The sequence below is a fragment of the Pseudomonas sp. S44 genome (assembly GCF_016624805.1).
Taxonomy (GTDB): Bacteria; Pseudomonadota; Gammaproteobacteria; order Pseudomonadales; family Pseudomonadaceae; genus Aquipseudomonas; species Aquipseudomonas machongensis.
The window spans coordinates 1-53,984 of record NZ_JACVTY010000025.1 but is presented as its reverse complement, the minus strand read 5'-3'; the positions used below and the strand labels follow the sequence as shown (position 1 = coordinate 53,984).

Below are 53,984 nucleotides of genomic sequence, written 5' to 3'. Positions count from 1 at the left end.
CCAAGCGCAGCGGGCCGCAGCCGCTGCTGATCGGTGTCACCGTGCTGACCAGCATGGAGCGTGAGGACCTGGCAGGCATCGGCCTGGATATCGATCCGCAGGAGCAGGTGTTGCGCCTGGCGGCGTTGGCGCAGAAGGCCGGTATGGATGGCCTGGTGTGCTCAGCGCTGGAAGCACCGGCACTGAAGGCCGCGCATCCTGCGCTGCAACTGGTGACCCCGGGTATTCGCCCGGCGGGCAGTGCCCAGGACGATCAACGCCGCATCCTCACGCCGCGTCAGGCACTGGATGCCGGCTCCGACTACCTGGTAATCGGCCGCCCGATCAGCCAAGCGGCGGATCCGGCAAAGGCGCTGGCGTCGGTGGTGGCCGAGATTCGCGGTTGATTCGATCCAGGGGCTGCCATGCAGCCCATCGCGCTACAAGGCCGCTCCCGCACGGAGCGGCCACCTGTATCCGTTTTAGACCTTCAGCACCAGCTTGCCGAAGTTCTCCCCGCTGAACAGCTTGAGCAGCGTTTCCGGGAAGGTCTCCAGGCCTTCGACCACATCCTCCTTGCTCTTGACCTTGCCACTGGCCAACCAGCCAGCTATTTCCTGCGCAGCCTTGCCGTACTCCTTGACGTGGTCCATCACCACGAAGCCTTCCATGCGTGCGCGGTTCACCAGCAGCGACAGGTAGTTGGCCGGTCCTTTTACCGCCTCCTTGTTGTTGTACTGGCTGATGGCGCCGCAGATCACCACGCGGGCCTTGAAGTTCAGGCGGCTCAACACGGCGTCGAGAATGTCGCCACCGACGTTGTCGAAATACACATCCACGCCCTTGGGGCATTCGCGCTTGAGGCCGGCGAGCACATCTTCGGCCTTGTAGTCGATGACACCGTCAAAGCCCAGTTCATCCTTGAGGTACTGGCATTTCTGCGCGCCGCCGGCGATCCCCACGACGTGGCAGCCCTTGAGCTTGGCGATCTGCCCGGCGATGCTGCCAACGGCGCCGGCAGCTCCGGAAATGACGACGGTCTCACCCGCCTTCGGCTGGCCGACGTCGAGCAGGGCGAAGTAGGCGGTCATGCCGGTCATGCCCAGCGCAGACAGATAGCGGGGCAGGGGTGCCAGGCGCGGGTCGATCTTGTGCAGCCCCTGGGGCGTGCCGGTGAAGTAGTCCTGTACGCCAAGGGCGCCGCTGACATGGTCGCCGGGCTTGTAGTCCGGATGTTTGGAGGCGACGACTTCGCCGACGCCCAGCGCGCGCATCACCTCACCCAGGCCCACCGGCGGGATGTAGGACTTGCCTTCGTTCATCCAGCCGCGCATTGCCGGGTCCAGCGACAGGTAGAGGTTGCGCACTTGGATCTGGCCGTCGGTGGGTGCTGCGGCGGGGCCCTGCTGGTAGTCGAAATCTTCGCGGCGCACGGCACCGACGGGGCGTTTGGCGAGCAGGAAGCGGCGGTTGGTCTGGGTCATGGTATCTCTCCCTGTAGATGGCAAAGCCTGTTGATAGACCGTCGAGCCTGGCCAGGCAAGGTTGACCGGGTTGGCGAATGCCCGGTAATCCACCTCGATGATCTGGCTGGCAGCGCAGAATCACTGCAAACGATGGTAGTCCAACCGTGCTTCTGATGATGCTGCCCAGCCGGGTGGTGCTCTGACTAGACTCAGTCTCTACTCGATCTCTGTGAAGCAGGAGCCTGTGATGAGCATGACTTTTTCCGGCCAGGTCGCCCTGGTCACCGGCGGCGCGGCAGGTATCGGCCGAGCCACGGCCCAGGCATTTGCCGCCGAGGGGCTGAAGGTGGTGGTGGCTGACCTCGACGTGGCCGGTGGCGAGGCAACCGTCGCACTGATTCGCGAAGCCGGTGGTGACGCGCTGTTCGTGGCCTGCGACGTGACCCGCGACAGCGATGTGCGCCAGCTGCACGAGAAGATCATCGACGTCTATGGTCGCCTGGACTACGCGTACAACAACGCCGGAATCGAGATCGAGAAGGGGCGTCTGGCCGAGGGTAGCGAGGCCGAGTTCGACGCGATCATGGGCGTCAACGTCAAGGGCGTCTGGTTGTGCATGAAATACCAGTTGCCGTTGCTGCTGGCCCAGGGCGGCGGTGCGATCGTCAACACAGCGTCGGTGGCCGGGCTGGGCGCCGCCCCCAAGATGAGCATCTATGCTGCGTCCAAGCACGCGGTGATCGGCCTTACCAAGTCGGCGGCCATCGAGTATGCGAAGAAAGGGATTCGGGTCAACGCGGTGTGCCCGGCAGTGATCGACACCGACATGTTCCGTCGCGCCTACGAGGCCGATCCGCGCAAGGCCGAGTTCGCCGCAGCGATGCACCCGGTCGGGCGCATCGGCAAGGTCGAGGAGATCGCCAGCGCGGTGCTTTATCTGTGCAGCGATGGGGCGAAGTTCACCACCGGCCATAGCCTGACCGTGGATGGCGGTGCCACGGCCATCTGATCGAGATGCGTGCCGAGATCAGCAACGCCACCGCCACCGCGGCGCAGCCCAGCAGCAGGGCTGCGCCGAACAGCATCAGCGCCATGCGCGAGCCGAGGCGATCACTGAGCAGCCCGGTGAAGATCACCGGCAGGCTGAAACCCAGGTAAGCGAGCAGGAAGAAGCCGGCGCTGGCGCGGGTCTTCTCGTTGCCGGCGAGGGTGTTTACCGCCGCCAGCCCGCCAAGGTAGATGAAGCCATAACAGGCGCTGCTGGCAGCCACGGCACCTGCCAGTACCGCTGCCAACCTGCCGTTTTCTGCACCCCAGGCCAACAGGGCATAGCTCAGCGGCAGGATCGTCAGGCCGAGCAGCGTGGCGCGCACGCTTGCCAGGCGCCGAGCCAGCGGCTGGAACAGCACGCCGCAACTGATTACGCAGAAGGTGGAGAAGCCCGACCACTCGCTCAGCCCGTGCTGGCGCAGTACGCCTGGCAGCAGCGCGATGACCAGCCCGGTGCAGGCCCAGGCCAGCAGGATCGCCAGGCCGTACGGCAGGCTGCCGGGCGGATAGCAGGGCAGGCGCAGCATGGCGCTGCGTTGTGTCGGACGACGGTCAGGCAGGCGCCACACCAGCAATAGGGCGACGGCGGCCAGCAGCAGTTGCAGGTAGAAGCTACCCGGGCTCAGGCTCGGGCCACGCAACAGGAACAGACTGGTCAGTGCCGCGCCCAGCCCGAAGCCCAACGAGGTGCTGGCGGTTACCCAATTGGCAGCCCGGGTACTGTCGGCGCCGCCCAGCAGTTCTCCCATGTAGGCGGTCGCGGTGGTGGTCGCCAAGGCCGTACCGACGCCCATCAGCAGTCGGGTCAGGGCGAGGGTTTCGAGGCCGGGTGCGAGCAGGACGAGGGTTGTGGCCAGCATCGACAGTAGCAGTGCGGCCATGATCAATGGGCGGCGGCCGACCCGGTCGGCCAAGCCGCCGAAGGCCAGCAGCACGGGAAGCACACCCAGCACATAGCTGGAAAATGCCAGGGCGGTAGCGGCGGCGCCGTATCCGGACAGATCGGCGTACGTGGTGTAGAGCGGGGCCTGCAGGTTCACGGCGAGGGTGATCAGGCACAGGGCAAAGGCCAGGCGGGCGGGCATGGGGTATCCATCTACGAAGGGGTGGGTGAAACCACATTGAATTCATCTCCCTGCGCCAACAAGACACACATCCCCGGCATTTGTGATTAACTGTTCCCCAAAAATCAGCAAACACTTTGCCATGCACATTTCCCTGAATCGCCTCAGTCCCGTCCCTCTGGTCCAGCAACTGACAGACCAGTTGCGAGCCTGGATCGAGCAACAGCGTCTGCGACCCGGTGCGCGGCTGCCGTCGATTCGCACCTTGGCCAGCACCCTTGAAGTCAGCCAATCCTGTGTGATCGATGCGTACGACCGTCTGGTGGCCATTGGCTGGCTGGAGGCGCGCCACGGTACCGGCTTCTTCGTCGCCGAGCGCAAGCCCGGGCTGGCCCAGGAGGATGCCATGGCCTGGGGCGATGCCATCGATGGCAGCTGGAGGCAGTTCAGGGATGGTCACGAAACCTTGCTCAAGCTCGGTTGTGGCTGGCTGCCCACCGCCTGGCACGCCCGTGATGCCCTGGCCCAGGCGATACGTCTGGTCAGCCGTGGCGACCCCGAAGACCTGTTCCGCTATTGCTCGCCGCTGGGGTTGGCCAGCCTGCGCCAGCAGTTGCACAAGCGCTTGTCGCAGCTGGATATCCCCACCGCTGCTGAACGCATTCTCACCACCCAAGGCGGCAGCCATGGCCTTGACTTGCTGGTGCGGACCCTGCTCAAGCCCGGCGATACGGTGGTGGTCGAAAGCCCCGGCTACTACAACCTGTTCACCCTGCTGCGCCAGCATCAGGTGCGCATGCTGCCGTTGCCGCGCACCCCTGCGGGCCCTGATGTCCAAGCGCTCGAGCAACTGCTGGTCGAGCACCGCCCGCGTTGCCTGTTCGTCAACAGCCTTTACCAGAACCCGACCGGCACCAGTCTCAGCCCCAAGACCGCCTACCGCTTGCTGGAGCTGGCGCGTGAGCATGATCTGCGGATCATCGAGGATGACATCTACGCAGACTTCCAGGACAGCCCGGCCACGCGACTGGCGACGCTGGACAGCGAACAGCGGGTGATCTACCTGGGCAGCTTTTCCAAGACCCTGAGCAGTGCCCTGCGGGTCGGCTACATCGCCGCCGACGCCGAGCTGATCGGCCAACTGGCGCAGTTGAAGATGGTGACCGGCATCGGCACTTCACGCTTCGTCGAGCAAGTGGTCGGGCAGATGCTCGCCAACGGCAGCTATCGCAAGAGCGTGCAGCGCTTGCGGCTGCGCCTGGCCCAGCACATGGCCAAGTTGCTGGGGCAGTTGGAGGTCTTCGGTTGGGAAGTGTTCTGCGAGCCTTATGGCGGCATGTTCGTCTGGGCGCGGGTGCCGGGCCGGGATTTCGCCTGGCTCGATCGCCTGGCGCTGGAGCATTCGGTGTTGCTTACCCCAGGCAGCGCTTTCGATCACCAGGGAGCCGACAGCGACTGGCTACGCATCAATGTCGCGTATGGGCAGGACATCCGTGCCCAGGCCTTCTTCGCACATGCAGGGCGACCTGCAGATAGCTGAAAACGACAGGGTCATAGCTATTTGACACCATTCTGACGTCAAGCCCTTGTGAGCCGGCCGGCACGGTTGTCACTCTTGGTATTCGGGAACACCTGCATGGGCAAGGGGGAGCGGCGATGGGGGCGACCAAGCGCGGTAGTCTGTCCAATCTGGGCATGGCACGTAAACTCGGCCTGGGTTTCGCCCTGGTGCTGCTGTTGACCCTGGCGGTGGCGGCCATCGGTGTGTACGCCCTGAACAATATCGGCCAGCGCTTCGACGGGCTGCGGCAGATGGGCGAGGTCAATACCGACCTGCTGCGTCTACGCCAGCATGAGCAAGCCTTCGCCCTGCGTTCTGACATCAAGGAGGCCGAGGCCTTGCGCGCGGGCTTGCAGACGCTGGTCGAACGCGTGCGCAGCCTGCCGACGCTGGCGGCGAGCGAGGCAGACCTCAATGCCTATGGCCAGGCCTTCGATGCCTTCGTCGAGGCCGCGCAGGCCAAGGAGCTGGCGCTGGATACGGCTGGCTGGTCGGTGTCCAGCGTCGCCAACAACCTCGATGTGCTGCAGGCCGGGCTGGCGGACGATGGCGCCTACACCCTCAAGCAGTCCCAGGGCCAGCAGGGCAGCGAGTTTCTCGATCAGGCCGCGCAGGTGGCCCAGGTCTCGCGCCTGATGCTGCAGGCGATGGACGAGGCGCGGGTACGTCTGGAGCAGGGGCGCAAGGGCGAAGAGGTGGTGTCCGCCGGGCGCATCGCGCAGACGGTCGATGCGGCGAATCTGGTCGATCAGCTCAAGACCGCCGTCACCGATTCCGGTTACCAGAGCGTATTGGGCGAGGTGGCCGGGCATATCGCCACCTTCTCCGACAAACTCAACGAATACACTGATGAACTGGCCAAGGAGCAGGGTACCAAGACCCAGTTGCAGGCCAGCGCCGAACAGGTCACCAGCCGGGTTGACCAGGCCTATGCGGAGCAGCAGGAAGCCATGCGCCAGGAGCTGCTGCACAACGCGCTGGCCATCGCCATCGCCACGGCTCTGGCGTTGCTGGTGGGCATCGTCGCCGCCTGGCTGATCACGCGCGCCGTGGTCGGGCCGCTCAAACGGGTGATCGACAGCGCCCAGCGCATTGCGGCTGGCGATCTGGTGGTCGAGGCGCAAGTGGCGGGTCGCGATGAGGTAGGGCAACTCACCCTGGCCATGCAGCAGATGGCTGCGGGGCTGTCAGGTATCGTCAGCGGATTGCAGCAGGGCATCGAACAACTGGCCGGCAATGCCCAGGCGCTGTCGGCGGTGACCGAGCAGACCAACCGTGAGGTCGGCAGCCAGAAGGAGGAGACCGAACAGGTCGCCACCGCGATGCAGCAGATGACCGCGACCGTGCACGATGTGGCGCGCAACGCCGAGGAGGCAGCGCAAGCGGCGCAGGATGCCGACGACAAGGTCGAGTCCGGCCAACAGGTGGTGCGCCAGAGCATGCAGCGCATCGAACAGTTGGCTGAAGCTGCGGAAACTGCCAGTGCCGGTATCGACAGCCTGAGTGCCGAGATCCACACCATCGGTGATGTACTGGAAGTGATCAAGAGCGTCGCCGAGCAGACCAACCTGCTGGCGCTCAATGCGGCGATCGAGGCCGCGCGCGCCGGTGAGCAGGGCCGTGGTTTTGCCGTGGTGGCTGACGAAGTCCGGGCCTTGGCGCGGCGTACCCGGCAGTCGACCGAGGAGATCGAGCGCCTGGTAGCCAGCCTGCGCGGCAACGCCCAGCAATCGGTGGCGCAGATTCGTGGCAGTACCGAGCTGGTGCGCATGGCCGTGGCTGATGCGCTGCACACCGAAAGCGCCCTGGGTAGCATCGCCTCGGCCGTGTCGCTGATCCAGCAGATGAACCAGCAGATCGCTGCCGCAGCGGAGCAGCAAAGCTCGGTGGCCGAGGAGATCAGCCGCAGCGTCACGCAGATTCGCGGTAGTGCGGATCAGGCGGCGCTGGCGATGCAGGACAATGCGCGGTCGAGTGTGGAGCTGGCGCAGTTGGGGGATGAGTTGAAGGGGATGGTGGGGCATTTCCGCTTGGGATGAGGCTGGCCTCTTCGCGGGCAAGCCCGCTCCCACAGGTACGGCGCAGCCTTCAATACTGCTGGACCTCTGTGGGAGCGGGCTTGCCCGCGAAGAGGTCGGTACAGGCAACCAATAACCTTTACCCCTTGCGCGGACTCAGGATCAGCAAGGTAATCACCCCCGCCACGATTCCCCAGAACGCCGAACCGATCGAAAACAGCGTCAGCCCCGAGGCCGTCACCATGAAGGTGATCAGCGCCGCCTCACGCTCCCGCGCTTCGCTCATCGCCACGGTCAACCCGTTCATGATCGAGCCGAACAGCGCCAGCGCCGCAATCGACAGCACCAGCTCCTTCGGTAGCGCCGCGAACAGCGCCGCCAAGGTCGCGCCGAACACCCCGGCGATACCATAGAAGATTCCGCACCAGACTGCCGCGGTATAGCGCTTGGCCGGGTCTTCATGGGCGTGCGGGCCGGTGCAGATCGCCGCGCTGATGGCCGCCAGGTTGACCCCGTGCGAACCGAAGGGGGCCAGCAGCAGCGAGGCGAAGCCGGTCGCAGAGATCAGCGGTGAGGCCGGCACCTGGTAGCCGTCGGCGCGCAGCACGGCAACTCCGGGCATGTTCTGCGAAGTCATCGCCACCACGAACAGCGGGATGCCGATGCTGATGGTCGCTGCCAACGAGAAGCTCGGCGTGGTCCAGACCGGTTTTGCCACCTCCAGGTTGAAGTGGCTGAAGTCCAGCAGCCCCAGGATGCCGGACAGCGTCGTGCCGACCACCAGCGCGGCCAGTACGCAATAGCGCGGTGACAGGCGCTTGACCAGCAGGTAGCTGAAGAACATGCCCAGTACCAGCAGGGTGCGATGCTGGGCGGCGACGAAGATTTCACTGCCGATCTTGAACAGGATCCCTGCCAGCAAGGCCGACGCCAGCGACGCCGGAATACGCCGCACCAGGCGCTCGAAACTGCCGGTCAAGCCGCAGACCAGCACCAGCACGGCGCAGGTAATGTACGCGCCGATGGCTTCGCCATAGCTGACACCGCCAAGGCTGGTGATCAGCAACGCTGCGCCCGGCGTCGACCAGGCCACGGTGATTGGGGTGCGATAGCGCAGCGACAGGCCGATGCTGCACACCGCCATGCCGATCGACAGCGCCCATATCCACGAGGAAATCTGCGCGGTGGTCAACCCAGCGGCCTGGCCAGCCTGGAACATCAGCACCAGGGAACTGGTATAGCCGGTCAGCATGGCGATGAAACCGGCGACCACCGCCGATGGGGCGCTGTCCGCCAGTGGGCGCAGACGCGTGGTAGTGGCGTCGGTCATGGGGCATTCCTTGTTCATGTAAGCAGTTTTTTCAGACTAACGCGGGCGAATCGGAAGCTTGCCATACAGCAGTCATTGCATTTAGCCGTACAGTCCCCAACTATTGGGCGCTGACCTGCAACTGCACAGGAGGGGAGGGGCGATGTACAAGGTTTATGGGGATTACCAGTCGGGCAACTGCTACAAGATCAAGTTGATGCTGAATCTTCTGGGGCGCCCCTATGAGTGGCACTCGGTCGACATTCTCAAAGGCGAGACCGAGACCCCCGAGTTCCTGGCCAGAAACCCCAATGGCAAGGTGCCGGTGCTGGAGCTCGAAGACGGTACCTGCCTGTGGGAGTCCAACGCGATCCTCAACTTCCTCGCCGACGGCAGCGAGTTCCTGCCGACCGAGCCGCGCTTGCGCACCCAGGTGCTGCAATGGCAGTTCTTCGAGCAGTACAGCCACGAGCCTTACATTGCCGTGGCGCGTTTCATCCAGTTCTACCTGGGATTGCCGGATGAGCGCCTCGAGGAGTACCGCAAGTTGCACAAGGGCGGCTACAAGGCGCTCAAGGTGATGGAGCGCCAGTTGCAGATGACGCCGTACCTGGTGGGCGAGCAGTACTCGATCGCCGATGTCGCGTTGTATGCCTACACCCACGTGGCGCAGCAGGGTGGCTTCGACCTGGCCGAGTATCCCGCGGTGAGGGCGTGGCTTGAGCGGGTTGCCAGCCATCCGCGGCATGTGCCGATGGTGGATTGATCGGCTTGGCAGCGGCGCAGTCCTTGTGACTGCGCCAGGCTCAGACCGACCCGAAGCGCTTTTCCAGATAGCCAATGATGTCCCTGGACTCATACATCCAGGTCACCTTGCCATCCTCTTCGATACGCAGGCACGGCACCTTTACCCGGCCGCCGCCTTCCTGCAGTGCCTGGCGGTGTTGCGGGTCGTTCTTCGCATCGCGCAGTGCCACCGGCACGTTGAGGCGGTGGAGGGCGCGGCGGGTCTTGACGCAGAAAGGGCAGGCGTGGAACTGGTACAGTGCCAGCCCCTTGGCCTGCTGCTCGACCTTGGCCTGGGCGGCGGCGTCGCGCTTGCGCTTGGCCGGGCGGCTGATCCAGTCGCCGAACACGATGAGCTGGCCGAGGCCGACTCGCAGGGCTTTGACGATCATGGGCAACTCCTGATCTGTGGTGCACAACGGAAAATAAAAAGCCGACCCCGAGGGGTCGGCTTCGCGCAGAGTCCGATCACTTGATCAGACTGAGGAATTCACTGCGGGTGGCGGCGTTCTCGCGGAACTCGCCAAGCATCACCGAAGTGATCATGCTCGAATTCTGTTTCTCGACACCGCGCATCATCATGCACATGTGCTTGGCCTCGATGACCACCGCAACGCCTGCGGCGCCGGTAACCTTCTCCACGGCCTCGGCGATCTGGCGGCTGAGGTTTTCCTGGATCTGCAGGCGACGTGCGTACATGTCGACGATCCGTGCCACCTTGGACAACCCCAGCACCTTGCCCTTGGGCAGGTAGGCCACATGGGCCTTGCCGATGAACGGCAGCATGTGGTGTTCGCACATCGAATAGAGCTCGATGTCCCGGACCAGCACCATCTCGCTGTTGTCCGAAGTGAACAGCGCACCGTTGGTGACTTCTTCCAGGGTTTGTTCATAACCGCGGCAAAGGTACTTCATGGCCTTTGCGGCCCGCTTGGGCGTGTCGAGCAGGCCCTCACGGGAGACGTCCTCGCCGATCTGGCTGAGGATCTCGGTGTAGTTCTGTTCCAGGGACATGGATCTACCTGTGGGAAAAAACGCAAAAACGAAGGTTACGGCGGCAAACGCGGCGCTGCAAGCGTGATGTCATTCGTCGCGACCGTCGAGCATGGTCCGCTTGAGCATCACGTACAAGGCGCCGGTGCCGCCATGACGGGCCTGGCAAGAGACGAAACCGAGCACTTGCGGGTGCTGGCGCAGCCAGGTGTTGACGTGGCTCTTGATCATAGGGCGCTTGCCGTCGATGCGCGCAGCCTTGCCATGGGTGACCCGCACGCAGCGCACTTCCAGCTTGGTGGCTTCGGCGATGAAGTCCCAGAGCGTTTCGCGCGCGCGTTCAACGGTCATGCCGTGCAGGTCGAGGCTGCCCTCGAAGGCGATCTGGCCGAGCTTGAGCTTGCGAATCTGGCTTTCCTGCACGCCGTCGCGGCGCCACATCAGTTCGTCTTCAGCGCCAACGTCGATGACGAACTGGTCCGACATGCCATCGACCACCAGCGGCTGGTCGCTGCGCACGGTAGCGGCCTGGCGCAGGCCGGCCAGCTGCTTGCGGTCGGCCTTGGGCTTGCCGACTTCGGCGCGGTCGTGTGCGATGGGCTTGACGCCACGCACCTCGCTGCGGAAGAGGGAAAAGTCGTCGTCTTGCATGTGTGCCTCCACGTGGGCGGCGTATTCTACGCGAACGGCCCTGCGTCGTCAGCAGCGCGCTGGTCAACGCTCAATCATGCTTTTTCATCAAGTGCGGCGACAGGTTCAGCTCCCGCCCTCGGCGCAGGCGAATGCGGCTGCGCCGCCAGAAGCGCACCCCCAGGTACAGCATCAGCAACCCGATCACCGTGAGAATGGCCGACAAGGGGCGGTTGGCATTGAGTTCGGCCAGGGCCTGGTAGTTGCCCAGCAGTCCGGCGAAACCGGCCATGGCCAGGAGGATGCCCAGGGTGGCGAGCAGGGCGGACAGGCCGGCAGCCAGGCGCGCGCCCCAGTTGCCCGGCTCGCGCGGGCGCAGGCGCTTGGCATCGAAACTGCCTTTGAGCTTCATTCCGTGTTCCTCTGTAGGTATCCGGAATCAGACCTGTGCTCGCCCGTCGGGTTCCGCCCGGCTGCCGGGCGGTTGCGCGGTCAGATCAGGCTGGCGGTCGGGGCGACACAGGCAAAGTTGTCGGCCATCACGGCCATCTCGCACTGGTGGATCTGCGCGGCCGGAATGACCGTATCCTTGAGCGCCAGGTCACGGGTGGCCGAGGCGTCTTCCACCAGGGTGCAGCGATAACCATAGTCCTTGGCACGGCGCACCGTGGTGCTGACGCTGGAGTGGCTCATGAAACCGCAGACGATCAGGTCCAGGTGGCCAAGCTGCTGCAGCGTCTCGTGCAGCTTGGTGTTCTTGAACGCGTTGGGCATGCGCTTTTCGATGACGATTTCGTCGCCTTGCGGCTCGAGGCCCGGAATGAATTCGCCGGCCACACCCTGCGGGTCGAAGCGGCCACCGACGGTGCCGAGGTGGCGGACATGGATAATCGGGCGTCCGGCCTTGCGGGCAGCCTCGAGCAACTTGGCAATGTTCGCCACGGCCTCGTCCATGCCCGACAGCGCCAGTGGACCGCTCAGGTACTCCTTTTGCGCGTCGATGACGATCAGGCTGGCTTGGCTCAGCCTGGCCGGCGGGTAATCGCGGCCGGTGAGGCGGAACATCGTGGTTGGAACGGACATCAAGGGCTCCTTGGAAGGGCTTTTATCCCTCTATTCTCCCTTGCCTCGGCGCCAATGTGAATGGTTGACAACGCAGACGGCATGGTTACTGGCCTGTGGCTATCCGAACGGGAACCGGTGGAACATTTCAGCCGGGGGGCTGTTAGACTTTCGCACAGTCTGAAAAGGAGTACTCCGTGATCACATCCCGCCTGCGCACCCTGCGCGACCACATCCGCTGGGCGGTCAGCCGCTTCCATGAGCACGAGCTGTTCTTCGGTCATGGCGCCGACAACGCCTGGGACGAGGCCCGCCTCTTGGTGCTCGGTGCCGTGCATTTGCCCTGGGAGGTGGCCGACAGCTACCTGGACTGCCAGTTGGAGGATGACGAACGGGTGCGTCTGCAGCACTTGCTCAAGCGACGTATCGAGGAGCGGGTACCGACCGCCTACCTGCTGGGCGAGGCGTGGTTCTGCGGCATGTCGTTCATCGTCGACGAGCGGGTACTGATACCACGTTCCCCGATCGGCGAACTGATCGAGAAGCGCTTCGAGCCGTGGCTGGCCAGCGAGCCGGCGCGGATCCTCGACCTGTGCACCGGCTCCGGCTGCATCGGAATCGTTGCCGCCGATGTGTTCCAGGAGGCCGAAGTGGTACTGGCCGACCTGTCCTTCGACGCGCTCGAAGTGGCCAATCAGAATATCGAGCGCCACGGCCTCGACCAGCGTGTATTCACCGTGCAGGGCGATGGTTTTGCCGGGCTCCCGGGCCAGCGTTTCGACCTGATCCTGTCCAATCCGCCCTATGTCGACGCCGAGGATTTCGCCGACATGCCCACCGAGTACCACCACGAGCCCGAGCTTGGCCTGGCCTGCGGCAACGACGGTCTGGACCTGGTGCGACGCATGCTTGCCGAGGCCGCTGATCACCTGACCGAGAAGGGCTTGTTGATTGTCGAGGTGGGCAACAGCCAGGTCCATGTCGAAGCCCTCTACCCGGAGGTGGACTTCGCCTGGCTGGACTTCGAGCGCGGTGGCCACGGCGTGTTCATGCTGACGGCGCAGCAATGCCGGGACCACCAGGAGTTGTTTGCTTCGCGGGTATGAGGCTTCGGTCGCGGGGGGCATGCCCCCCGCGATCGGGCGTCAGCGAGTGGCAATCCAGATCAGCAGGCCGGCCTGGAACACCGCAAAGGCGACCAGGCAGGTGATGGTGAAGCGCAGGCCGCTGTCCTCGCGGCGGTACTTGGCCACACGCTCGTCGCGCTCGCGCAGTTGCGCTTCCTTCTCCTGCAGTTTCTGCTCTGCCTGTTGCAGCATGGTCGCCGCTTCGAGCATGTCGACGCGCTGCACCTTCTCGTTGCTCCAGGCGCTCTTGAGCTGGCCGACCGCCGTTTCGACGGTTCGAGCCTTGAGCATCTGGCCGTCGGCATACTCCACCTCCAGCCCTACGCTGCGCAGCACGTGGTCGCGACGCAGGCGCGAGTCTTCGTTGAGGGCATCCTTGCTGGGCAGGGCCATGCCCTCGACCTGGTAGTGCGACCATTTGCGCTGCAGCCATTGCACGGCCTGGGCCAGCACGTAGCGGCCAAGGCCGCGGTTGAGTGGCTCCAGTTGCAGGCCGGCGTCGTCGCCGATGCGCACGACACGCTGTTCATGGTCGACCCGCACGTCAAGGCGGTTCTGCTCCTTGCGTACCTTCTGGCCTGGCAGCAGGATTTCCATGCGCAGCAGGCTGTTGGCCTTGTCGTGGCGCTCGGCGTAGCCGAACTGCACGAAACGCAGCGGTCGCGCGCCGCTGTTGCGGTCGGTGGGCAGCGGCGCCAGGCGCAGCAGCTGAAAGTGCTCGGCGGCCAGGTCCGCCCAGGGCAGCGGCGCGCTTTCCGGTGGTTGTTCTTCGATCGCCTCGGCGGCGGGTGCATCGGTCATCAGGGCAATCCTCAAGTGCACGGGCCGGGTGATGCCATGCCTGTGCGCGCAACGCTTGCTGCACGATAAGGCTCTTTGGCATCACCGCCTCTTGCCATGCATTATCGGCAGCACCGGGCAAGACCTGAGGGGTAAAAGTGTCAGGCGGACTGCAAGCGGTGGATGAAGGCGACGATCCGCTCGCCCAGCTCGTGGGCCAGGGGCAGGTCAGGATTGCTGTAACTGTCGCGCTGCTCGCTCATCGCTCGCGGGCTGATGCGCAGCATATGGTTCATGCCATCGATCAGCACCAGCTCGGCGTCCGGTTTGGCGGCTTTCAGGCGCTCGGCGTCGTCGACCTCGACCTGCACGTCGTTGCGGCCCTGGACGATCAGTGCCGGTACCTGCAAACGCGAGAAGGCCCTGGCCGGGTCCTGGCGGAACAGTGAGATCAGGTAGGGCTGCACCGTCGGTCGAAACACCTCGCGCAACGGCGTGGGCACATCCAGGCTGGTCTGGCCGGCCTGCAGGCGGTCTAACAGGCTGTTGCCGCGGGCAAGTTGCGCCGGCGACAGGCGCTGGGCCAGTTGTTCACGCAGCACATCGGCAATGGGGCGGCCGCTGCCGGCCAGCGTGATCACCGCGCTGGCACCGGCTTGATTGGCGGCGAGGCTGGCGATCAGCGCGCCTTCGCTGTGGCCGATCAGGATCACCGGGCCGAAGCGTGGGTCGGCTTGCAGCTTGTGCGCCCAGGCCACGACATCGGCGACATAACCTTCGACGCTCAGGTCGCGTTCGTCGGGCGCCGCCGGCTGGCTGGCGGCGACCCCGCGCTTGTCGTAGCGCACGCTGGCGATGTGCTCGTTGGCGAGCAGTTGGGCCAGGCGTTTTAGGTTGTCGATGCGCCCGGATGCCGGGTTGTTGCCGTCGCGGTCGGTGGGCCCGGAGCCGGCGATGATCAGCGCCACCGGCGGCGGTGTGTCCTGCAGCGGCAAGAGCAGGCTGCCGTGCAGCACGCCATGGCCGGTGTCGAGGTCGATGGGATGCTTGAGCACGGTAGGGGCGGCGGCCTGGGCCAGGCTTGTGAACAACAGCAGGAGCAGGGCGACGATGCGCATCTTCGGATACTGCATGGGGAGATGTTCGATTTGACCTGGGGTGCGAACGAAGGTTCTCGCGATTTTTTTCGCAAAGCTGCGGCTTTCCGTATACTGGCGGCCTCTTTCAAGTTCAGGCTGATTTTCGCGGAGCGTCCATGTCCGGCAATACCTACGGCAAGCTGTTCACCGTCACCACCGCAGGCGAAAGCCATGGCCCCGCGCTGGTCGCCATCGTCGACGGCTGCCCGCCGGGCCTGGAAATCTCGCTGGCCGACCTGCAGCACGACCTGGATCGTCGCAAGCCCGGTACCAGTCGGCACACCACCCAGCGTCAGGAAGCCGACGAAGTCGAAATCCTCTCCGGGGTGTTCGAAGGTCGTACCACCGGTTGCTCGATTGGCCTGCTGATCCGCAACACCGACCAGAAGTCCAAGGACTACTCGGCCATCAAGGACCTGTTCCGCCCGGCCCACGCCGACTACACCTACCACCACAAGTACGGCATCCGTGATTACCGCGGCGGTGGCCGCAGCTCGGCCCGTGAAACCGCCATGCGCGTGGCGGCTGGTGCCATCGCCAAGAAGTTCCTGGCCACCCAAGGCATTCGCGTGCGCGGCTACATGAGCCAGTTGGGCCCGATCGAAATCCCCTTCAAGACCTGGGACAGCGTCGAGCAGAATGCCTTCTTCAGCCCCGACCCGGACAAAGTCCCTGAGCTTGAGGCCTACATGGATCAACTGCGCCGTGACCAGGATTCGGTCGGCGCGAAGATCACCGTGGTCGCCGAGGGCGTGATGCCGGGCCTGGGCGAGCCGATCTTCGACCGCCTCGACGCCGAACTGGCCCACGCGCTGATGAGCATCAACGCGGTCAAGGGCGTGGAGATCGGTGCCGGGTTCGCCAGCATCGCCCAGCGCGGCAGCGAGCACCGCGACGAGCTCACGCCAGAAGGCTTCCTCAGCAATAACGCCGGCGGCATTCTCGGGGGTATTTCGTCAGGTCAGCCGATCGTTGCCCACCTGGCACTCAAGCCAACCTCGAGCATCACCGTGCCGGGCCGCTCGATCGACGTCAATGGGGACCCGGTTGACGTCATCACCAAGGGGCGCCATGACCCGTGCGTGGGCATTCGTGCCACACCGATTGCCGAGGCGATGATGGCCATCGTGCTGATGGACCACCTGCTGCGCCACCGTGCGCAGAATGCCGAGGTGAAGGTCAACACCCCGGTGCTGGGCCAGCTCTGATCTAGCCAGGCACGGCCTCTTCGCGGGCAAGTCGGAGCGCCGAACCGCCGCTCCGACTTGCCCGCGAACGAGGGCGTTCAGGTCACCCTTCGAGCTTGGCCTTGAGCAATTGGTTCACCTGCCCCGGGTTGGCCTTGCCTTTGGAAGCCTTCATCGCCTGGCCGACAAAGAAACCGAACATCTTGCCGCGCTTGGCTTCATCGGCGGCGCGGTACTGTTCGACCTGCTCGGCGTTGGCGGCCAGCACTTCATCGAGCATCTTGTCGATCGCGCCGGTGTCGGTCACCTGCTTGAGGCCCTTGCTCTCGATGATGCTGTCGGCATCGCCTTCACCGGCAGCCATGGCCTCGAACACGGTCTTGGCAATCTTGCCGCTGATGGTGTTGTCGCGAATACGCTGCAGCATGCCGCCGAGCAGCTCGGCACTGACCGGCGACTGGTCGATTTCGACACCCAGCTTGTTCAGCAGGCTGCCCAGCTCGACCATGACCCAGTTGGCCGCCAGCTTGGCGTCGCCGCCGATGCTGGCCACCTGCTCGAAGTAGTCGGCCTGTTCGCGGCTGCTGGCCAGCACGTTGGCGTCGTAGGCCGACAGGCCGTACTGGCTCTGGAAGCGCTCGACCTTCTGCGTTGGCAGCTCGGGCAGCGAGGCGCGGACGGTCTCGAGGAAGCTTGGCTCGATGACCACCGGCAGCAGGTCCGGATCGGGGAAGTAGCGGTAGTCGTTGGCTTCCTCCTTGCTGCGCATGGAACGGGTCTCGTCCTTGTTCGGGTCGTACAGGCGGGTTTCCTGGACCACCTTGCCGCCGTCCTCGATCAGGTCGATCTGGCGCTGGATCTCGCTGTTGATCGCCCGTTCGATGAAGCGGAACGAGTTGACGTTCTTGATCTCGCAGCGGGTACCGAACTCGACCTGGCCTTTCGGGCGAACCGAGACGTTGCAGTCGCAACGCAGCGAGCCTTCGGCCATGTTGCCGTCGCAGATGCCCAGGTAGCGCACCAGGGCGTGGATGGCCTTGACGTAGGCCACGGCCTCTTTTGCGCTGCGCATGTCCGGCTCGGAAACGATTTCCAGCAGCGGTGTGCCAGCGCGGTTCAGGTCGATCCCGGTGGCGCCGTTGAAATCTTCGTGCAGGCTCTTGCCGGCATCTTCCTCAAGGTGTGCGCGGGTGACGCCGATGCGCTTGAGGGTGCCGTCTTCCAGGGCGATGTCCAGGTGGCCCTTGCCAACGATCGGCAGGTCCATCTGGCTGATCTGATAGCCCTTGGGCAGGTCGGGGTAGAAGTAGTTCTTGCGCGCGAACACGTTGCGCGGCCCGATCTCGGCATCGATGGCCAGGCCGAACATGCAGGCCATGCGTACGGCCTCCTGGTTCAGCACCGGCAGTACGCCGGGCATGCCCAGGTCGACCAGGCTGGCCTGGGTGTTCGGCTCGGAGCCGAAGGTGGTGGCGCTGCCGGAGAAGATCTTCGACTGGGTGGCGAGCTGGGTATGAATCTCCAGCCCGATCACAACTTCCCATTGCATGTGTGAATTCCTCAGAAGCCGTTGGGGGCGCGGGTGTGCCAGTCGGTGACTTGCTGGTAGCGGTGCGCGACGTTGAGCAGGCGGCCTTCCTGGAAGTACGGGGCCAGCAGTTGCACGCCCACCGGCAGGCCATCGACGAAGCCGGCCGGCATCGACAGGCCGGGCAGGCCCGCGAGGTTGGCGGTGATGGTGTAGACGTCCTCGAGGTAGGCGGCGACCGGGTCGGCGTTCTTCGAGCCGAGTTTCCAGGCCGGGTTCGGCGTGGTCGGGCCGAGGATGACGTCGACCTGTTCGAAGGCTGCCATGAAGTCGTTCTTGATCAGGCGACGGATCTGCTGAGCCTTGACGTAGTAGGCGTCGTAGTAGCCGGCCGACAGGGCGTAGGTGCCGACCATGATCCGGCGCTGTACTTCAACGCCGAAGCCTTCGCCACGCGAGCGCTTGTACAGGTCGGTGAGGTCTTTCGGGTCTTCGCAGCGGTAGCCGAAGCGCACGCCGTCGAAGCGCGAGAGGTTGGAGGAGGCTTCGGCCGGGGCGATCACATAGTACGCCGGGATGGCGTGCTGCATGTTCGGCAGGCTGATTTCCTTGACCACCGCGCCGAGCTTCTCCAGTTCCTTGACGCTGGCCTGGACCAGTTCGGCGATGCGCGGATCGAGGCCGGCGCCGAAGTACTCCTTCGGCAGGCCGATGCGCAGGCCCTGCAGCGAGGCGTTGAGGTTGGCGCTGTAGTCGGGTACCGATTCGTCGACGCTGGTCGAGTCCTTGGGGTCGAAACCGGCCATGCCTTGCAGCAGCAGGGCGCAGTCTTCGGCAGTGCGGGCCATCGGGCCGCCCTGGTCGAGGCTCGAGGCGTAGGCGATCATGCCCCAGCGCGAGACGCGGCCGTAGGTGGGCTTGAGGCCGGTGAGGTTGGTCAGTGCGGCTGGCTGGCGGATCGAGCCGCCGGTGTCGGTGCCGGTGGCGACCGGCAGCAGGCGCGCTGCCACGGCTGCGGCGGAGCCACCCGACGAACCGCCTGGCACGTGCTCGAGGTTCCAGGGGTTCTTCACCGCGCCGTAGTGGCTGGATTCGTTGGCCGAACCCATGGCGAATTCGTCCATGTTGGTCTTGCCGAGAGTGACCATGCCGGCTTCGGCGAGCTTGGCGACCACGGTGGCGTCGTAGGGGGCGGTGAAGCTGTCGAGCATCTTCGAGCCGCAGCTGGTGCGTACGCCCTGGGTGCAGAACAGGTCCTTGTGGGCAATCGGTGCGCCCAGCAGTGCGCCGGTTTCGCCATTGGCGCGACGGGCGTCGGCAGCGCGGGCCTGTTCCAGCGCCTGCGCTTCGGTGACGCTGATGAAGCTGTTGATCTGTGGGTCGAGCTGCTTGATGCGCGACAGCAACGCGCCGGTCAGCTCTTCGGAGGAAAACGACTTGTCGGCGAGTCCGCGGGCGATCTCGGCCAGAGTGAGTTGATGCATGGCAGGCTCTATCCCTTACTCGATGACTTTCGGAACCAGGTACAGACCGTTCTCGGTCGAGGGTGCCACCGCCTGGTAGCGATCGCGCTGGTTGCTTTCGGTCACCTGGTCGGGACGCAGGCGCTGGGTGGCTTCGAGCGGGTGGGCGAGGGGCTCGATGCCGGTGGTGTCGACGGCTTGCATCTGGTCGACCAGCCCGAGAATACTGTTCAAGGCATCGGTAATGCGTGGCAGTTCGCCTTCATTGAGGCCCAGACGGGCCAGATGGGCGATCTTTTCCACGTCACAGCGTTGAAGCGCCATGGGGATCTCCAGGAAAAACAGAAACAGAATGCTTCCGTAATGAGGAACATGCCGGGATTCTGGCGGTCATACGGCCGCGATCATCGGCTGGCGTGCTCGGAAAAACTGCCAATTTAACATATTGGCTCCTTGCCCAAAATCCCTGCCATTGTTAGAGTTTGCCGCACTTTTTTACCCACGCTTTCCCCAGGGTCACTTTCCCATGTTCAAGAAACTGCGTGGCATGTTTTCCAGCGATCTGTCCATCGACCTGGGTACTGCCAACACCCTTATTTACGTGCGTGAGCGCGGTATCGTCCTGAATGAGCCCTCGGTTGTTGCCATCCGTACCCACGGCAACCAAAAAAGCGTCGTGGCCGTCGGTACCGAAGCCAAGCGCATGCTCGGCCGCACTCCCGGCAACATCGCTGCCATTCGTCCGATGAAGGATGGCGTGATCGCCGACTTCAGCGTTTGCGAGAAGATGCTGCAGTACTTCATCAACAAAGTGCACGAAAACAGCTTCCTGCAGCCCAGCCCACGCGTGCTGATCTGCGTACCGTGCAAGTCGACTCAGGTCGAGCGCCGTGCCATCCGTGAATCGGCGCTGGGCGCCGGTGCCCGTGAAGTGTTCCTGATCGAAGAGCCCATGGCTGCCGCCATCGGTGCCGGCCTGCCGGTCGAGGAAGCCCGCGGTTCGATGGTCGTCGACATCGGTGGCGGTACCACCGAAATCGCCCTCATCTCGCTCAACGGTGTGGTCTACGCCGAATCCGTACGTGTGGGCGGCGACCGTTTCGACGAAGCCATCGTCACCTACGTGCGCCGCAACTACGGCAGCCTGATCGGTGAATCCACCGCCGAGCGCATCAAGCAGGAAATCGGTACCGCCTACCCGGGCGGCGAAGTCCGCGAGGTCGACGTGCGCGGCCGCAACCTGGCCGAGGGCGTACCACGTGCCTTCACCCTGAATTCCAACGAAGTGCTCGAGGCGCTGCAGGAATCGCTGGCGACCATCGTCCAGGCGGTCAAGAGTGCCCTGGAGCAGTCGCCGCCGGAGTTGGCGTCCGACATCGCCGAGCGTGGCCTGGTGCTGACCGGCGGTGGCGCGCTGCTGCGTGACCTCGACAAGCTGCTGGCCCAGGAAACCGGCCTGCCGGTGATCGTTGCCGAAGACCCGCTGACCTGCGTCGCCCGTGGCGGTGGTCGTGCGCTGGAGATGATGGACAAGCACGCCATGGACCTGCTCTCCAGCGAGTGAGTCCTGGCGCTGTCCAGCCGTCGCTGAAGATCGCCTGGTTTACAGGTGGCACGCACAGTGCTACCTGTATGCGCTGTTGACGTCCGTCGGGCGTCGTTTCCGTCAATCCGCAGGCTGGTGGTTGCATTGAACTCGTGCAATGACCGCTTGAATCGTCGTCCACGAGGAACGGCCCATTAAACCGCTTTTCTCCAAGGGCCCTTCGCTGGGCGTTCGTCTGCTCGTGCTGGTGGTGATGTCGGTCGCGCTGATGGTGGTCGACTCGCGCTTTGACGTGCTCAAGCCGGTACGCAGCCAGATGGGGCTGGTGCTGATGGAATCCTATTGGGTCACCGACTTGCCGCAGCGTCTGTGGCAGGGCGTGGCCGGGCAGTTCGGCAGCCGCACCGAGCTGATCGCCGAAAACGAGAAGCTCAAGACCGAAGCCCTGCTGTTGCAGGGGCGTCTGCAGAAGCTGGCCGCGCTCACCGAGCAGAACGTGCGCCTGCGCGAATTGCTCAATTCTTCGGCACTGGTCAACGAAAAGGTCGAAGTCGCCGAGTTGATCGGGGTCGATCCCAATCCCTTCACTCATCGCATCCTGATCAACAAGGGCGAGCGCGACGGTGTGTTCCTCGGCCAGCCGGTGCTCGATGCCCGCGGCCTGATGGGCCAGGTGGTCGAGCTGATGCCCTACACCTCGCGCGTGCTGCTGCTGACCGACACCACCCACAGCATTCCCGTGCAGGTCAACCGCAACGGCCTGCGCGCCATTGCCAGCGGCACCGGCAACCCGGAGCGCCTGGAACTGCGTCACGTGGCCGATACCGCCGACATCAAGGAAGGCGATCTGCTGGTGAGCTCCGGCATGGGGCAGCGTTTCCCGGCCGGTTATCCGGTGGCCACGGTCAACGAGGTAATTCACGACTCCGGTCAGCCGTTCGCCATCGTTCGCGCCATTCCTACCGCCGCCCTCAATCGCAGCCGGTACATGTTGCTGGTGTTCAGCGATCGACGTACGCCTGAGCAGCGTGCCACTGATGCAGCGATCGCCCAGGAAGAGGCCGACCGTCAGGACGGTGCGAGTGCCAAGCCGGCAGCCGTGCCAGCACCGGCAACTGCGCCTGCGAGCGGCGCACCGGCCCATGCGCCAGCACCTGCCGCCACCGCGCCAGCCCACGGCTCTTCCACCTCACACCCACCAGCCGCACCCGCGTCGCCTGCACAGCCCCGGAGAGAATGATGGCCAGTACCCGTAGCAGAAACGGCTGGGCCATCTGGCTGACCTTCGTCATCGGCCTGCTGCTCAGCGTCACGCCGATGCCGCAGTTCATGGAGGTGTTCCGCCCCATGTGGCTGGCCTTGTTGCTGGCGTTCTGGACCCTGGCCGTACCCAGCAAGGTCGGCATGACCACGGCCTTCGTGCTCGGCCTGGCCGAGGACGTGCTCTACGGCACCCTGCTGGGGCAGAACGCGTTGATCCTCACCTTGATCACCTTCCTGGTGCTGTCCCTGCAGCAACGCCTGCGCATGTTCCCCATGTGGCAGCAGAGCCTGGTGATCCTGGTGGTGTTCGGCATCGCCCAGTTGATCCAGCTGTGGCTCAGCGCCCTGACCGGCAATCGCCTGCCGACGCTTGCACTGGTGTGGTCGGCGGTGATCAGCGCCTTGCTCTGGCCCTGGATCAGCTTCGCCCTGCGCGGCATGCGCCGACGCCTGCATATCCACTGACGCGTCGCCACTGACACGGAGATGTCCCCATGACTCGACTGCACCTGGCCTCCGGCTCCCCACGTCGACGTGAGCTGCTGGCGCAGATTGGCGTGCCATTCACCGTGGTCAGCGCCCCCATCGACGAAACCCCGCAGGTCGGCGAAGCCGCCCAGGCCTACGTCGAGCGCCTGGCGCAAGCCAAGGCGGTGGCTGGTTTCAACCTGCTCGATGCCCCGGGCGTGGTGCTCGGCGCCGATACTGCCGTGGTGCTCGACGGCCAGATCCTTGGCAAGCCGGAAAACCGCGAGCACGCCCTGGCGATGCTGGGCGACCTGTCCAAGCGCGAGCACCAGGTGCTCACTGCCGTGGCCGTGACCGACGGCACGCGCTCCCTGAGCCTGTGCGTGGCGACCAAGGTTCGTTTCCGTACTATCTCTTTCGATGAAGCATGTCGCTACTGGGACAGCGGTGAACCGTTGGACAAGGCCGGTGGCTATGCGATCCAGGGCCTGGGCGCGGTGTTCGTCAGCGCCATCGAAGGCAGTTATTCGGCCGTGGTCGGCCTGCCCCTGAGCGAAACCGCCGAGTTGCTGGAGCAGTTCGGCATTCCCTGCTGGCAGCATGAGGATACCGTCCAGCGCTAGCCAGCCGCCCGACAGCGATCCATCATTACCGAAGACCTTTGACGAGAGCCTGCCATGAGTGAAGAGATCCTGATCAACATCACGCCGATGGAGTCACGCGTGGCAGTGGTGGAGAACGGAGTGCTGCAGGAGGTGCATGTCGAGCGCACCCAGCGCCGTGGCATCGTCGGCAATATCTACAAGGGCAAGGTGGTGCGTGTGCTGCCCGGCATGCAGGCCGCCTTCATCGATATCGGTCTGGAGCGTGCGGCGTTCATCCACGCCTCGGAGATCTCCCAGCGTGAAGGCTCGGCGGTCGAGACCATCACCGCACTGGTCCACGAAGGCCAGGCCCTGGTGGTGCAGGTGACGAAGGACCCCATCGGCACCAAGGGCGCGCGCCTGACCACCCAGTTGTCGATCCCGTCGCGCTACCTGGTGTACATGCCGCGCAGCAGCCATGTCGGCATTTCGCTGAAAATCGAGGACGAAGCCGAGCGTGACCGTCTTAAACAGGTGGTCAGCGACTCGATGGCGCAAGAGAAGATCAAGGACGCCGGCGGCTTCATCCTGCGCACCGCCGCCGAGGGCGCGCGTGCTGAAGACATCCTCCAGGACATCCGCTACCTGCGTCGCCTGTGGGAGCAGATCGGCAGCCAGATCCAGGCCTGCGGTGCGCCGACCGTGATCTACGAAGACCTCGGCCTGGCGTTGCGCACCTTGCGCGACCTGGTCAATCCGAAGATCGAGAAGATCCGCATCGACTCGCGGGAAACCTTCCAGAAGACCACGCAATTCGTGGGTGAGCTGATGCCCGAAATCGCCGACCGCCTCGAGCATTATCCCGGCGAGCGGCCGATCTTCGACCTCTATGGGGTCGAGGACGAGATCCAGCGCGCCCTGGAGCGCAAGGTGCCGCTCAAGTCCGGGGGCTACTTGGTGGTCGATCCTGCCGAGGCGATGACGACCATCGACGTCAATACCGGCGCCTTCGTCGGCCATCGCAACCTCGAAGAGACCATTTTCAAGACCAATCTCGAAGCGGCCACCGCCATTGCGCGACAGCTTCGCCTGCGCAACATCGGCGGCATCATCATCATCGACTTCATCGACATGGAAGACGAAGAGCACCGCCGCCAGGTCCTGCGCACGCTGGAAAAACAGCTCGAGCGCGACCATGCCAAGACCAATATCATCGGCATTACCGAGTTGGGCCTGGTACAGATGACCCGCAAGCGTACCCGTGAAAGCCTCGAGCAGGTGCTGTGCGAGCCCTGCCTGGCCTGCCAGGGGCGCGGCAAGCTGAAGACGCCAGAGACTATTTGTTACGAAATCTTCCGCGAAATTCTTCGTGAGGCGCGGGCTTACCAGGCAGAAGGCTACCGCGTGCTGGCCAACCAGAAGGTAGTCGATCGGCTGCTGGACGAAGAGTCAGGCAACGTCGCCGAACTGGAGGCCTTCATCGGGCGAACCATTCGCTTCCAGGTCGAGTCCATGTATTCCCAGGAACAATATGATGTGGTGCTGCTCTGACGCGTTCTGAAACCGTTCGCCCAGTGGCGAAAACACCGCTTGCGGCCATAGTTAATGGACGACTCGGAGGGCAATGGCCATGGAACGTCTGACCCGCGTTCTAGGCGCGTTGACCCGTTGGGGGCTGGGGCTGTGCGCCTTGCTCGCGGTGCTGGTGGCACTGTATGTCAGCCTCGGTCGGCAACTGGTGCCGTTGGTGGCCGAATACCGGGCCGACCTCGAAGACAAGGCCCAGCAAGCCTTGGGCTTGCCTGTGCATGTGGGGGCGCTCGAAGGGCGATGGAGTGGTCTGGCCCCGGTGCTCAGGCTGCGCGACCTGCAATTGGGCGAAGGCTCTGCAGCCCTGCGCCTGGATGACGTCAAGCTGGTGCCCGACCTGTGGGCCAGCTTGAAGGCTCGCGAAGTGCGGTTGGCGCATGTCCAGCTCGGCGGCCTGCAACTGATCCTGCATGAAGACCAGCAAGGTGCCTGGACCCTTGAAGGCCTGCCGAAGAAAGACGATGCGCCCATCGACCCCCCCCAATTGCTGCAACGCCTCCAGCAACTGGGCAGGGTCGATGTGTTCGACAGCCAGGTTACCTTCCAGCCGTGGCGCCGTGATTCGGTCACGCTCACCTATGTCAGCCTTGGCTTGCAAGCCGGTCCGTCGCGCCAGCGCCTGGAGATGCGCGCGACCCTGCCCGACGGTCAGCCCCTGGCGGTGAACCTGCGCAGTCGCGCCACCCCCGACGCCTGGCGCGATGGACGCCTGGAGGCCTATGTCAGCCTGCCGCAGAGCGATTGGGCGCGCTGGGTGCCGCCAAGCCTGCTCGGGCAGTGGCGAGCCAAGACCCTGCGTGCGGGGGGCGAGTTCTGGATCGACTGGAACAAAGGCCAGTTGCAGCGCGCCGTCGCCCGCCTGAACGCGCCGCAGCTGCGGGGCGCCTATGCCGGGCGCAAGACCGTGACTCTCGACAACCTGGCGCTCTCCAGTTGGGTGCGCCGGGGCAAGGAGGGCTACGAGATCGTGGTCGATTCGTTGGCTGCGAGTATCGGTGAAACCCGCTGGGAAACACATTTGCAAGCGCGCCAGCGTCCTGGGCAGGAGGCTACCGAGGATGTGTGGCATGTCCAGGCCGATCGTCTCGACCTGACGCCGCTGACCCCGCTGATCGATGGCCTGGCACCGCTGCCGGACAACTTGATGACCGTCGTCGACGCCCTTAACGTGACCGGCACGCTGCGTAACGTCCAGCTCGACATCCGTCCCCATGCCGAAGGTGACCAGCGCCTGCAGTTCGCCGCCAATCTCGACAAGATCGGTTTCGATGCGTATCACGGAGCGCCCGCAGCCGGCAATGTCAGCGGCAGCATCAGCGGCGATCTCGGGCACGGCGAACTACGCCTGGATACCGATGCCTTCATGCTGCATCTGTACCCCATTTTCGGCAAACCCTGGCACTACCAGAAAGCCAATGCCCGCCTGACCTGGGCGCTCGACAAGGACGGCTTCACCCTCATCGCGCCCTACATCAAGGTGCTGGGCGACGAGGGCAAGATCGCCGCCGATTTTCTCATTCGCTTCAGGTTCCACGAAGAGCAGGCCGATTATATGGACCTGCGTGTCGGCCTCACCGAGGGCGATGGCCGCTACACGGCCAAGTACCTGCCGGAAGTGCTCAGCCCGGCGCTGGATGAGTGGCTTCGCAGTGCCATCGTCAAGGGTGCGGTCGACGAGGGCTATTTCCAGTACCAGGGATCGCTGAACCACAACGCCCCGGCGCATTCGCGCAGTATCAGCCTGTTCTTCAAGGTGCATGACGCAGCGCTCGATTTCCAGCCGGGCTGGCCGCAGGTGCAGCAGGTGGACGGCAATGTGTACATCGAGGATACCGGTGTGCGCATCCAGGCCAGCAAAGGTCTGCTGCTCGACACCCGGGTCAGTGATGTCAGCGTCAACATCCCCCATGTCGAGGGCGACCAGCATAGCCGCCTGTACCTGGACGGCGAGTTCGACGGCAGCCTGGGCGACGGCCTGAAGATTCTGAAAGAGGCACCGATCGGCACTGGCGAGATCTTCGCCGGCTGGGAAGGCGAGGGCCCGCTGCAGGGCAAGGTCAAGCTGGACATCCCGCTGGAGCACGGTCTGCGTCCCAAGGTGCTGGTGGATTTCTCGACTTCGGATGCCCGCCTCAAGGTGGAGCCGCCGGCACTCGATCTGAGCCGCTTGAAGGGTGACTTCACCTTCGACCTCGACAAGGGCTTGAGCGGCAAGGGCATCAGCCTCCAGGCCTTCGACAGGCCGGTGACCGCGCAGATTCTCGCCGAAGGGCAGGGTGGCCAGATTCAGACCCGGATCAACGCCACCGGCCAGGTGCCGCTCAAGTCGTTGACCGACTGGCTGCAGTTCAAGCAGGCACTCCCGGCCTCGGGCGATATCCCCTATCAACTTCAGGTCAGCCTGGGGAGCCGCGACAATCGCCTGAGCGTCAACTCGTCGCTCAAGGGGCTGACCATCGACCTGCCAGCGCCCTTCGGCAAAACGGCGGGCGAGTCACGCGACAGCAGCTTCAGCATGAACCTGCAAGGTGCCGAGCGGCGCTTTGATGCGAGCTACGCTGATGTGGCACGGTTGGCCTATGCGGCTTCGCTCGACAAGCTGGCCCAGGGACGCGGCGAGTTGGTGCTCGGCGGTGGCGAGGCGAGCGTGCCGGGCGGCCAGGGCCTGCGGGTGCGTGGGCGCCTCGAATCGCTGGACCTTGAGCCCTGGCAGCAGCAGTTGGACAAATACGCAGGTCAAGACCCAGGTGGCAGCGCACGACAGGGCCTGCAGAGCGTGGATGTGAGCATTGGCCAGTTGAAGGCATTCGGCACCGACCTCAACCAGGCAGTGGTGCGTCTGGCTCGTGTTGCCAGCGCCTGGGACCTGCGCCTGGACAGCAAGGAAGTGATCGGCAATGCGCGGATCCCGGATGCCAAGGCCGCGCCCATGGTGGTCAAACTGCAGACCTTGCGCCTGCCGCCGGCCGATCCGCAGGAGGCCCAGGCCGAAGATGCGCCTGATCCGCTGGCCACCTTCGACCCGCGCAAGGCGCCGGTCCTGGACCTGAGCATCGACAAGTTGTATCGCGGTGACGACCTGTTCGGCAGCGCCTCGGTCAAGCTGCGGCCGAATGCCCGTGGTGTGTCGCTGGACGACATCGACCTCAATCTCAAGGGCCTGCACATCGACGGCAGCGGCGGCTGGGAAGGTGTTCCTGGCAGCACCAACAGTTGGTACAAGGGGCGCCTGGACGGCAAGGACCTGGGTGACGTGCTCAAGGCCTGGGGCTTCGCGCCCACGGTCACCAGCCGCGATTTCCGCATGGATGTCGATGGTCGTTGGCCGGGTTCGCCGGCCTGGGTCAGCCTCAAGCGATTCTCCGGCAGCCTCGATGCCTCGCTGCGCACCGGCCAGTTCGTCGAGGTCGAGGGGAGCGCCCAGGCGTTGCGGGTGTTCGGCCTGCTCAACTTCAACTCCATTGGTCGTCGTCTGCGCCTGGACTTCTCCGACCTGTTCGGCGAGGGGCTGGCCTATGATCGGGTCAAGGGCCTGCTGGTGGCCAGCGAGGGCGTTTATGTCACCCGTGAACCGATCGCTGTCACCGGCCCCTCCAGCAATTTCGAGCTCGATGGCACCCTCGACTTTGTGCGCGACCGTATCGATGCCAACCTGCAGGTGACCCTGCCGGTCACCAACAACCTGCCGTTGGCGGCGCTGATCGTCGGGGCACCTGCGGTCGGCGGCGCGTTGTTCCTTGTCGATCGGCTGATCGGCGATCGGGTCGCGCGCTTCGCCAGCGTGCACTATCGGGTCGAAGGTCCGGTCAAAGAGCCTAAAATCACCTTTGTGAAACCTTTCGATAAATCGCGCTAGGAGTGGTCATGAAGTCAGCAGTGATCCAGATGGTCAGCCAGGACGGCGTACTGGCCAACCTGCAGCGGGCTCACGTGCTGCTGGAGCAGGCCGCTGACAGCGGTGCACGGCTGGCGGTGCTGCCGGAGAATTTCGCGGCCATGGGGCGGCGCGATGCGGCCGCGATCGGTCGCGCCGAGGCGCTTGGCGAAGGCCCGATCCTGCCATGGTTGAAACGTGCCGCACGCGACCTCAGGTTATGGATTGTTGCCGGCACCTTGCCGTTGCCGCCGGTCGATGAGCCCGAGGCCAAGGCCCATGCCTGCTCGCTGCTGGTTGACGAGCACGGCGAGATCGCCGCGCGTTACGACAAGCTGCACCTGTTCGATGTGGACGTGGCCGACAACCGCGGTCGCTACCGCGAATCGGACGATTACGCCCATGGCGCGCAGGTGGTGGTGGCCGATACGCCGGTTGGACGCCTGGGCTTGTCGGTGTGCTACGACTTGCGCTTTCCCGAGCTCTACAGCGCCCTGCGCGCTGCCGGGGCCGATCTGATCAGCGCCCCGTCGGCGTTCACTGCGGTGACCGGCGCGGCACATTGGGAAGTGTTGATCCGTGCCCGCGCCATCGAAACCCAGTGCTACATGCTGGCCGCCGCGCAGGGCGGTATCCATCCAGGCCCGCGGGAGACCCATGGCCATGCGGCGATCGTCGACCCTTGGGGGCGGATCGTCGCCGAACATGCGCATGGCGAAGCGATATTGCTCGCCGAGCGCGACGCTGAAGAACAAGCGTCCATACGGGCGCGCATGCCGGTCGTTTCGCACCGGCGCTTTTTCTCGCAGGACGCCTTGCGGCCTGCGCACACCTCGGAGTGACTATGAGCCAGATGTTATCCACCGTCAGCGAGCAGCTCCTGGCCCCGGGCGGACTGACCCTGGACAGCCTGCAGGCTGTGCTGGGTGAGTTGGCAGGGCCCGGCATCGACGCTGCCGACCTGTATTTCCAGGGGCAGATCTCGGAAACCTGGGCACTGGAAGACGGTATCGTCAAGGAAGGCAGTTTCAACCTCGACCAGGGTGTCGGCGTGCGTGCATTGTCTGGCGAGAAAACCGGCTTCGCCTACAGCAACGCAATCAACCTTGAAGCCCTGACGTCAGCGGCGCGCGCCGCCCGCTCGATCTCCCGCGCCGGCCAGAACGGCAAGGTGCAGGCCTTCCGCAGCCAGGACGTGACCGCCCTGTACGCACCGGGCAACCCGCTCGATGTCCTGAGCCGCGTCGAGAAAGTCGAACTGCTCAAGCGCGTCGATGCTGCCACTCGTGCCCTCGACCCGCGTATCCAGCAGGTCAGCGTGAGCATGGCGGGCGTGTGGGAGCGGATCCTGGTGGCGGCGGCCGATGGCAGCCTGGCCGCGGATGTGCGGCCGCTGGTGCGTTTCAACGTCAGCGTCATCGTCGAACACAACGGTCGCCGCGAGCGGGGCGGCCAGGGCGGGGGCGGGCGTACCGACTACCGCTACTTCACGGAAGAGCGGGTGATGGGCTATGCCCGCGAGGCGCTGCGCCAAGCGCTGGTCAACCTCGAGGCGCAACCTGCACCGGCCGGCACGCTGCCGGTAGTGCTCGGTCCGGGTTGGTCGGGCGTACTGCTGCATGAAGCGGTCGGCCACGGTCTGGAAGGTGATTTCAACCGCAAAGGCAGCTCGGCCTACAGCGGGCGGATCGGTGAGGCGGTGGCGTCGAAGCTGTGCACCATCGTCGACGACGGCACGCTGGAAGGCCGTCGCGGTTCGCTGAGCGTCGATGACGAAGGCACGCCGACCGAATGCACCACGCTGATCGAGAACGGCATCCTCAAGGGCTACATGCAGGACAAGCTCAATGCCCGCCTGATGGGTATGGCGGTGACCGGCAATGGTCGACGCGAATCCTACGCGCACCTGCCGATGCCGCGCATGACCAACACCTACATGCGTGCCGGCGAGAGTGACCCGCAGGAGATCATCGCCTCGGTGAAGAAGGGCATCTACTGCGCCAATCTCGGCGGCGGCCAGGTGGACATTACCAGTGGCAAGTTCGTGTTCTCCACCAGTGAGGCGTACCTGATCGAAGACGGCAAGATCACCGCGCCGGTCAAGGGCGCGACCCTGATCGGCAATGGGCCGGAGGCGATGAGCCGAGTGTCGATGGTCGGTAACGACCTGGCCCTGGACAGCGGAGTCGGTACCTGTGGCAAGGATGGGCAGTCGGTGCCGGTTGGCGTTGGTCAGCCGACCCTGAAGCTGGACGCGATCACCGTGGGCGGTACCGGGGCTTGATGACAAGCCCTGCCTGCAGGAGTGGCCTTGTGTCGCGCAAAGGCCGCCAGGCGGCCTCGAGATCTCGGCGACACAGACGGGGCTGCCGTGCAGCCCTTTCGCGACGCGATGCCGCGCCTACAAGCGGTCGGTGGCGGTGCTCAGCGCAGGCCGCGTTGCAGCTCGTCGAGGTCACGGATGTACTTGAACACCTTGCGCGCAGCGGCAGGCGGCTTGTTCCGCGCCTTTTCGTGCTGGGCATGGCGGATCAGCGAGCGCAGTTGCTGGCGATCGGTATCGGGGAACTCCTGGACGAAGCGCTCGAGGTCTTCGTCGTTGCCGTCGATCAACCGGTCGCGCCAGCGCTCAAGGCCGTGGAAACGTTCGTTGTACTGGCGCGTGGAGCTGTCTATCTGCTCGAGCAGCGCATGGATGGCCTCCAGGTCCTGTACGCGCATCAGCTTGCCGACGAACGACATGTGGCGTTTGCGGGCACCGTGGGCGGTGTGTTTGGACGCTTCCTCCAGTGCTTTGCGCAACTCGTCGGTGAGTGGCAGGCGCGCGAGGATATCGGGCTTGAGCGTGGTGAGGCGCTCGCCGAGTTCGACCAGCGCATGCAGCTCGCGCTTGATCTGGGTCTTGCTTTTTTCGCCGTCGAAGGCGTCGTCGTATGAATCAACCATGGTGGCAGTCCGCAGGAAATCGCCGCCATGATAACCAGTCGGGGGCCGCTTTGTCCGGCCCGGTCGAAGAATGGCCCTCGCCGAACGCAGAATTTGAGTGGAGAAAACCATGAGTGCAGTCCAGAGCATAGGTCCGAAGGACCTGCCAGCGTTGCAGGAGCAGGTCGAGGCGATCGTTGCCGAAGCACGCCGCCAGGGCGCCAGTGCCTGCGAGGTGGCGGTTTCGCTGGAGCAGGGCCTGTCCACCAGCGTGCGCCAGCGCGAGGTCGAAACGGTCGAGTTCAACCGCGACCAGGGCTTTGGCATCACCCTCTACGTGGGCCAGCGCAAGGGCTCGGCCAGTACTTCGGCAAGCGGTCCGGAGGCCATTCGCGAAACAGTGGCTGCTGCATTGGCAATTGCCAAGCACACCTCAGAGGATGAGTGCTCGGGCTTGGCCGACGCGGCACTGATGGCGCGTGAAATGCCCGACCTCGACCTCTACCACGATTGGGACATCGAGCCCGAGCGTGCCATCGAGATGGCCCTGGAGTGCGAGGCGGCCGCCTTCGATGCCGACAAGCGTATTCTCAATGCCGACGGCACCACCCTCAACACGCACCAGGGCGTGCGGGTGTATGGCAACAGTCACGGCTTCATCGGTGGCTACGCCTCGACGCGCCACAGCCTGAGCTGTGTGATGATCGCCGAAGGCGAAGGGCAGATGCAGCGCGACTACTGGTACGACGTCAATCGCCAGGGCCAATTGCTGGCCGACCCGCGCAGTATTGGCCAGCGCGCTGCCCAGCGTGCCGCCAGCCGTCTGGGCGCACGTCCAGTGCCGACCTGCGAGGTGCCGGTGCTGTTCGCTGCGGAACTGGCTGGCGGGTTGTTCGGTAGCTTCCTGTCGGCGATCTCTGGCGGCAACCTTTACCGCAAGTCGTCGTTCCTTGAAGGCACCCTGGGCCAGCGTCTGTTCCCGACCTGGCTGACCCTCGACGAGCGTCCGCACATTCCACGTGCGCTGGGCAGTGCCGCGTTCGACGGCGATGGCCTGGCCACCTATGCCAAACCGTTCATCGACAAGGGCGAACTGGTCTCCTACATCCTGGGTACCTATGCCGGTCGCAAGCTCAAACTGCCCAGCACCGCCAACGCAGGCGGGGTGCATAACCTGTTCGTCACCCATGGCGTCGAAGACCAGGCTGCACTGATCCGTCGCATGGGGCGCGGCTTGCTGGTGACCGAACTGATGGGGCATGGCCTTAACATGGTAACGGGCGACTACTCCCGGGGCGCTGCGGGTTTCTGGGTGGAAAACGGTGAAATCCAGTTCCCGGTCCAGGAAGTGACCATCGCCGGCAATATGAAAGACATGTTCCAGCAGATTGTGGCGATTGGCAGCGATATTGAAACGCGCAGCAATATTCACAGCGGTTCGGTGCTGATCGAACGGATGACCGTCGCCGGTAGCTGACGGCGCACCGCTGACCCACGCTTGACGACAGACCCGGCCATCGTGCCGGGTTTTTTGTTTGTGGCTCCGCCCTTGAAGTGATTCTAATTATCAATTAATAATGAATATCATTATCCAGCAACCCCGGCGATGATGTTCATGAAAACCGTCCTCCACGAATTGCCCTACCTGGAAAACTGGCGCTGGTTGAGTCGGCGCATCCGCTGTGCCCTCGAGCCGGACGAACCGCGGCTGATCGAACACTATCTGGCCGAGGGGCGCTATCTGGTCTGTTGCACCGAGACCTCGCCCTGGACCGTGGCGTTGACCTCCTTCCGTCTGCTGCTGGATACCGCCTGCGACCGCATGTTGCCCTGGCATTGGCGCTGCCAGTGCCTTGATCAGGCCTGGCGCCCGCTGCTTGACCTGCGCAACCTCGACCGTTGTGAGCAGAACGAGCGCTGGCAGCCCTATGCGATGCAACTGGCCAGTTGCGTGTTGCTGCCTTCGATTTCCCCCGATGAACTGATGCAAGGATCCGATGATGAGTAATACCCGTATCGAGCGTGACAGCATGGGCGAACTGCAGGTGCCTGCCCAGGCGCTGTATGGTGCCCAGACCCAGCGCGCGGTCGACAACTTCCCGGTCAGCGGCCAGCGCATGCCGCTGCAGTTCATTCGGGCACTGCTGTTGGCCAAGGCCGCAGCAGCCAAGGCCAACATCGCGCTGGAGCAACTGAGCGCGGAGCAGGGCGGTGCCATCGTCAAGGCGGTCGAGCAACTGCTGGCCGAGGACTTCATCCAGCATTTCCCGGTGGACGTGTTCCAGACCGGCTCCGGCACCAGCTCCAACATGAACGCCAACGAGGTGATCGCTACCCTGGCCAGCCGGGTGCTAGGTGACAAGATCAACGCCAACGACCATGTCAATTGCGGTCAGAGCAGCAACGACATCATTCCGACCACCATTCATGTCAGCGCGGCGCTGGCCTTGCACGAGCAACTGCTGCCGGCGCTGGGGCATCTGGTTCAGGTGATCGAGGCCAAGGCTGTCGAGGTTCACCGTTACGTCAAGACCGGCCGCACCCACCTGATGGATGCCATGCCGGTGCGCATGAGCCAGGTCCTGGGGGGCTGGGCGGCACAGATCAAGGGTGCTCAAGCGCATCTGGAAGCCACCTTGCCCGCCCTGCAGGCGTTGGCCCAGGGCGGCACAGCGGTCGGCACCGGGATCAATGCCCACCCGCAATTCGCCGTGGGCTTTGCCCGTGAACTGAGCGACCTGACCCGTATCCCGTTCACCCCTGGGGAAAACCTGTTCGCCCTGATCGGCTCCCAGGACACGGCCGTGGCGTTGTCCGGCCAGCTCAAGACCACCGCTGTCGCGCTGATGAAGATCGCCAACGACCTGCGCTGGATGAACTCAGGCCCCCTGGCCGGACTTGGCGAAATCGAGCTCGAGGGGCTGCAACCGGGCTCCTCGATCATGCCGGGCAAGGTCAACCCGGTGATCCCCGAGGCCACTGCGATGGTTGCCGCGCAGGTTATCGGCAACGACGCGACCATCGCCGTCGCCGGCCAGTCGGGTAATTTCGAACTCAATGTCATGCTGCCGGTGATCGCCCGCAACCTGCTGGAGAGCATCGAGCTGATGGCCAACGCCAGTCGCCTGCTGGCAGACAAGGCGATCGCCAGCTTCAAGGTCAATGAGCCGAAGCTCAAGGAGGCGCTGTCGCGCAATCCGATCCTGGTCACGGCACTGAACCCGATCATCGGCTACCTCAAGGCCGCCGAGATTGCCAAGACCGCCTACAAGCAAGGTCGCCCGATCGTGGAGGTGGCGCTGGAGCATACCGACTTGTCGCGTGATCAGCTCGAGGCCCTGCTGGATCCGGAAAAACTCACCGCTGGCGGTATCTGATCCACGGTCCTCGCCCAGGAGACACGTCATGCAGCATTGGAAACGCACTACGGAAACCGCTAATCGCCTGTTCGACCAAGGCGAACTGGTAGACGCCCGGGAGCACTACCTGCAAGCCCTGGCCCTGGCGCAGGTGCTGTTCGAGCGCTGGCATGACGTTGACGAGGCGGTAGCGGCCTTTGTCATCGCCCACCACAACCTGGCTGACCTGCACCTGCGCCTGAATCAGCCCCACGAAAGCGCCGATTACCTGTGTGCGGCCCATCAGCGGCTGCTCCAGGCCAGTCAGGAGTCGCGCCTGCCCCAGGCCCTGCGTGATGCCGCGTTGCGCCACAGCGGGCGTACCTACACCGAGCTGTTGAGCTTTATCGCCGAATACGGCCAGTACCCACGCACCGAGCGCTTGCTCAATCGCCATGCACCTGAAGCGAGCGAACTGGCTGCCCGGCCGGATGCCACCCACCGTTCACCTGCATACGGAATTCACTGACATGCCCCACACCTTGCCTGCACTGCCTTACGCCTACGATGCGCTGGAGCCGCACATCGATACCCAGACCATGGAGATTCACCATAGCAAGCACCACCAGACCTATGTGAACAACCTCAACGCCGCCATCGAAGGGACCGAGTGGGCCGAATGGCCGATCGACAAGCTGGTCGGCGCGGTCAAGCAGTTGCCCGAAAAGCTGCAAGGAGCGGTGATCAACCAGGGCGGCGGCCACGCCAACCATGCGTTGTTCTGGACCGTGATGTCACCCAAGGGCGGTGGTCAACCCCAGGGGCAGGTCGCCCAGGCCATCGATACGCAGCTCGGCGGCTTCGAGGCGTTCAAGGAGGCGTTCACCAAGGCCGCGCTGACCCGTTTCGGCAGTGGTTGGGCCTGGCTCAGCGTGACCCCGGCCAAGACGCTGGTGGTGGAGAGCAGCGGCAACCAGGACAGCCCGCTGATGCACGGCAACACACCGATCCTGGGGTTGGACGTGTGGGAGCACGCTTACTACCTGAAGTACCAGAACCGTCGTCCGGAATACATCGGTGCCTTCTACAACGTCGTCGATTGGACGGAAGTTGAGCGTCGCTACCTTGAAGCCCTGAAGTGAGTCGATCTGTCATGCGCTCCGAGGTGATGTCTGTCAGCAGTGTGCGCCTGTTCCGACTGGCGCTTGGGACTTTGCTGTTGCTTGTCGGAACCGCGCTGTTGGTGGCGCGGGGCATCGCCTGGTTGGACCTGGAGCCGCGCATGTTACGTGCGCTTGAAGGCGGTGCATTGTGCGCACTGGGCACGGCGCTGGGCGCGGTACCGGTGCTGGTGATCCGCAACATGCCGGTGGCGGTGGCTGACACCTTGCTTGGCTTCGGTGCCGGGGTGATGTTGGCAGCCACCGCGTTCTCTCTGATCATCCCGGGCCTTGATGCGGCTCAGTCCATTGGCTTCAGCCCTTGGGGCGCCGGTGGCCTGGTCAGTGCCGGGTTGTTGTTCGGGGCGCTGTGCCTGTTCCTGGTCGACTTGAGAATCTCCGGGGTTTCGCCGGAGTCCATGGTCGGGCAAGGCAATCAGCCGGTGATCGCTGCGCGGATCTGGCTGTTCGTAGCCGCGATCATCGCGCACAACATCCCGGAAGGCATGGCCATTGGTGTTTCCGCTGGCGGCGGCATGCCAGACGCCGACAGCCTGGCCATGGGCATTGCCCTGCAGGACGTGCCGGAGGGGCTGGTGATCGCGTTGGTGTTGGCAGGGGCTGGGATGTCGCGGTTCAAGGCCTTCCTGATCGGTGCTGCATCCGGGCTGGTGGAGCCGGTGGCGGCGGTGATCTGTGCCTGGCTGGTGAATGTTGCCGAGCTGCTGCTACCGCTTGGGCTTGCGTGTGCGGCAGGAGCGATGTTGCTGGTGGTGACCCAGGAAATCATTCCCGAGTCACGCAGCAATGGCAATCATCGCCTGGCAAGCCTGGGGTTATGCATCGGCTTCTGCCTGATGATGGTGATGGACACTGCGATGTCCTGAGGCTGTCAGGCAAGGGACGGGGCGGGAGCTTACTCGCCTTCGTCAAAATAATTGTTGATCAGCGCCACCAGTGCATCCAGTGCGTCGTTGTCCTGCTCGCCTTCGGTATGCAGGTGCACTTGGGTGCCTTTGCCCGCGGCCAGCATCATCACTGCCATGATGCTCTTGCCGTCCACCAGCTTGTCGGGGGCTCGCCCGACCCGAACCTGGCAGGGGAACTTCCCGGCCACGCCGACGAACTTGGCTGCCGCCCGGGCGTGCAGGCCCAGCTTGTTGATGATGGTGATTTCGCGGGCGGGCATCGTGGGGTGGATCCTGTGGGTTAGAGGTCGCGGTGACGGACCTGGACGTTTTTCAGGGTTTGCTGCAGCAGTTGTCCGAGGCGCTCGGTGATATAGACAGAGCGGTGGTGTCCGCCGGTGCAGCCGATGGCGATGGTGACGTAGGCGCGGTTGCTGGCGGCAAAGCGCGGTAGCCACTTCAACAGGTAGCTGGAGATGTCCTGGAACATTTCCTCGACGTCCGGTTGTGCTGCCAGGTACTCGATCACTGGCGCTTCAAGGCCAGAGTGCTCGCGCAACTCGGGTTTCCAGTAAGGGTTTGGCAGGCAGCGCACGTCGAACACCAGATCGGCGTCCACCGGCATGCCGCGTTTGAAACCGAAGGATTCGACGAGAAAAGCGGTGCCGGGTTCAGGCTGGTTGAGCAGGCGCAGCTTGATCGAGTCACGCAGCTGGTAAAGATTAAGGCTGGTGGTATCGATCTTGAGGTCGGCGAGGTCGGCGATGGGGCCGAGCAGTTCGCTTTCTACGCGGATCGCTTCGGCGAGCGAACGGTCCGCGTTGGTCAGCGGGTGGCGACGGCGGGTTTCGGAGAACCGCTTGAGCAGCGTGTCCTCGTCGGCGTCCAGGTACAGCACGTCACACTGGATGTGACGTGCGCGAGCGTCCTCGAGCAATTCGGGGAAGCGCGACAGATGGCTCGGCAGGTTGCGCGCATCGATGGACACGGCGACCTTGGGTTGCATCAGTTCGGTATTGATCAGCGCGTTTTCCGCCAACTGCGGCAGCAACCCGGCGGGCAGGTTGTCGATGCAGTAGTAGCCGTTGTCTTCCAGCACATCGAGCGCGGTGCTCTTGCCGGAGCCGGACCGGCCGCTGACGATGATCAGGCGCATGTTCAGTGCTCGTTCTGTGCGTCCAGGACTACCTGGTAGAGGGCTTCGCTGCTGTCGGCGGCACGCAGGCGATCACGGACTTCCTTGCGATCGAGCATGCTGGCGATCTGGCGCAGCAGTTCGAGGTGGGCATCGGTGGCCGCTTCCGGGACCAGCAGCACGAACAGCAGGTCCACGGGGGCGCCGTCGATGGCGTCGTAGTCGATGGGAGCGTCCAGATGCAGCAGGGCGCTGACGGGGGCAGTACAACCTTCCAGGCGGCAATGAGGAATGGCGATGCCATTACCGAAACCGGTGGAGCCCAGTTTTTCGCGAGCGATGAGCTTTTCGAAGACGTCTTGCATCGCAAGCTCAGGTACTTGCTCGGCAATCAGGTTGGCGACCTTTTCCAGGGCGCGCTTCTTGCTGCCGCCCGGCACGTTCACGAGGGAACGGCCGGGGGTCAGGATGGTTTCAAGTCGGATCATGGATGAGGGGGATCAGCGGGCAGCTGCACCTTGCAGCAGGCTTTGCTGTTTTTCCTTGTGTTTTTTCAGTTGGCGGTCGAGCTTGTCAGCCAGTGCGTCGATCGCGGCATACATGTCTTGGTGTTCTGCGTTGGCGACCACTTCGCCGCCGGGAATCTGGAGTGTCGCTTCAACCTTCTGCTGCAGCTTTTCGACTTTCATGATCACCGTTGCATTGGTGATCTTGTCGAAATGTCCTTCCACGCGGGCGAGCTTCTCGAGCACGTATTCGCGCAGTGGTTGGGTGACTTCTACATGCTGGCCACTGATGTTGACTTGCATACAGCTTCTCCTTTGTTGCCCGTGCATAAAGAGGCAGGTATTGCACCTGCCACTGAAACGCTGTGGCACATCCCGGCGCTACATCAATCGCTTGCGCTCGCTCGACGGGGCAATCCCCAGCGATTCGCGGTACTTGGCGACGGTACGGCGGGCTACCTGGATGCCTTGTGCCTCCAGTAAACCAGCGATCTTGCTGTCACTCAATGGCTTTTTCTGATTTTCCGCGGCCACCAGTTTCTTGATGATCGCGCGGATCGCCGTAGACGAGCATTCGCCGCCTTCGGCGGTGCTCACATGGCTCGAGAAAAAGTATTTCAATTCGTAGATGCCACGGGGGGTGTGCATGTACTTCTGTGTGGTGACCCGCGAAATGGTCGATTCGTGCATGCCTACCGCTTCGGCGATGTCGTGCAGCACCAGCGGTTTCATGGCTTCGTCGCCATGATCGAGGAAGCCGCGCTGATGTTCGACGATTTGCGTGGCCACTTTCATCAGCGTCTCGTTGCGGCTTTGCAGGCTCTTGATGAACCAGCGCGCTTCCTGCAGCTGGTTGCGCATGAAGGTGTTGTCGGCGCTGGTGTCGGCGCGGCGGACGAAGCCTGCATACTGCGGATTGACTCGCAGGCGAGGCACGGCCTCCTGGTTCAATTCGACCAGCCAGCGGTCGCTGTCCTTGCGTACGATGACGTCCGGGATCACGTACTCCGGCTCGCTGGATTCGATCTGCGAACCTGGGCGCGGATTGAGGCTTTGCACCAGCTCGATGACCTGGCGCAGCTCGTCTTCCTTGAGCTTCATACGACGCATCAGCTGGCTGTAGTCGCGGCTGCCGAGCAGGTCGATGTAGTCGGTAACCAGGCGCTGGGCTTCGGCCATCCACGGCACGCTCGCCGGCAGCTGGCGCAGCTGCAGCAACAGGCATTCGCCCAGGTTACGGGCGCCGACGCCGGCCGGCTCGAATTGCTGAATGCGGTGCAGCACCGCTTCGACTTCATCCAGCTCGATGTCCAGCTCGGGATCGAACCCGGCGCAGATTTCCTCGAGGCTGTCTTCCAGGTAGCCCTGGTCGTTGATGCTGTCGATGAGGGTGACCGCGATCAGGCGGTCGGTGTCGGACATCGGTGCCAGGTTGAGCTGCCACAGCAGGTGGCTCTGCAGGCTTTCGCCGGCAGAGGTGCGGGTGGTGAAGTCCCACTCGTCTTCATCGTTGCTGGGCAGGCTGCTGGCGCTGGTCTGGTAGATGTCTTCCCAGGCCGTGTCGACCGGCAATTCGTTGGGGATGCGCTCGTTCCACTCGCCTTCTTCGAGGTTTTCCGTGCTGACGGTAGTTTCCTGGAAGCTGTTGTCCTGGGCTTCGGCGGCAGGTTTGCTTTCGCCGTTTTCCGCCATTGGATCGCTGTTGTCGAAGTCGTCGCCGTCTTCCTGACGTTCGAGCATCGGATTGGACTCCAGCGCTTCCTGGATTTCCTGCTGGAGGTCCAGGGTGGAGAGCTGGAGCAGACGGATGGCCTGTTGCAACTGCGGGGTCATCGTCAGTTGCTGGCCCATTTTTAGGACGAGCGATGGTTTCATGGCTGGGGCTTAATACCTTGTTCGCCGGCGCGCATGCGCCATCCACTACAGGGCGCCGGAGCGCCAAATCTTAAGCAAGTTATATGCCTGAAATTGTAGCGTTTGCCTAGAGCACTGTAACACTTAAGCCCGTTTCACCAGGCATTTCCAATGCTCCAGGCAGCTCCCGGGCGTCAGAGTCGGAACTCGTGGCCCAGGTAGACTTCCTTGACCAACTGGTTGGCCAGGATGGTCTCGGCGTCGCCTTCGGCGATCAGTTGACCATCGTTGACGATATAGGCGGTCTCGCAGATGTCGAGGGTTTCGCGCACGTTGTGGTCGGTGATCAGTACGCCGATGCCCTTGGCCTTCAGATGGTGGATGATCTGTTTGATATCGCCCACGGAAATCGGGTCGACGCCGGCGAAGGGTTCGTCCAGCAGGATGAATTTCGGCGCAGTCGCCAGGGCGCGGGCAATTTCGACGCGACGGCGTTCGCCACCGGACAGGCTCATGCCGAGGTTGTCGCGGATGTGGCTGATATGGAACTCCTGCAGCAGGCTTTCCAGCTCCTTGCGCCGTCCATCGCGGTCCAGGTCCTTGCGTGTCTCGAGGATGGCCATGATGTTGTCGGCGACCGACAGCTTGCGGAAGATCGAGGCTTCCTGCGGCAGATAGCCGATGCCTGCCTGGGCCCGGCCATGCATGGGCTGATGGCTGACATCGTTGCTGTCGATGAGCACGCGGCCCTGGTCGGCCTGGACCAGCCCTACGATCATGTAGAAGCAGGTGGTCTTGCCGGCGCCGTTGGGGCCGAGCAGGCCGACGATCTGGCCGCTGTCGATCGACAGGCTGACGTCGCGGACGACCTGGCGGCCCTTGTAGCTCTTGGCCAGGTGCTGGGCTTTGAGGGTTGCCATTTACTCGGCCTTTTTCTTCGGTTGGATCACCATGTCGATACGCTGACGAGGTGCGGTCACGTTACCACCACGGCCAGCGGTCGCCACCTGGGTCTTGGTGTTGTAGACGATCTTCTCGCCTTCGGTGGTGTTGCCTTCGTTCTCGACCTTGGCGCGGTCGGTGAGGATGACGATATCCTTCTGCGCCTGGTACTGGATGGTGACGGCCCAGCCCTTCATCTTGTCGGGTTTTGCAGCGCTCTGCTGTTGCTCGAAGTAGGCCAGGTTGCCCACCGAGGTCACGACGTCGATGTCGCCCGAGGCGGCGCGAGTCATGGTCACGGTGTTGCCTTTGATCATCATCGAGCCCTGGGTGATGATCACATCGCCGGTGTAGGTGGCAACGCCCTGTTTGTCGTCCAGATGCGCGTTGTCCGCCTGGATGCGGATTGGCTGGTCACGGTCGTTCGGCAGGGCCAAGGCGCTCGCGCTTCCCAGTGCTGCGCTCAGGCTGAGCAAAAGGGGGAGGGTTTTAACGAGCCTCATACTGTCCTCTTACGTTGGACAGCAGGTCCATCCTGCCGTCTTCCAAATATGCTTTCATTCCTACACCCGTAGTCGTGCCACCGGCGCCGTCGATTCTAACGGCTTGGGCGGTCTGCGCATATTGCTTCTGCGGGAACACCGTCATGCGGCTACTGGTGATCAGGGTGTCGCGTTGTTTTTCGTCGGTGCGGGCGATCCGCACGTTGTCGATCAGTTCGACCTCGGTACCGTCCGGGTTGACCTCGGCGCGCACGCTCTGCACGTGCCATGGGAAAGCTGTCCCACGGTAGATGTGCATGTCTGGCGTGGTCACCAGGGTGACTTCGCTGGCCTTCAGGTGCTCGACCTTGTCCGCGGTCATCTCGTATTGCAGCCTGCCGTCGGGCAGGTACTGTACGCTGTGGGCGTTGATCGCATAGTAGTCGATGGCGCTTTCGTCGACCTGGGCCGTGGGCTTGTCGAGGAAGCTCTCGGGGCTGATGTTCCAGTAGCCGACCGCCACCAGCAGCGCAGCGATGGCTGCCAGCAGCACGGCATTTCGAAGTTTCTTGCTGAGCATGGCGTGGCCTACAGGTAATGGGCGTTGGCAGCGTCCAGGGTACCCTGGGCCTGCATGATCAGTTCACAGAACTCGCGGGCTGCGCCTTCGCCGCCGCGTGCCTGGGTGACGCCGTGGGCGTGCTCGCGGACGAAGGTCGCGGCATTGGCCACGGCCATGCCCAGGCCCACCCGGCGGATTACCGGGAGGTCGGGAAGGTCGTCGCCCAGGTAGGCGACCTGCTCGTAGCTCAGGCCCAGCTCGGCGAGCAGGCCGTCCAGCACCACCAGCTTGTCTTCGCGGCCCTGGAACAGGTGTGGAATGCCCAGGTTCTTTGCCCTGCGCTCGACCACGGGGGTCTTGCGTCCACTGATGATCGCGGTGGTTACGCCCGAGGCCATGAGCATCTTGATGCCGTGGCCATCGAGGGTGTTGAAGGTCTTGAATTCGCTGCCGTCCTCGAGGAAGTACAGGCGGCCGTCGGTCAGCACGCCGTCCACGTCGAAGACGGCCAGCTTGATGGCTTGGGCACGTTGCATCAGGTCCTGGGTCATTTACATCACTCCGGCGCGCAGCAGGTCGTGCATGTTCAGGGCGCCGGTCGGACGATCCTGGTGATCGACCACTACCAGCGCGCTGATCTTGTGGTCTTCCATGATCTTCAAGGCTTCGGCGGCGAGCATTTCGGCGCGGGCGGTCTTGCCGTGAACGGTCATGACTTCGTCGATGAGCGTCTTGTGCACGTCGATGTTGCGATCCAGGCTACGACGCAGGTCGCCGTCGGTGAAGACGCCGGCCAGGCGGCCGTCGTGCTCCATGACCACGGTCATGCCCAGGCCCTTGCGCGACATTTCCAGCAAGGCGTCCTTGAGCAGTGTGCCGCGCTGCACCTGGGGCAATTCGTCGCCCGCGTGCATGACGTTCTCGACTTTCAACAGCAGGCGGCGGCCCAGGGCGCCACCCGGATGGGAGAACGCGAAGTCCTCGGCGGTGAAGCCTCGTGCCTCGAGCAGGGCGATGGCCAGGGCATCGCCCAGGACCAGAGCGGCGGTGGTGGACGAGGTGGGTGCCAGGTTCAGCGGGCAGGCTTCCTGGGCGACGCTGGCGTCGAGGTTGACTTCTGCAGCCTGTGCCAGTGGTGAGTCGGGCTTGCCGGTCAGGCTGATCATCTGGATGCCCAGGCGCTTGATCAGCGGCAGCAGCGTGACGATCTCTGCGGTGCTGCCGGAGTTGGACAGGGCGAGGATGACATCGTCGCGGGTGATCATGCCCATGTCGCCGTGGCTGGCTTCGGCCGGGTGCACGAAGAACGACGGGGTGCCGGTGCTGGCGAGGGTGGCGGCGATCTTGTTGCCGATATGGCCGGACTTGCCCATGCCGACCACGACAACCCGCCCCTTGCTGGCCAGGATCAGCTCGCAGGCCTTGACGAAATTGCCGTCGATACGGGCCCGCAGGCCTTCTACGGCCTCGAGTTCCAGGCGCAGGGTGCGCTGGGCGGATTGGATCAGCTCGCTGGATTGGCTCATGTCGAAAAAGCAATGCCTGATGAAAAGGCGCCGATTATAGCGGCAATGTTTGAAACGCTCACCTTCGAGTTGTCGTAGGCAGTTGCAAAATTGCTGTACGGTGCCTGAACGACTCGGGGAAATGGCCTTGGGGACAACTTTGCGCGGTGCTATAGTTCGCCGCTATTCGGCCCGCCAGGGATGCGTGTGCCTTCATGATGAAGGCAGGCGTCCATGTAGACGAGGCTGCATTGCAAGGAGTCTAGATGAGTTCGGATAGCGCCTACGCGGTCGAGTTGAAGGGCGTCACCTTCAAACGCGGTTCGCGCAGCATTTTCAGCAATGTCGACATCCGTATCCCCCGCGGCAAGGTCACTGGCATCATGGGGCCTTCCGGGTGCGGCAAGACAACTCTGCTGCGCCTGATGGGCGCGCAATTGCGCCCCTCCAGTGGCGAAGTCTGGGTAGGCGGGCAGAACCTGCCGGCCCTGTCGCGCAGCGACCTGTTCGATGCGCGCAAGCAGATGGGGGTGCTGTTTCAGAGCGGTGCGCTGTTTACCGACCTGGATGTCTTCGAGAACGTGGCCTTCCCGCTGCGTGTGCACACCCAGTTGTCCGACGAGATGATTCGCGACATCGTCCTGATGAAACTGCAGGCCGTGGGCCTGCGCGGTGCCATCGATCTGATGCCGGACGAGCTGTCAGGCGGCATGAAGCGCCGTGTGGCGCTGGCCCGGGCGATTGCGCTGGATCCGCAGATTCTCATGTACGACGAGCCTTTCGTCGGCCAGGACCCTATCGCCATGGGCGTTCTTGTGCGCCTGATCCGCCTGCTCAACGACGCCCTGGGCATCACCAGTATCGTCGTCTCGCACGACCTGGCCGAGACCGCGAGCATTGCCGACTACATCTATGTGGTCGGTGATGGCCAGGTACTGGGGCAGGGCACGCCGGACGAACTGATGGGGTCGGACAACCCGCGTATCCGCCAGTTCATGAAGGGCGATCCGGACGGTCCGGTGCCATTCCACTTTCCTGCGCCAGACTACCGCGCCGATCTGCTGGGGACGCGTTGATGCGCAGAAAATCCATACTCGAACGCATTCGCCTGTTCGGGCGCGCCGCCATCGACGTGCTGGCCGTGCTCGGGCGCTCGTGCCTGTTCCTCTTCCATGCCCTGGCCGGACGCGGCGGCATCGGTGGCGGCTTCCAGCTGTTGACCAAGCAGCTCTATTCGGTGGGTGTGCTGTCGCTGGCGATCATCGTGGTATCCGGCATGTTCATCGGCATGGTGCTGGCCCTGCAGGGCTATAGCATCCTCACCAAGTACGGCTCCGAGCAGGCCGTCGGCCAGATGGTCGCCTTGACGCTGCTGCGCGAGCTGGGACCGGTCGTCACGGCGCTGCTGTTCGCCGGGCGTGCGGGTTCGGCGCTGACGGCCGAGATCGGCAACATGAAGTCCACCGAGCAGCTCTCCAGCCTGGAGATGATCGGTGTCGATCCGCTCAAGTACATCGTCGCCCCGCGCCTCTGGGCCGGCTTCATCTCGCTGCCGCTGCTGGCGCTGATCTTCAGCGTGGTCGGCATCTGGGGTGGGTCGTGGGTGGCCGTGGACTGGCTGGGGGTCTACGAGGGCTCGTTCTGGGCCAACATGCAGAACAGTGTTTCTTTCAGCGATGACGTGATCAACGGGCTGATCAAAAGCCTGGTGTTTGCCTTCGTCGTCACCTGGATCGCCGTATTCCAGGGGTATGACTGCGAACCCACTTCAGAGGGGATCAGCCGTGCCACCACCAGGACCGTGGTCTATGCCTCGTTGGCAGTCCTGGGTCTGGACTTTATTCTGACCGCCTTGATGTTTGGAGATTTCTGATGCAAAACCGCACCCTGGAAATCGGTGTCGGCCTGTTCCTCCTGGCCGGGATCCTGGCGCTGCTGCTGCTGGCCCTGCGTGTCAGCGGCCTGTCGGCCAGTCCGACCAGCGACACCTATAAAGTTTATGCGTACTTCGACAATATCGCCGGTTTGACTGTCAGAGCTAAAGTGACCATGGCCGGTGTGACCATCGGCAAGGTCACGGCCATCGATCTGGATCGCGATTCCTATACCGGTCGGGTCACCTTGCAGCTGGACAAGTCGGTCGACAATCTGCCGACCGATTCCACTGCTTCGATCCTGACCGCCGGGTTGCTCGGCGAGAAGTACATCGGCATCAGCGTGGGCGGTGAAGAGCAGGTGCTCAAGGATGGCAGCACCATCCACGACACCCAGTCGGCCCTGGTGCTGGAAGATCTGATTGGCAAGTTCCTGCTCAACTCCGTTGGCAAGGAACCGAAAGAAGCCCAACCAGCTAATTGAGGAGTTTCCATGATTTCGATCCTGCGACGTGGCCTGCTGGTCCTGCTGGCGGCCTTCCCCCTGATGGCCCTGGCGGCGCCGGGCCAGTCTCCGCGCGACGTGGTTCAGGGCACCACCACTGAACTGCTGTCCGACCTCAAGGCGAACAAGGCGCAGTACAAGTCCAACCCGACCGCTTTCTATGATGCGCTCAATCGCATCCTTGGCCCGGTGGTCGACGCTGACGGCATCTCCCGGAGCATCATGACCGTCAAGTACTCGCGCAAGGCCACGCCCGAGCAGATGCAGCGCTTCCAGGAGAATTTCCGCCGCAGCCTGTTCCAGTTCTACGGCAACGCACTGCTTGAATACGACAACCAGGGCATCACCGTCGATCCAGCCAAGCCGGATGATGGCCAGCGTGCTTCGGTGGGCATGAAGGTGTCTGGCAACAATGGCGCGGTATACCCGGTCCAGTACACCCTGGAAAACATCGGTGGTGAGTGGAAGGTGCGTAATGTCATCGTCAATGGCATCAATATCGGCAAGCTGTTCCGCGACCAGTTCGCCGACGCGATGAACCGTAATGGCAACAACCTCGACAAGACCATTGACGGCTGGGCTGGCGAAGTGGCCAAGGCCAAGGAAGCTGCCGACAGCTCTCCCGAGAAGACGGTCAAATGAGTGAAGCCGACATGACTATGACCGAGCCAGGTGTCTTGCGCCTGGCCGGGGTGCTGGACTATCGCAGCGGGCCGGCCCTGCGCAAGCAGGGCAAGGCCTTGATCGCCGCCAGCCGCGAGCAGCGGCTGGTGCTCGACTGCTCGGCCGTGAGCAAGTCCAGCAGCGTGGGGTTGTCATTGTTGCTGGCGTTCATGCGGGATGCCCAGGCTGCTGGCAAGGCCTGGGAAGTACGCGGCATGCCTGCAGACATGCGTGAAATCGCCGAGGTCTACGACCTCGATGAAGTGCTGGCGGGCTGATGGCCCGTCATCAAGGGAAGGCCCCTCGGTCAGCGCGTCCTCGTATGGGCTTCGCAGGCGAGGGGCTTTTTTGTATCATGGCCGACCCGCGCGCACTGGGCGCCGATTGAGGTTGAGCATGCAGGCCTTAGAAGTTAAGAGCTTCCTTGAAGAAAAACTGCCGGGAACCCGGGTCGAAGTTGAAGGCGAAGGCTGCAACTTCCAGTTGAACGTGATCAGCGACGAGCTGGCCGGCCAGAGCCCGGTCAAGCGTCAGCAGGCGATCTATGCTCACCTGAATCCGTGGATCGCCAACGGCAGCATCCATGCGGTAACGATGAAATTTTTCAGCAGCGCAGCCTGGGCTGAGCGCACCTGAGCCAACGTTGGCGGCGAGATTGAAATGGACAAACTGATTATTACTGGCGGCGCGCGCCTCGACGGCGAGATCCGCATTTCCGGCGCGAAGAACGCGGCCCTGCCGATTCTGTCGGCCACGCTCCTGGCCGATGGCCCGGTCACCGTCGGCAACCTGCCGCACCTGCACGACATCACCACCATGATCGAGCTGTTCGGGCGCATGGGCATCGAGCCTGTGATCGACGAGAAGCTGGCGGTGGAGATCGATCCGCGCACCATCAAGACGTTGGTTGCGCCCTACGAGCTGGTCAAGACCATGCGCGCCTCGATCCTGGTACTCGGCCCGATGGTCGCCCGCTTCGGCGAGGCCGAAGTCGCCTTGCCAGGTGGCTGCGCCATCGGTTCGCGTCCGGTCGACCTGCACATCCGTGGCCTTGAAGCAATGGGCGCGAAGATCGAAGTCGAAGGTGGTTACATCAAGGCCAAGGCCCCTGAAGGCGGCCTGCGTGGTGCGCACTTCTTCTTCGACACGGTCAGCGTGACCGGTACCGAGAACATCATGATGGCTGCTGCGCTCGCCAAGGGCCGCAGCGTGCTGCAGAACGCCGCGCGCGAGCCTGAAGTGGTCGACCTGGCCAACTTCCTGATCGCCATGGGTGCGAAAATCCAGGGCGCCGGTACCGACACCATCACCATCGATGGTGTCGAGCGCCTGCACTCGGCCAGCTACCGTGTGATGCCCGACCGTATCGAGACCGGTACCTACCTCGTCGCTGCTGCTGTTACCGGCGGTCGCGTCAAGGTCAAGGACACCGATCCGACCATCCTCGAAGCCGTCCTCGAGAAGCTCAAGGAAGCTGGCGCCGACATCACGACCGGTGAAGACTGGATCGAGCTGGACATGCACGGCAAGCGGCCTAAGGCCGTCAACCTGCGTACCGCGCCGTATCCGGCATTCCCGACCGACATGCAGGCACAGTTCATCTCCCTCAACGCCATTGCCGAAGGCACGGGCGCCGTGATCGAGACGATCTTCGAAAACCGCTTCATGCACGTGTACGAGATGCACCGCATGGGCGCGCAGATCCAGGTCGAAGGCAATACCGCCATCGTCACCGGGGTCAAGGCGCTCAAGGGTGCGCCCGTGATGGCTACCGACCTGCGCGCTTCGGCGAGCCTGGTGCTGTCTGCGCTGGTCGCCGAAGGTGATACCCTGATCGACCGCATCTACCACATCGACCGTGGTTACGAGTGCATCGAGGAAAAACTGCAGATGCTGGGCGCGAAGATCCGTCGCGTACCGGGCTAGTCGCGCTCTCTGCCTGTGATCGGCACACGGACGTGCCAGCCGAATCGAACACGGCCAGGTCGATGACCTGGCCGGCTGTAGCCGCTTAAGGACCGACGTTGCAATGTTGACCATCGCGCTTTCCAAAGGCCGTATTCTCGACGATACCCTGCCGCTGCTGGCCGAGGCCGGTATCGTGCCGACCGAGAACCCGGACAAGAGCCGCAAGCTGATCATCCCCACCACGCAGGACGACGTGCGCCTGCTCATCGTGCGTGCCACCGACGTGCCGACCTACGTCGAGCATGGTGCCGCCGACCTGGGTGTGGCCGGCAAGGACGTGTTGATGGAATACGGCGGCCAAGGTCTGTACGAGCCGCTCGACCTGCAGATCGCCAAGTGCAAGTTGATGACCGCTGGCGTCGTTGGTGCACCCGAGCCCAAGGGGCGTCTGCGTGTGGCCACCAAGTTCGTCAACGTAGCCAAGCGCTATTACGCCGAACAAGGCCGCCAGGTCGACATCATCAAACTCTATGGCTCCATGGAGCTGGCCCCGCTGATCAACCTCGCCGACAAGATCATCGACGTGGTGGACACCGGCAACACCCTGCGCGCCAATGGCCTCGAGCCACAGGAACTGATCGCCACGATCAGTTCGCGCCTGGTGGTGAACAAGGCCTCCATGAAGATGCAGCACGCCCGTATCCAGAATCTCATCGACACCCTGCGCAAGGCTGTCGAATCGCGACACCGCGGCTGACTTCTGCGCGCGACCTTCGCTGTCGCGCCCGTCTATCCGCGTCATAGCCACTTTTCTCGGGTGCCCGCGCGGATGGACTGGTAGCCTAGGGCGCCTGAGCATTCGCCAATAAAACGAGGCCCTCGTCATGACCGTGTCCACTGCAATTGCCCGTCTCAACGCTGCTGATCCGGATTTCGCGCGACATCTGGATCATCTGCTGAGCTGGGAAAGCGTGTCCGATGACGCGGTCAACCAGCGGGTGCTCGACATCATCAAGTCCGTGCGCGAGCGTGGCGATGCGGCGCTGGTGGAGTTCACCCAGCGTTTCGATGGCGTTGATGCCAAGTCTATCGATGACCTGATCCTGGGTCGCGAGCGCCTGGAGCTGGCCCTGACTCGGATCTCCGCAGCCCAGCGCGAGGCGCTGGAAACTGCCGCCAACCGCGTGCGCAGCTACCACGAACGACAGAAGCAGGATTCCTGGCAGTACACCGAGGCTGATGGCACCGTGCTCGGCCAGAAAGTCACCCCGCTCGATCGCGCAGGGCTGTACGTGCCTGGCGGCAAGGCGTCGTACCCGTCATCGGTACTGATGAATGCCATCCCCGCCAAGGTGGCCGGTGTCGGTGAGGTGGTCATGGTGGTGCCGACCCCGCGTGGAGAGATCAACGAGCTGGTGCTGGCTGCGGCCTGTATCGCCGGCGTCGATCGCGTGTTCACCGTCGGTGGCGCGCAGGCAGTCGCGGCGTTGGCCTACGGCACCGAGAGCGTGCCGCAGGTCGACAAGATCGTCGGTCCCGGCAATATCTACGTAGCCACCGCCAAACGCCATGTGTTCGGCCAGGTCGGCATCGACATGATCGCCGGGCCATCGGAAATCCTCGTGGTATGCGATGGCCAGACCGACCCGGGCTGGATCGCCATGGACCTGTTCTCCCAGGCCGAGCACGACGAAGATGCGCAGGCGATCCTGGTCAGCCCTGATGCGGCCTTCCTCGACCGCGTGGCGGCCAGCATCGACAAGCTGCTGCCCACCATGGAGCGCGCCGAGATCATCGAGAAGTCGATCAACGGTCGAGGCGCCCTGATCCAGGTGCGTGACATGCAGCAGGCCATCGAGGTCGCCAACCGCATCGCCCCGGAACACCTCGAATTGTCGGTCGCCGACCCGCAGGCCTGGTTGCCGCAGATCCGCCATGCCGGCGCGATCTTCATGGGCCGCCACACCAGCGAGGCCCTGGGTGACTACTGTGCAGGCCCTAACCACGTGTTGCCCACATCCGGCACCGCACGGTTCTCTTCACCGCTGGGGGTGTATGACTTCCAGAAGCGTTCGTCGATCATCTTCTGCTCCGAGCAGGGCGCATCCGAGCTCGGTCACACTGCATCCGTACTGGCCCGTGGCGAGTCGCTGACCGCCCACGCCCGTAGCGCCGAATACCGCATCCTCAACGAGAAGGGGAACTGAACATGAGTCGATTCTGGAGCCCCTTCGTCAAGGACCTGGTGCCTTACGTGCCGGGTGAGCAGCCCAAGCTGGCTCGCCTGGTCAAGCTCAATACCAACGAAAACCCCTATGGGCCTTCGCCCAAGGCGTTGGAGGCCATGCGTGGCGAGTTGAGCGACAACCTGCGCCTGTACCCGGATCCGAACAGCGACCGGCTCAAGCAGGCTGTGGCTGATTACTACAAGGTCACCCCGCAGCAGGTCTTCGTCGGCAACGGTTCGGACGAAGTGCTGGCGCACATCTTCCACGGCCTGTTCCAGCACGGCGCGCCGCTGCTGTTCCCGGATATCAGCTACAGCTTCTATCCGGTGTATTGCGGCTTGTACGGTATCGACTTCGAGCAGGTGGCGCTGGACGAGCAGTTCCAGATCCGCATCGAGGACTACAACAAGCCCAATGCCGGGATCATCTTCCCCAACCCTAACGCTCCGACTGGCTGCCTGCTGCCGCTCGAGGCCATCGAGCGCTTGCTCCAGGCCAATCGCGACTCGGTGGTGGTCGTGGACGAAGCCTACATCGACTTTGGCGGCGAAACCGCGATCGCACTGGTGGACCGCTACGACAATTTGCTGGTGACCCAGACCCTGTCCAAGTCGCGCTCGCTGGCGGGTCTGCGGGTGGGGCTGGCCGTGGGGCATCCGGACCTGATCGAGGCACTGGAGCGGATCAAGAACAGTTTCAACTCCTATCCGCTCGATCGCATGGCGATCGTCGGGGCGGCGGCAGCGTTCGAAGACCGCGCATACTTCGACGAGACCTGCCGCAAGGTCATCGACAGCCGCGATGCGTTGGTCGAGCAGTTGACGGCGCGGGGCTTCGAGGTGCTGCCATCGGCGGCCAACTTCATCTTCGCCCGGCACCCGCAACAGGATGCGGCAGAACTGGCGGCGCGCCTGCGTGAGCAGGGGGTGATCGTGCGGCACTTCAAGCAGGCACGGATCGCGCAGTTCCTGAGGATCACCGTAGGCACGCCGGAGATGAACCAGGCGTTGATCGATGCGTTGAACGGGTAGTTCGCGTCGTTCCTGTCGCGGGGCAAGTCGGATCGCTGCATCGCCGCTCCGACTTGCCCCGCGATGCTTTTCAGCGCTATTGTTGCCACTTGTAAATTCATCCGATGACTGGACGTTAGTATGTCCCTGTTGATCAAGCGCTCCCTGGTGGAGCAAGCCGTGGACCAATTGCGCGAGCGCATTGCCCAGGGCGCCTGGGCTGTGGGGCAGCGCCTGCCCACCGAGCCGGAACTGGCCCTGGAACTGGGCATCAGCCGCAATACCGTGCGTGAAGCCATGCGTGTGCTGGCCTTCAGTGGTCTGGTAGAAGTGCGCCAGGGCGACGGCAGCTATCTGCGCACCGCCCAAGACCCCTTGCAGGCAGTGCAGGCCATCTCGCGCTGCACGGTCGAGCAGGCCCGCGAGACCCGTTGCATCCTCGAAGCCGAGGCCATCGGCCTCGCCGCTCTGCGGCGCACCGACGATGATCTGCGCGACTTGCGCGAGGCCCTGGAGCGCAGCTGTGGGCACTTTCACGGCGATCTGGACACCTATGTGGCCTGTGACCTGGTGTTCCACCAGCGTCTGGTGGACGCAGCGCACAACCCCGCACTGAGCGAGTTGTACCGCTACTTTTCCAGCGTCGTCGCTGCAGCGGTGCAGCACAACATGAGTGCGCTTCCCCGCAGTCAACGAGTGTTCGACCTGCATGTGCAGATCCTCGACGCCATCGAACAACGCGACCCGGACGCGGCCAAGCGCCTGAGCCGGGCCCTCATCGAATCTTGAGCCCGAGTGCCCCATGCCTGAACAACTGACGTCCAACCACTCCAAGCACGACCCTGAACTCGATGAGCTGCTGATCGATGCCGAGGCTGACGACGAACAGGTCCAGCAGCAGCCGGTGATGCTGCGCCGACCTTGGTTGCTGTTGCTGGGGTTGGTGCTGGTCGCGTTGAACCTGCGCCCGGCGCTGTCGAGCATGGCGCCGGTGCTGGGCCAGGTGTCCGAGGGGCTGGGGCTCAATGCTTCCGCGGCAGGTTTACTGACGACCTTGCCTGTCCTGTGCTTGGGCCTGTTCGCGCCACTGGCGCCGATCCTGGCGCGTCGTTTTGGCAGCGAGCGGGTGATTCTGGGCATCCTCCTGACCCTGGCGCTGGGGATCCTGCTGCGCAGTGCACTCGGTGCGACCGGGGTATTCGTCGGCAGCCTGATCGCCGGTGCCAGCATCGGCATCATCGGCGTGCTGCTACCGGGCATCGTCAAGCGTGATTTCCCCGCTCATGCCGGCACCCTGACGGGCGTCTACACCATGGCCCTGTGCCTTGGCGCAGCGATGGCCGCGGGCAGCACCGTGCCCTTGAGCCAGTACTTCGGCGACAGTTGGGCCATGGGGCTGGGCTTCTGGCTGTTGCCCGCGCTGCTGGCGATGCTGGTGTGGGCGCCCCAGGCGCGCCAAGGGCATGGCGCGCACCAGGTGGCCTATCGGGTGCGTGGGCTGTGGCGCGATCGGTTGGCCTGGCAGGTAACGTTGTACATGGGGCTGCAGTCCTCGCTGGCCTACATCGTGTTCGGCTGGCTGCCGTCGATTCTCATCGGTCGTGGCCTGAGCCCCACGCAAGCCGGTCTGGTGCTTTCGGGGTCGGTGCTGGTGCAGCTGATCAGCTCGCTCAGTGCGCCCTGGCTGGCGACCCGCGGCAAGGATCAGCGGCTGGCGATCGTGGTGGTGATGCTGGTCACCCTCGGCGGCTTGTTCGGATGCCTGTATGCGCCAATCTCGGGGCTGTGGGGCTGGGCGGTGCTGCTGGGGCTGGGGCAAGGCGGTACTTTCGCCCTGGCCTTGACCCTGATCGTGCTGCGTTCGAAGGATTCGCACGTGGCTGCGAACTTGTCGAGCATGGCCCAGGGCGTCGGCTACACGCTGGCTTCGATGGGCCCGTTCGCGGTCGGATTGGTACATGACCTCACCGATGGCTGGGCAGCGGTTGGCGGGATCTTCGCGGTGCTGGGGC

General features: G+C 63.8%; 57 protein-coding genes and 1 pseudogene (1 of these 58 running past the window's edge). 34 read left to right on the top strand and 24 right to left on the bottom strand.

The features are described from left to right. Nucleotides 1-386, top strand: partial view of an orotidine-5'-phosphate decarboxylase gene (gene pyrF, locus IAE40_RS18390; protein ID WP_153774642.1) — the 3' portion only. 316 nt of this gene lie to the left of the window's left edge; 386 of the gene's 702 nt are visible here — the last part of the coding sequence; the start codon falls outside the window, past its left edge; it ends in the stop codon at nucleotides 384-386. A 75-nt stretch (nucleotides 387-461) separates the two neighbouring features. On the opposite strand, the gene IAE40_RS18385 is transcribed toward pyrF, so the two are convergent. Beyond that, the gene (locus IAE40_RS18385; protein ID WP_200603656.1) at nucleotides 462-1,463 is read right to left on the bottom strand and encodes an NADP-dependent oxidoreductase; all 1,002 of its coding nucleotides are present in this window, start codon (nucleotides 1,461-1,463) and stop codon (nucleotides 462-464) included. A gap of 229 nt (nucleotides 1,464-1,692) precedes the next feature. On the opposite strand from IAE40_RS18385, the gene IAE40_RS18380 reads away from it, so the two are divergent. After that, nucleotides 1,693-2,454, top strand: coding sequence for an SDR family oxidoreductase (locus tag IAE40_RS18380; RefSeq protein WP_063545753.1), 762 nt, complete (start codon nucleotides 1,693-1,695; stop codon nucleotides 2,452-2,454). Here the strand turns inward: IAE40_RS18380 and IAE40_RS18375 are convergent. Continuing rightward, a complete protein-coding gene (locus IAE40_RS18375; protein WP_197893357.1) occupies nucleotides 2,405-3,580 on the bottom strand; it encodes an MFS transporter in 1,176 nt (391 codons plus the stop codon). The two genes, IAE40_RS18380 and IAE40_RS18375, sit on opposite strands and share 50 nt — an antisense overlap. 121 nt (nucleotides 3,581-3,701) lie before the next feature. Here IAE40_RS18375 and IAE40_RS18370 point away from each other — a divergent pair, with 121 nt between their 5' ends. The 3 genes and pseudogenes from IAE40_RS18370 to IAE40_RS26100 all read left to right on the top strand — a co-directional run bounded on the left by IAE40_RS18370 (nucleotide 3,702) and on the right by IAE40_RS26100 (nucleotide 7,159). Next, nucleotides 3,702-5,099 (top strand): aminotransferase-like domain-containing protein, encoded by a 1,398-nt coding sequence (locus tag IAE40_RS18370; protein WP_200603655.1) that lies wholly within the window; start codon nucleotides 3,702-3,704, stop codon nucleotides 5,097-5,099. 116 nt (nucleotides 5,100-5,215) lie between these two features. Beyond that, nucleotides 5,216-6,295 (top strand): annotated as a pseudogene (locus tag IAE40_RS26105) (HAMP domain-containing protein); the annotation flags it as partial. Then, the gene (locus tag IAE40_RS26100; protein ID WP_371264443.1) at nucleotides 6,284-7,159 is read left to right on the top strand and encodes a methyl-accepting chemotaxis protein; all 876 of its coding nucleotides are present in this window, start codon (nucleotides 6,284-6,286) and stop codon (nucleotides 7,157-7,159) included. The pseudogene IAE40_RS26105 and the gene IAE40_RS26100, both read left to right, overlap by 12 nt. Before the next feature lie 118 nt (nucleotides 7,160-7,277). Here the strand turns inward: IAE40_RS26100 and IAE40_RS18360 are convergent, their stop codons facing one another. Then, nucleotides 7,278-8,468: a benzoate/H(+) symporter BenE family transporter gene (locus IAE40_RS18360; protein WP_200603653.1), complete on the bottom strand. Its 1,191-nt coding sequence runs from the start codon at nucleotides 8,466-8,468 to the stop codon at nucleotides 7,278-7,280. A 142-nt stretch (nucleotides 8,469-8,610) separates the two neighbouring features. On the opposite strand from IAE40_RS18360, the gene IAE40_RS18355 reads away from it, so the two are divergent. Further along, a complete protein-coding gene (locus IAE40_RS18355; protein ID WP_054891994.1) occupies nucleotides 8,611-9,213 on the top strand; it encodes a glutathione S-transferase family protein in 603 nt (200 codons plus the stop codon). 40 nt (nucleotides 9,214-9,253) lie between these two features. On the opposite strand, the gene IAE40_RS18350 is transcribed toward IAE40_RS18355, so the two are convergent. The 5 genes from IAE40_RS18350 to IAE40_RS18330 all read right to left on the bottom strand — a co-directional run bounded on the left by IAE40_RS18350 (nucleotide 9,254) and on the right by IAE40_RS18330 (nucleotide 11,939). Then, nucleotides 9,254-9,625 carry a glutaredoxin family protein gene (locus tag IAE40_RS18350; protein ID WP_200603652.1) on the bottom strand — a complete coding sequence of 124 codons (372 nt, stop codon included), beginning with the start codon at nucleotides 9,623-9,625 and terminating at the stop codon, nucleotides 9,254-9,256. A gap of 76 nt (nucleotides 9,626-9,701) precedes the next feature. Further along, complete coding sequence (gene folE, locus IAE40_RS18345; protein WP_054891992.1) at nucleotides 9,702-10,247, bottom strand: GTP cyclohydrolase I FolE; 546 nt, start codon at nucleotides 10,245-10,247, stop codon at nucleotides 9,702-9,704. A 69-nt stretch (nucleotides 10,248-10,316) separates the two neighbouring features. After that, complete coding sequence (locus IAE40_RS18340; RefSeq protein WP_054891991.1) at nucleotides 10,317-10,877, bottom strand: Smr/MutS family protein; 561 nt, start codon at nucleotides 10,875-10,877, stop codon at nucleotides 10,317-10,319. Nucleotides 10,878-10,947: 70 nt separating this feature from the next. Next, nucleotides 10,948-11,268, bottom strand: coding sequence for a hypothetical protein (locus tag IAE40_RS18335; protein ID WP_054891990.1), 321 nt, complete (start codon nucleotides 11,266-11,268; stop codon nucleotides 10,948-10,950). Between the two features lie 80 nt (nucleotides 11,269-11,348). Then, nucleotides 11,349-11,939, bottom strand: coding sequence for a cysteine hydrolase family protein (locus tag IAE40_RS18330; protein WP_153774635.1), 591 nt, complete (start codon nucleotides 11,937-11,939; stop codon nucleotides 11,349-11,351). Between the two features lie 176 nt (nucleotides 11,940-12,115). On the opposite strand from IAE40_RS18330, the gene prmB reads away from it, so the two are divergent. Further along, on the top strand, nucleotides 12,116-13,024 hold the full coding sequence (gene prmB / locus IAE40_RS18325) for a 50S ribosomal protein L3 N(5)-glutamine methyltransferase (RefSeq protein ID WP_054891988.1): 909 nt from the start codon (nucleotides 12,116-12,118) through the stop codon (nucleotides 13,022-13,024). A 39-nt stretch (nucleotides 13,025-13,063) separates the two neighbouring features. Here prmB and IAE40_RS18320 read toward each other — a convergent pair whose 3' ends face one another. Continuing rightward, complete coding sequence (locus tag IAE40_RS18320) at nucleotides 13,064-13,846, bottom strand: hypothetical protein (RefSeq protein WP_054891987.1); 783 nt, start codon at nucleotides 13,844-13,846, stop codon at nucleotides 13,064-13,066. Nucleotides 13,847-13,986: 140 nt separating this feature from the next. Then, entirely contained in the window at nucleotides 13,987-14,958 is a 972-nt protein-coding gene (locus IAE40_RS18315) for an alpha/beta hydrolase (protein ID WP_232233641.1), read from the bottom strand. A gap of 122 nt (nucleotides 14,959-15,080) precedes the next feature. Here IAE40_RS18315 and aroC point away from each other — a divergent pair, with 122 nt between their 5' ends. Further along, nucleotides 15,081-16,172, top strand: a complete 1,092-nt coding sequence (gene aroC / locus IAE40_RS18310) for a chorismate synthase (protein WP_063545745.1) — start codon at nucleotides 15,081-15,083, stop codon at nucleotides 16,170-16,172. An 82-nt stretch (nucleotides 16,173-16,254) separates the two neighbouring features. Here aroC and gatB read toward each other — a convergent pair whose 3' ends face one another. From gatB to gatC, 3 genes are read right to left on the bottom strand one after another with little or no spacing between them, the layout of a single operon-like run. Further along, nucleotides 16,255-17,700 (bottom strand): Asp-tRNA(Asn)/Glu-tRNA(Gln) amidotransferase subunit GatB, encoded by a 1,446-nt coding sequence (gene gatB / locus IAE40_RS18305; protein ID WP_054894400.1) that lies wholly within the window; start codon nucleotides 17,698-17,700, stop codon nucleotides 16,255-16,257. Between the two features lie 11 nt (nucleotides 17,701-17,711). Continuing rightward, nucleotides 17,712-19,163, bottom strand: a complete 1,452-nt coding sequence (gene gatA / locus IAE40_RS18300; protein WP_197892148.1) for an Asp-tRNA(Asn)/Glu-tRNA(Gln) amidotransferase subunit GatA — start codon at nucleotides 19,161-19,163, stop codon at nucleotides 17,712-17,714. 15 nt (nucleotides 19,164-19,178) lie between these two features. After that, nucleotides 19,179-19,466, bottom strand: a complete 288-nt coding sequence (gatC, locus tag IAE40_RS18295; protein WP_054894398.1) for an Asp-tRNA(Asn)/Glu-tRNA(Gln) amidotransferase subunit GatC — start codon at nucleotides 19,464-19,466, stop codon at nucleotides 19,179-19,181. A gap of 202 nt (nucleotides 19,467-19,668) precedes the next feature. Between gatC and mreB the strand changes: the two genes are divergently transcribed. The 8 genes from mreB to tldD all read left to right on the top strand — a co-directional run bounded on the left by mreB (nucleotide 19,669) and on the right by tldD (nucleotide 30,751). Next, entirely contained in the window at nucleotides 19,669-20,706 is a 1,038-nt protein-coding gene (gene mreB / locus IAE40_RS18290; protein ID WP_003255163.1) for a rod shape-determining protein MreB, read from the top strand. Nucleotides 20,707-20,881: 175 nt separating this feature from the next. After that, complete coding sequence (mreC, locus tag IAE40_RS18285; RefSeq protein ID WP_082420955.1) at nucleotides 20,882-21,928, top strand: rod shape-determining protein MreC; 1,047 nt, start codon at nucleotides 20,882-20,884, stop codon at nucleotides 21,926-21,928. Next, nucleotides 21,928-22,416 (top strand): rod shape-determining protein MreD, encoded by a 489-nt coding sequence (gene mreD, locus IAE40_RS18280; RefSeq protein WP_054894397.1) that lies wholly within the window; start codon nucleotides 21,928-21,930, stop codon nucleotides 22,414-22,416. Before mreC ends, mreD begins: the two co-directional genes overlap by 1 nt. Before the next feature lie 29 nt (nucleotides 22,417-22,445). After that, complete coding sequence (locus IAE40_RS18275) at nucleotides 22,446-23,042, top strand: Maf family protein (RefSeq protein WP_054894396.1); 597 nt, start codon at nucleotides 22,446-22,448, stop codon at nucleotides 23,040-23,042. Nucleotides 23,043-23,096: 54 nt separating this feature from the next. Beyond that, on the top strand, nucleotides 23,097-24,554 hold the full coding sequence (rng, locus tag IAE40_RS18270) for a ribonuclease G (protein ID WP_197892149.1): 1,458 nt from the start codon (nucleotides 23,097-23,099) through the stop codon (nucleotides 24,552-24,554). 73 nt (nucleotides 24,555-24,627) lie between these two features. After that, complete coding sequence (locus IAE40_RS18265) at nucleotides 24,628-28,449, top strand: YhdP family protein (protein ID WP_200603651.1); 3,822 nt, start codon at nucleotides 24,628-24,630, stop codon at nucleotides 28,447-28,449. 8 nt (nucleotides 28,450-28,457) lie between these two features. Beyond that, a complete protein-coding gene (locus IAE40_RS18260; RefSeq protein WP_200603650.1) occupies nucleotides 28,458-29,309 on the top strand; it encodes a carbon-nitrogen hydrolase family protein in 852 nt (283 codons plus the stop codon). Nucleotides 29,310-29,311: 2 nt separating this feature from the next. Further along, on the top strand, nucleotides 29,312-30,751 hold the full coding sequence (tldD, locus tag IAE40_RS18255) for a metalloprotease TldD (protein ID WP_200603649.1): 1,440 nt from the start codon (nucleotides 29,312-29,314) through the stop codon (nucleotides 30,749-30,751). A gap of 140 nt (nucleotides 30,752-30,891) precedes the next feature. Here the strand turns inward: tldD and yjgA are convergent, their stop codons facing one another. Beyond that, the gene (gene yjgA, locus IAE40_RS18250) at nucleotides 30,892-31,413 is read right to left on the bottom strand and encodes a ribosome biogenesis factor YjgA (protein WP_063543154.1); all 522 of its coding nucleotides are present in this window, start codon (nucleotides 31,411-31,413) and stop codon (nucleotides 30,892-30,894) included. A 109-nt stretch (nucleotides 31,414-31,522) separates the two neighbouring features. Here yjgA and pmbA point away from each other — a divergent pair, with 109 nt between their 5' ends. The 6 genes from pmbA (at nucleotide 31,523) to IAE40_RS18220 (ending at nucleotide 36,777) form a co-directional block, all read left to right on the top strand. Next, nucleotides 31,523-32,869: a metalloprotease PmbA gene (gene pmbA, locus IAE40_RS18245; protein WP_125930677.1), complete on the top strand. Its 1,347-nt coding sequence runs from the start codon at nucleotides 31,523-31,525 to the stop codon at nucleotides 32,867-32,869. 129 nt (nucleotides 32,870-32,998) lie between these two features. Continuing rightward, the gene (locus IAE40_RS18240) at nucleotides 32,999-33,400 is read left to right on the top strand and encodes a FagA protein (protein WP_082421003.1); all 402 of its coding nucleotides are present in this window, start codon (nucleotides 32,999-33,001) and stop codon (nucleotides 33,398-33,400) included. Next, nucleotides 33,393-34,769 (top strand): class II fumarate hydratase, encoded by a 1,377-nt coding sequence (locus IAE40_RS18235; protein ID WP_153772673.1) that lies wholly within the window; start codon nucleotides 33,393-33,395, stop codon nucleotides 34,767-34,769. Before IAE40_RS18240 ends, IAE40_RS18235 begins: the two co-directional genes overlap by 8 nt. Before the next feature lie 28 nt (nucleotides 34,770-34,797). Continuing rightward, nucleotides 34,798-35,259 carry a hypothetical protein gene (locus tag IAE40_RS18230; protein WP_153772672.1) on the top strand — a complete coding sequence of 154 codons (462 nt, stop codon included), beginning with the start codon at nucleotides 34,798-34,800 and terminating at the stop codon, nucleotides 35,257-35,259. 1 nt (nucleotide 35,260) lies between these two features. Continuing rightward, nucleotides 35,261-35,872, top strand: a complete 612-nt coding sequence (locus tag IAE40_RS18225; RefSeq protein ID WP_063543163.1) for a superoxide dismutase — start codon at nucleotides 35,261-35,263, stop codon at nucleotides 35,870-35,872. Between the two features lie 11 nt (nucleotides 35,873-35,883). Next, nucleotides 35,884-36,777 (top strand): ZIP family metal transporter, encoded by an 894-nt coding sequence (locus IAE40_RS18220; protein WP_063543165.1) that lies wholly within the window; start codon nucleotides 35,884-35,886, stop codon nucleotides 36,775-36,777. A 29-nt stretch (nucleotides 36,778-36,806) separates the two neighbouring features. On the opposite strand, the gene IAE40_RS18215 is transcribed toward IAE40_RS18220, so the two are convergent. From IAE40_RS18215 to IAE40_RS18170, 10 genes are all read right to left on the bottom strand, one after another. After that, a complete protein-coding gene (locus IAE40_RS18215; RefSeq protein ID WP_054894385.1) occupies nucleotides 36,807-37,079 on the bottom strand; it encodes an HPr family phosphocarrier protein in 273 nt (90 codons plus the stop codon). A gap of 20 nt (nucleotides 37,080-37,099) precedes the next feature. Further along, complete coding sequence (rapZ, locus tag IAE40_RS18210; RefSeq protein WP_063543167.1) at nucleotides 37,100-37,954, bottom strand: RNase adapter RapZ; 855 nt, start codon at nucleotides 37,952-37,954, stop codon at nucleotides 37,100-37,102. Nucleotides 37,955-37,956: 2 nt separating this feature from the next. Continuing rightward, nucleotides 37,957-38,421, bottom strand: coding sequence for a PTS IIA-like nitrogen regulatory protein PtsN (gene ptsN, locus IAE40_RS18205; RefSeq protein WP_054894383.1), 465 nt, complete (start codon nucleotides 38,419-38,421; stop codon nucleotides 37,957-37,959). Between the two features lie 12 nt (nucleotides 38,422-38,433). After that, nucleotides 38,434-38,742: a ribosome hibernation-promoting factor, HPF/YfiA family gene (gene hpf, locus IAE40_RS18200; protein WP_054894382.1), complete on the bottom strand. Its 309-nt coding sequence runs from the start codon at nucleotides 38,740-38,742 to the stop codon at nucleotides 38,434-38,436. 78 nt (nucleotides 38,743-38,820) lie between these two features. Then, on the bottom strand, nucleotides 38,821-40,314 hold the full coding sequence (locus IAE40_RS18195; protein ID WP_153772671.1) for an RNA polymerase factor sigma-54: 1,494 nt from the start codon (nucleotides 40,312-40,314) through the stop codon (nucleotides 38,821-38,823). Nucleotides 40,315-40,487: 173 nt separating this feature from the next. After that, nucleotides 40,488-41,213, bottom strand: coding sequence for an LPS export ABC transporter ATP-binding protein (gene lptB / locus IAE40_RS18190; RefSeq protein WP_054894380.1), 726 nt, complete (start codon nucleotides 41,211-41,213; stop codon nucleotides 40,488-40,490). After that, the gene (gene lptA, locus IAE40_RS18185; RefSeq protein ID WP_054894379.1) at nucleotides 41,214-41,738 is read right to left on the bottom strand and encodes a lipopolysaccharide transport periplasmic protein LptA; all 525 of its coding nucleotides are present in this window, start codon (nucleotides 41,736-41,738) and stop codon (nucleotides 41,214-41,216) included. It abuts the gene before it with no gap. Further along, a complete protein-coding gene (gene lptC, locus IAE40_RS18180) occupies nucleotides 41,725-42,297 on the bottom strand; it encodes an LPS export ABC transporter periplasmic protein LptC (RefSeq protein WP_054894378.1) in 573 nt (190 codons plus the stop codon). The genes lptA and lptC overlap by 14 nt, the downstream gene beginning before the upstream one ends. A gap of 8 nt (nucleotides 42,298-42,305) precedes the next feature. Further along, entirely contained in the window at nucleotides 42,306-42,830 is a 525-nt protein-coding gene (locus tag IAE40_RS18175; protein ID WP_054894377.1) for a KdsC family phosphatase, read from the bottom strand. After that, nucleotides 42,831-43,805, bottom strand: coding sequence for a KpsF/GutQ family sugar-phosphate isomerase (locus IAE40_RS18170; protein ID WP_153772669.1), 975 nt, complete (start codon nucleotides 43,803-43,805; stop codon nucleotides 42,831-42,833). Between the two features lie 245 nt (nucleotides 43,806-44,050). Between IAE40_RS18170 and IAE40_RS18165 the strand changes: the two genes are divergently transcribed. From IAE40_RS18165 to IAE40_RS18110, 12 genes are all read left to right on the top strand, one after another. Continuing rightward, on the top strand, nucleotides 44,051-44,860 hold the full coding sequence (locus IAE40_RS18165) for an ATP-binding cassette domain-containing protein (RefSeq protein WP_054894375.1): 810 nt from the start codon (nucleotides 44,051-44,053) through the stop codon (nucleotides 44,858-44,860). After that, nucleotides 44,860-45,657, top strand: a complete 798-nt coding sequence (gene mlaE / locus IAE40_RS18160) for a lipid asymmetry maintenance ABC transporter permease subunit MlaE (protein WP_063543173.1) — start codon at nucleotides 44,860-44,862, stop codon at nucleotides 45,655-45,657. Before IAE40_RS18165 ends, mlaE begins: the two co-directional genes overlap by 1 nt. Further along, entirely contained in the window at nucleotides 45,657-46,142 is a 486-nt protein-coding gene (mlaD, locus tag IAE40_RS18155) for an outer membrane lipid asymmetry maintenance protein MlaD (protein WP_054894373.1), read from the top strand. The genes mlaE and mlaD overlap by 1 nt, the downstream gene beginning before the upstream one ends. A gap of 9 nt (nucleotides 46,143-46,151) precedes the next feature. Then, nucleotides 46,152-46,805, top strand: coding sequence for an MlaC/ttg2D family ABC transporter substrate-binding protein (locus tag IAE40_RS18150; RefSeq protein ID WP_063543175.1), 654 nt, complete (start codon nucleotides 46,152-46,154; stop codon nucleotides 46,803-46,805). After that, nucleotides 46,802-47,104 carry an STAS domain-containing protein gene (locus tag IAE40_RS18145; RefSeq protein ID WP_054894371.1) on the top strand — a complete coding sequence of 101 codons (303 nt, stop codon included), beginning with the start codon at nucleotides 46,802-46,804 and terminating at the stop codon, nucleotides 47,102-47,104. Before IAE40_RS18150 ends, IAE40_RS18145 begins: the two co-directional genes overlap by 4 nt. 118 nt (nucleotides 47,105-47,222) lie before the next feature. Continuing rightward, on the top strand, nucleotides 47,223-47,462 hold the full coding sequence (locus tag IAE40_RS18140) for a BolA family protein (RefSeq protein ID WP_054894370.1): 240 nt from the start codon (nucleotides 47,223-47,225) through the stop codon (nucleotides 47,460-47,462). A 24-nt stretch (nucleotides 47,463-47,486) separates the two neighbouring features. After that, entirely contained in the window at nucleotides 47,487-48,752 is a 1,266-nt protein-coding gene (gene murA / locus IAE40_RS18135; RefSeq protein ID WP_065863244.1) for a UDP-N-acetylglucosamine 1-carboxyvinyltransferase, read from the top strand. Nucleotides 48,753-48,855: 103 nt separating this feature from the next. After that, nucleotides 48,856-49,491, top strand: coding sequence for an ATP phosphoribosyltransferase (hisG, locus tag IAE40_RS18130; protein ID WP_063543179.1), 636 nt, complete (start codon nucleotides 48,856-48,858; stop codon nucleotides 49,489-49,491). Between the two features lie 127 nt (nucleotides 49,492-49,618). Next, nucleotides 49,619-50,941 (top strand): histidinol dehydrogenase, encoded by a 1,323-nt coding sequence (hisD, locus tag IAE40_RS18125; protein WP_200603648.1) that lies wholly within the window; start codon nucleotides 49,619-49,621, stop codon nucleotides 50,939-50,941. 2 nt (nucleotides 50,942-50,943) lie between these two features. Beyond that, nucleotides 50,944-51,993 carry a histidinol-phosphate transaminase gene (gene hisC, locus IAE40_RS18120; RefSeq protein WP_197892157.1) on the top strand — a complete coding sequence of 350 codons (1,050 nt, stop codon included), beginning with the start codon at nucleotides 50,944-50,946 and terminating at the stop codon, nucleotides 51,991-51,993. A gap of 120 nt (nucleotides 51,994-52,113) precedes the next feature. After that, nucleotides 52,114-52,761 carry a FadR/GntR family transcriptional regulator gene (locus IAE40_RS18115; protein ID WP_054894365.1) on the top strand — a complete coding sequence of 216 codons (648 nt, stop codon included), beginning with the start codon at nucleotides 52,114-52,116 and terminating at the stop codon, nucleotides 52,759-52,761. A 13-nt stretch (nucleotides 52,762-52,774) separates the two neighbouring features. Then, on the top strand, nucleotides 52,775-53,984 hold a 1,210-nt coding region (locus IAE40_RS18110; protein ID WP_200603647.1), incomplete at its 3' end, for a CynX/NimT family MFS transporter.

What these genes read in the sequence shown, in the direction of transcription:
- IAE40_RS18385 (WP_200603656.1), bottom strand. Translation starts at nt 1,463, where the DNA reads ATGACCCAGACCAACCGCCGCTTCCTGCTCGCCAAACGCCCCGTCGGT.
- IAE40_RS18380 (WP_063545753.1), top strand. Translation starts at nt 1,693, where the DNA reads ATGAGCATGACTTTTTCCGGCCAGGTCGCCCTGGTCACCGGCGGCGCG.
- IAE40_RS18375 (WP_197893357.1), bottom strand. Translation starts at nt 3,580, where the DNA reads ATGCCCGCCCGCCTGGCCTTTGCCCTGTGCCTGATCACCCTCGCCGTG.
- IAE40_RS18370 (WP_200603655.1), top strand. Translation starts at nt 3,702, where the DNA reads ATGCACATTTCCCTGAATCGCCTCAGTCCCGTCCCTCTGGTCCAGCAA.
- IAE40_RS26100 (WP_371264443.1), top strand. Translation starts at nt 6,284, where the DNA reads ATGCAGCAGATGGCTGCGGGGCTGTCAGGTATCGTCAGCGGATTGCAG.
- IAE40_RS18360 (WP_200603653.1), bottom strand. Translation starts at nt 8,468, where the DNA reads ATGACCGACGCCACTACCACGCGTCTGCGCCCACTGGCGGACAGCGCC.
- IAE40_RS18355 (WP_054891994.1), top strand. Translation starts at nt 8,611, where the DNA reads ATGTACAAGGTTTATGGGGATTACCAGTCGGGCAACTGCTACAAGATC.
- IAE40_RS18350 (WP_200603652.1), bottom strand. Translation starts at nt 9,625, where the DNA reads ATGATCGTCAAAGCCCTGCGAGTCGGCCTCGGCCAGCTCATCGTGTTC.
- folE (WP_054891992.1), bottom strand. Translation starts at nt 10,247, where the DNA reads ATGTCCCTGGAACAGAACTACACCGAGATCCTCAGCCAGATCGGCGAG.
- IAE40_RS18340 (WP_054891991.1), bottom strand. Translation starts at nt 10,877, where the DNA reads ATGCAAGACGACGACTTTTCCCTCTTCCGCAGCGAGGTGCGTGGCGTC.
- IAE40_RS18335 (WP_054891990.1), bottom strand. Translation starts at nt 11,268, where the DNA reads ATGAAGCTCAAAGGCAGTTTCGATGCCAAGCGCCTGCGCCCGCGCGAG.
- IAE40_RS18330 (WP_153774635.1), bottom strand. Translation starts at nt 11,939, where the DNA reads ATGTCCGTTCCAACCACGATGTTCCGCCTCACCGGCCGCGATTACCCG.
- IAE40_RS18320 (WP_054891987.1), bottom strand. Translation starts at nt 13,846, where the DNA reads ATGACCGATGCACCCGCCGCCGAGGCGATCGAAGAACAACCACCGGAA.
- IAE40_RS18315 (WP_232233641.1), bottom strand. Translation starts at nt 14,958, where the DNA reads ATGCAGTATCCGAAGATGCGCATCGTCGCCCTGCTCCTGCTGTTGTTC.
- aroC (WP_063545745.1), top strand. Translation starts at nt 15,081, where the DNA reads ATGTCCGGCAATACCTACGGCAAGCTGTTCACCGTCACCACCGCAGGC.
- gatB (WP_054894400.1), bottom strand. Translation starts at nt 17,700, where the DNA reads ATGCAATGGGAAGTTGTGATCGGGCTGGAGATTCATACCCAGCTCGCC.
- gatA (WP_197892148.1), bottom strand. Translation starts at nt 19,163, where the DNA reads ATGCATCAACTCACTCTGGCCGAGATCGCCCGCGGACTCGCCGACAAG.
- gatC (WP_054894398.1), bottom strand. Translation starts at nt 19,466, where the DNA reads ATGGCGCTTCAACGCTGTGACGTGGAAAAGATCGCCCATCTGGCCCGT.
- mreB (WP_003255163.1), top strand. Translation starts at nt 19,669, where the DNA reads ATGTTCAAGAAACTGCGTGGCATGTTTTCCAGCGATCTGTCCATCGAC.
- mreD (WP_054894397.1), top strand. Translation starts at nt 21,928, where the DNA reads ATGGCCAGTACCCGTAGCAGAAACGGCTGGGCCATCTGGCTGACCTTC.
- IAE40_RS18275 (WP_054894396.1), top strand. Translation starts at nt 22,446, where the DNA reads ATGACTCGACTGCACCTGGCCTCCGGCTCCCCACGTCGACGTGAGCTG.
- rng (WP_197892149.1), top strand. Translation starts at nt 23,097, where the DNA reads ATGAGTGAAGAGATCCTGATCAACATCACGCCGATGGAGTCACGCGTG.
- IAE40_RS18265 (WP_200603651.1), top strand. Translation starts at nt 24,628, where the DNA reads ATGGCCATGGAACGTCTGACCCGCGTTCTAGGCGCGTTGACCCGTTGG.
- IAE40_RS18260 (WP_200603650.1), top strand. Translation starts at nt 28,458, where the DNA reads ATGAAGTCAGCAGTGATCCAGATGGTCAGCCAGGACGGCGTACTGGCC.
- tldD (WP_200603649.1), top strand. Translation starts at nt 29,312, where the DNA reads ATGAGCCAGATGTTATCCACCGTCAGCGAGCAGCTCCTGGCCCCGGGC.
- yjgA (WP_063543154.1), bottom strand. Translation starts at nt 31,413, where the DNA reads ATGGTTGATTCATACGACGACGCCTTCGACGGCGAAAAAAGCAAGACC.
- pmbA (WP_125930677.1), top strand. Translation starts at nt 31,523, where the DNA reads ATGAGTGCAGTCCAGAGCATAGGTCCGAAGGACCTGCCAGCGTTGCAG.
- IAE40_RS18240 (WP_082421003.1), top strand. Translation starts at nt 32,999, where the DNA reads ATGATGTTCATGAAAACCGTCCTCCACGAATTGCCCTACCTGGAAAAC.
- IAE40_RS18235 (WP_153772673.1), top strand. Translation starts at nt 33,393, where the DNA reads ATGAGTAATACCCGTATCGAGCGTGACAGCATGGGCGAACTGCAGGTG.
- IAE40_RS18230 (WP_153772672.1), top strand. Translation starts at nt 34,798, where the DNA reads ATGCAGCATTGGAAACGCACTACGGAAACCGCTAATCGCCTGTTCGAC.
- IAE40_RS18225 (WP_063543163.1), top strand. Translation starts at nt 35,261, where the DNA reads ATGCCCCACACCTTGCCTGCACTGCCTTACGCCTACGATGCGCTGGAG.
- IAE40_RS18220 (WP_063543165.1), top strand. Translation starts at nt 35,884, where the DNA reads ATGCGCTCCGAGGTGATGTCTGTCAGCAGTGTGCGCCTGTTCCGACTG.
- IAE40_RS18215 (WP_054894385.1), bottom strand. Translation starts at nt 37,079, where the DNA reads ATGCCCGCCCGCGAAATCACCATCATCAACAAGCTGGGCCTGCACGCC.
- rapZ (WP_063543167.1), bottom strand. Translation starts at nt 37,954, where the DNA reads ATGCGCCTGATCATCGTCAGCGGCCGGTCCGGCTCCGGCAAGAGCACC.
- ptsN (WP_054894383.1), bottom strand. Translation starts at nt 38,421, where the DNA reads ATGATCCGACTTGAAACCATCCTGACCCCCGGCCGTTCCCTCGTGAAC.
- hpf (WP_054894382.1), bottom strand. Translation starts at nt 38,742, where the DNA reads ATGCAAGTCAACATCAGTGGCCAGCATGTAGAAGTCACCCAACCACTG.
- IAE40_RS18195 (WP_153772671.1), bottom strand. Translation starts at nt 40,314, where the DNA reads ATGAAACCATCGCTCGTCCTAAAAATGGGCCAGCAACTGACGATGACC.
- lptB (WP_054894380.1), bottom strand. Translation starts at nt 41,213, where the DNA reads ATGGCAACCCTCAAAGCCCAGCACCTGGCCAAGAGCTACAAGGGCCGC.
- lptA (WP_054894379.1), bottom strand. Translation starts at nt 41,738, where the DNA reads ATGAGGCTCGTTAAAACCCTCCCCCTTTTGCTCAGCCTGAGCGCAGCA.
- lptC (WP_054894378.1), bottom strand. Translation starts at nt 42,297, where the DNA reads ATGCTCAGCAAGAAACTTCGAAATGCCGTGCTGCTGGCAGCCATCGCT.
- IAE40_RS18175 (WP_054894377.1), bottom strand. Translation starts at nt 42,830, where the DNA reads ATGACCCAGGACCTGATGCAACGTGCCCAAGCCATCAAGCTGGCCGTC.
- IAE40_RS18170 (WP_153772669.1), bottom strand. Translation starts at nt 43,805, where the DNA reads ATGAGCCAATCCAGCGAGCTGATCCAATCCGCCCAGCGCACCCTGCGC.
- IAE40_RS18165 (WP_054894375.1), top strand. Translation starts at nt 44,051, where the DNA reads ATGAGTTCGGATAGCGCCTACGCGGTCGAGTTGAAGGGCGTCACCTTC.
- mlaE (WP_063543173.1), top strand. Translation starts at nt 44,860, where the DNA reads ATGCGCAGAAAATCCATACTCGAACGCATTCGCCTGTTCGGGCGCGCC.
- mlaD (WP_054894373.1), top strand. Translation starts at nt 45,657, where the DNA reads ATGCAAAACCGCACCCTGGAAATCGGTGTCGGCCTGTTCCTCCTGGCC.
- IAE40_RS18150 (WP_063543175.1), top strand. Translation starts at nt 46,152, where the DNA reads ATGATTTCGATCCTGCGACGTGGCCTGCTGGTCCTGCTGGCGGCCTTC.
- IAE40_RS18145 (WP_054894371.1), top strand. Translation starts at nt 46,802, where the DNA reads ATGAGTGAAGCCGACATGACTATGACCGAGCCAGGTGTCTTGCGCCTG.
- IAE40_RS18140 (WP_054894370.1), top strand. Translation starts at nt 47,223, where the DNA reads ATGCAGGCCTTAGAAGTTAAGAGCTTCCTTGAAGAAAAACTGCCGGGA.
- murA (WP_065863244.1), top strand. Translation starts at nt 47,487, where the DNA reads ATGGACAAACTGATTATTACTGGCGGCGCGCGCCTCGACGGCGAGATC.
- hisG (WP_063543179.1), top strand. Translation starts at nt 48,856, where the DNA reads ATGTTGACCATCGCGCTTTCCAAAGGCCGTATTCTCGACGATACCCTG.
- hisD (WP_200603648.1), top strand. Translation starts at nt 49,619, where the DNA reads ATGACCGTGTCCACTGCAATTGCCCGTCTCAACGCTGCTGATCCGGAT.
- hisC (WP_197892157.1), top strand. Translation starts at nt 50,944, where the DNA reads ATGAGTCGATTCTGGAGCCCCTTCGTCAAGGACCTGGTGCCTTACGTG.
- IAE40_RS18115 (WP_054894365.1), top strand. Translation starts at nt 52,114, where the DNA reads ATGTCCCTGTTGATCAAGCGCTCCCTGGTGGAGCAAGCCGTGGACCAA.